The following is a 57,671-nucleotide window of genomic DNA, read 5'->3' on the forward strand; positions in this document are numbered from 1 at the left end:
ACTGGGAGCTGCCCGAGGTGCGTGCGGAGTTCCGCGACGTGCTGCGGTTCTGGCTGGACCTGGGCGTCGACGGGTTCCGGGTGGACGTGGCGCACGGGATGATCAAGGCGCCGGGGCTGCCGGACATCGGGCACGCGGACCAGTTCAAGTTGCTGGGCACGGAACCGTTGCCGTTCTTCGACCAGGACGGCGTACACGAGATCCACCGCGAGTGGCGTGAGGTCATCGACTCGTACGAGGGCGAGCGTGTGCTCGTGGCGGAGGCGTGGACGCCTTCTGCCGAGCGTACGGCCATGTACCTGCGTGCCGACGAGATGCACCAGGCGTTCAACTTCCACTACCTGACCGCGGAATGGACGTCCGAGGCGTTGCGGTCGGTCATCGACTCGTCGCTGGCCGCCGTCGAACCTGTTGGGGCGCCTACTACCTGGGTGCTGTCGAACCACGACGTGCAACGGCACGTGACGCGGTACGGCGGCGGTGAGACCGGTGTGCGCCGTGCGCGCGCTGCGCTGGCGTTGATGCTGGCGTTGCCGGGATCGGTGTACTTGTACCAGGGCGAGGAGCTGGGTCTGCCCGAGGTGCTGGACCTGCCGGACGAGGTGTTGCAGGACCCGATGTGGGAGCGGTCCGGTCACACCGAACGCGGTCGTGACGGGTGTCGCGTGCCGTTGCCGTGGGCGTCCTCCGGGCCGTCGCTCGGGTTCGGCACCGGCGGGTCGTGGCTGCCGCAGCCGGCGGACTGGGCGAAGCTGTCCGTGGAGGCGCAGGCGGGCGACCAGGACTCGATGTTGTCCTTCTACCGCAACGCTCTGCGCGTGCGCCGCGAGAACCCGGCGCTCGGTGCCGGCCTCACCTGGGCCGACGCTCCGGACGGCGTGCTGCAGTTCGAACGGGACGGGGTCGCCTGCGCGGTGAACCTGTCCGGGGCGGTCGTGGAACTGCCGGATCCCGGCTCGGTGCTGCTTGCTTCGTCGTACTACGGAGTGCGCGACGGGCTGTTGCTCCTGCCGCCGGACACCGCCCTCTGGTGGAAGCTCTGACCAGCGATTTCCTCTGATCAACAAAAACTGTCAGACCCCCTGAGTACGGTCCGTGGACATCAGCTCCAGGTCGGATTCAGGGGGTCTTGTGGTGCGCAGGTGGGAGCTCGTCTCCGACGGCTCGGCGAAGTTCTGGGAGGTCGGTCAGGCCGGTGCCGTGGTGACCGTCCGGTTCGGACGGCTGGGCACCGCCGGGCAGTCCCAGACCAAGGAGCTGACGTCCGAGGCGGCCGCCGCTGCGCACGTCGCGAAGCTGGTGGTGGAGAAGGAGAAGAAGGGCTACCGCGGCACCGCTGACGCCGTGCCCGCACCGGTCGTGGAGGCTCCTCCTCGCGACGAGGAGACGTGGGTGATGCCCGCGAAGTGGCTGGCGCAGGCGATGCGCAGACGCGACGTCAGACCGTTGCCGGAGTTCACCGTCGACGCCGCGATGGCGCAGCGGTTCCGCGACCACGTCGCCGCGCACACCGAGAAGATCGCCGAGGCGCTGACGGCACCGGACCACGAGCAGGATCTGGTGCGGGCGTTGCGGAACCACCACGAGGGCCGGCCTGATCCGCTGGGGGTCGCGGTGCTCCTGACGTTGATCAAGTACGAGTACGGCATCTCGCCGGTGCACTGGTGGATCGAGGACTTCGGGCTGCCGTTCGCCGCCGTGGCGGCCGTGCACATGGCGACCGTGATCGACGGCTACGGCACGTTGAAGGTCCACCTGCCGCACCACAGCGTGGATCGCGACGCTGACGCTCTGGCGCTGATCGACGTGCGCACCGCACTGGCGGTGGCGGACGACGCGACCTATGCCGCGACGGTGGCGGAGCTCGAGAAGGTCGGCACCACGTGGTTCGGCGTGGCCGCGCGGGCCTTCCTGGCCCCGACGCGGCAGGACTGGTTCGAGGAGGCGAACGAGTCGGGGGCGCCGACCTGGATGATCCACTGCTCGGCGACGACCGTCGAGCAGTTCGGAAACCTGAAGCACGGGCACCTGATCTGGTCGCCGATGAGCGTGTTCACCGCGCTGCACGTGCTGGGCCCGGACATCGCGCCGGTCCTGGAGGCCGAGTTGCGGGCGAAGGTCGAGTGGGGTGCGGAGTGCCGCAAGCTCGCGCTCGAGGTGCTGTCGGTGCTGCCGACCGACGAGGCGTTCCTGATGCTGCTGACCCGCCTGCACGAGCGGTACGTGCGGCCGGCGCTGCTGTCCGCGATGGCGGCGTTCCCGGCTCGGGCGGTGCGGTTGATGGCACACCGCGCGATCACCGACGTGGACGTCCGCAACCTGCTGCGCGCCCACCTGTTGACGCATCCCGGCCTCGCACTGCCCTCCGGCATCGCCGATCTGGTGCCGGATCCCGTTCCGGACGCACCGGCGGACGCACTCCCGCGCGTGCTGGCCGCGCCGCCGTGGACGCACCGTCGCCCGCAACCGAAGCCCGTGGTGCTCAAGGATCTTCCGGTGCCCGCCGCCCACCTCACGTGGCTGCCGGGTGAGCGCGAGGAGTGGGAGAAGCTCACCGGCTGGTGGACGGGCCGCGGCGAGAACTGGGAGGCGATGGCCGCGGCGATCCGCGCCGGCCACACCAGCCGCTACCACGACCACCGGTTGTTCGAGAGCGGCCCGGAGGAGCTCGCCCGCCCGCTGCTCGCCGGCTGGACGCCCGGCGACACCTGGGGAAGCGAGAGCTGGGGCAAGCGCATCACGGCCAGGTTCGGCATGGACGCCCTGCCCGCGATGCTGCGCCTGGCGGCCGGCAACCCGCACGTGTCCGGCGTCGTGCTGCTCCCCTACGCCACCACCGAGGTCGCCGGGCTCATGGCGGACTGGTTGGCACGCCTCAAGACCGCTCGGGCGTTCGCCGTCTCCTGGCTGTCCCGCCACCGCGAGGCCGCCGCCCGTCTGCTGCTCCCCGCCGGGCTCGGCCCGGCGGGACCGGCACGCCGCAACGCCGAGGTCGCCCTGCGCCACCTCCACCTCGAGACCGGTGTGGACGTCATCGCCCTCGCCACCTCGCACAGCGCCGAGGCGGGCGCGGCGATCCGCGCGCTGATCGAGATCGACCCGCTCGACGTCCTCCCGGCGAAGCTGCCGGTGATCGGCGACTGGGCCGATCACCGGCTGCTGCCCCAGGTGCTGCTGGCCGACGGCTCCGGAGCGCTGTCCGCCGACGCCGCGAAGAGCCTCCTGATGACGGCGGCGCTGTCCAAACAGGACGCCGTCTACCCCGGCCTGCCACTCGCTGTCGAGGCGTGCGACCGCGCGTCGCTGGCGGAGTTCGCCTGGGCGGTGTTCGGCCGCTGGCAGGACGTGAGCGCCCCGGCCAAAGACGGCTGGGTGCTCACCGCCCTCGGCTGGTTCGGCGACGACGAGACGGTGCGCCGCCTGGCACCGCTGATCCGTTCCTGGCCGGGCGAGAGCCAGCACGCCCGCGCCGTGACGGGCCTCGACGTGCTCGCCCAGATCGGCAGCGAGGTGGCACTGACCCACCTGAACAGCATCGCGGAGAGGGTGAAGTTCAAGGGCCTCAAGGCCAAGGCCCAGGAGAAGGTGTCGGACATCGCCGCCGCGCTGGGCCTGAGCCGCGACCAGCTCTCCGACCGGCTGGTGCCCCGGCTGGGCTTGGACGACGCGGCGACGCTGGTGATCGACTACGGCCCGCGCCGGTTCACCGTGGGCTTCGACGAGCAGCTCAAGCCCTACGTCCTGGACGCGGAAGGCAAGCGCCGCAAGGATCTCCCCAAGCCCGGCGCACGCGATGACCAGGAGCTCGCGCTGGCGGAGCACAAGCGGTTCGCGACGTTGAAGAAGGACGTCCGCACCATCGCGTCCGACCAGATCCACCGCCTGGAACGCTCGATGGTCGACCAGCGCACCTGGACCGCCGAGGAGTTCCACACCGTCCTCGCCGGCCATCCGCTGCTGTGGCACCTGGTCCGGCGGCTGGTGTGGATCACCGACAGCGGCCTGACCTTCCGCCTGGCCGAGGACCGCACGCTGGCCGGCTCCTCCGACGACGAGGTGACGCTGCCCGCGGAGGCCGTCGTCCGAGTCGCTCACCCGGTCGACCTGGCGGGCACGCTGCCGGCCTGGGGCGAGGTGTTCGCGGACTACGAGATCCTGCAACCGTTCCCGCAGCTGGGCCGCTCCGTCCACGCCTTCGGTCCGGGCGACATGGTCCCCCAGCTGCACAGGTACCTGGGCAAGGACGCGCCGGTGGGCAGGTTCCTCGGCCTCACCAAGCGGGGCTGGGTGCGCGCCGAGCCCCAGGACAACGGCCACGAGCCGTGGCTGCTCCGTCCGCTGCCGTCCGGCGGCGCGCTGGTGGCGAACCTGGATCCCGGCATCTCGGTGGGCGCGATCGACCTGTTCCCCGAGATGAGGGTCGCGGAACTCTGGTTCTCCGCCAGCGGGGAGGGCGACTGGGTCGCACCCCGCGGCGGTGGTCCGTCCACGTTCGACGTGGACGCGGTCACCGCGTCCGAGGTCCTTTCAGAACTGGAATCACTGCACGCGTGAACGCGGGAACGGTTGGTCGCCGACCAACGTCAGACCGGCTCGGCACGGTCGCCGGCAACACACTTCGGATCGGAAGCAGGGAGCAGTCAGTGCGCAGGTGGGAGCTCGTCTCGGGCAGCGCGGCGAAGTTCTGGGAGATCGGGCAGGACGGTGCCGCGGTCACCGTCCGGTTCGGACGACTGGACACGCACGGCCAGACCCAGACCAAGGAGCTGGCGTCCGCTGCGGCGGCGCAGGCGCACGTCGCGAAGCTGGTGGCGGAGAAGGAGAAGAAGGGCTACCGCGCAACCGGTTCCGCCGAGGCGACCACGCCCCGGCCAGGCGCCGAACAGGCCTCCACCGCTTCCTCCGCGGCCACCCAGCCCGCTGACGCTCCCCCAGCCGCCACCTCCGCCGCCCTGAAGCCCGCCGCCGTCGAGCCCGTTGACTCTCCCCTAGCGGCCACCTCCGACCCCACTCAGCCCACTGACGCCCCCTTGGCGGCCACATCCGCCGCTGCCCAGCCCGCTGCCGAGAAGCCCGCCGTCGTCGACGAGGACACCTGGGTGATGCCCAAGGCCTGGCTGCGCGACGCGATCCGGCAGCGCGGCTGTCACCCCGCCCCGGTGTTCTCCGTCGACGCCGAACTGGCGGAGGAGGCCAGCCGACGCGTCGGCGAGCAGACGGACACCACGATCGAGCGGATCCTCTCCGAGCCGGCCTCCGACCCCGATCTCGTTCACGCGGCCCGCGAGCACCTCGCCGGCCGGCCGAATCTCGCCGGAGCGGCGGCGATCGCGGCCATCATCGGCACCGGCGAGCAGTCCGTGCACGCCTGGATCGCCGACCACGGCCTGGTGTTCGCGGCGGAGGCCACGGTCGAGTTCATGAGGGTGATCTGCGCACGCGAGTGGCTGTCGCAGCAGCGCACGTACGGCCACGAGCGGCTGGCGTCCCGCGGCGGGTACTCCCACATCACCATCGGCAGCGTCGACTGCAGGATGCTCCTGGCGATCCGGTACTCACTCGCGCTGACCGACGACGCCGAGCGGGACGCCGCGGAGACCGCGCTGAGCAGGCTGGACGAGATCGACGAGCCCAACGTCAAGCTGGTGCGGGCGTTCCTGATGCCGGGGCGGTCCGACTGGTTCCAGGAAGCGTGCCAGACGCCGCACACTGGCACCCGCTGGTGGATCCTCCACTGCAGTGCTACGACCTTCGAGGAGTTCGCGAGCACGCCGAACTCGGTGGCCGGCAACTCGACCGTCTTGCACACCGCGCTGTACGTGCTGGGTCCGGCGATCGCGCCGTTGCTCGCCGACGCACTCGATCACCAGTACCAGCGCGCGGACACCCGCAAGCAGGTGTTGAAGACGCTCGCCGCGTTGCCCACCGACGAGGCGTTCTCGCTGCTGCTCGACCGGATCGACACGAAGTACGTGCGCCCGACCGTGCTGTCCATGATGACGGCGTACCCGGCGCGAGCGGCCAGGCTGCTCGGTGAACGCTCCGCCCGCAACGAGGAGTTCCGCCGTCTGCTCAGCGTGCACCTGCGGACGTATCCGCACCTGGACGCGCCCGCGGGTTTCGTCGAGATCGAGTCCGCGGCGGTGCCGGAGGCGTCGGCGGCAGAACTGCCCGCGCTGCTGGCGTCGCCGCCGTGGCTCCACCGCAAGCCGGCGGTGAAGCCGGTGGTGGTGCCGGATCTCCCGGTGCCCGGCGCGTCGCTCACGTGGCTGCCGGGTGAGCGGGAGGAGTGGCTGAAGGACGGCCACTGGGACACCCACGCCTACAAGACGTGGGAGCACTGGCTGGCGGAGTACAAGGCGGGCCGGATCGGTTACCGCATGGCCGACCTGCTCGTCGGGGCGCCCGAGGACGAGGTGCGGCACTTGCTCGCCGACTGGCAGCCCAACCTGGGGTGGAGCGCCGAGTCCGCGGGCAAGCGGCTCGCCGCGAAGTTCGGCTTCGACGCGTTGCCCCCGCTGCTGCGCATCGTGGAGAGGAACTCCGCCACCGCGGTGATCGTGCTGCCGTTCGCCACGCCCGAGGTCGCCGCGCTGATGGCGGACTGGCTGGTGCGGCTCAAGCAGGTCCGCAAGACCGCGCTGAGCTGGCTCGCCCGGCACCGCGAGACGGCCGCGCGTTTCCTGATTCCCGCCGCCCTGGGCAAGCCCGGTGCCGAGCGGCGCAACGCCGAGACCGCGATCCGCCACCTGCACGGCCTCGGGGTGGACGTGGTGGCGCTGGCGCCGAGCCCGGAGGCGGCCGAGGGGCTGCGGTCCTTCCTGTCCGTCGACCCCGTCGACGTGCTGCCCGCCAAGCTGCCGGTGCTCGGCGAGTGGGCCGACACCCGCCTGTTGCCCCAGGTCCTGCTGCGCGACCGCAAGCAGGCCCTGTCCCCCGAGGCCGCGCGTCATCTGCTGATGACGGCCGCGTTGTCCAAGCCGGGCGACATCTACGCCGGGCTGCCGATCGCCCGCGACGCACTCGACTCCGGCTCGCTGGCGGAGTTCGCGTGGGCCGTCTTCCAGCGCTGGCAGGAGGTCGGAGCGCCGTCGAAGGAGGGCTGGGCGCTGACCGCGCTCGGCTGGTTCGGCGACGACTCGACGGTCCGCGCGCTGTCGCCGTTGATCCGGGTGTGGCCGGGCGAGAGCCAGCACACCAGGGCGGTGACGGGTCTCGACGTGCTCGCCGACATCGGCACCGAGGTCGCCCTGTCGCACCTCAACAGCATCGCGGAGAAGGTGAAGTTCAAGGGCCTCAAGACCAAGGCCCAGGAGAAGGTCGCCCAGATCGCCGACGAGCTCGGCCTGTCCCGCGACCAGCTGGCGGACCGCCTCGTGCCGCGCCTGGGTCTCGACGACGCCGCGACCCTGGTGATCGACTACGGCCCGCGGCAGTTCACGGTCGGCTTCGACGAACAGCTCAAGCCGTTCGTGCTCGACCCGGACGGCAAGCGCCGCAAGGACCTGCCGAAGCCCGGCGCCAAGGACGACCAGGACCAGGCCCCGCTGGAGCACAAGCGGTTCGCGGCGCTGAAGAAGGACGTCCGCGCCGTCGCGTCCGACCAGATCCACCGGCTCGAACGCGCGATGGTCGACCAGCGCACCTGGACCGCCGAGGAGTTCCACACCGTCCTCGCCGGCCACCCGCTGCTCTGGCACATCGTCCGCCGGCTCGTGTGGATCACCGGCGACGGCCTCTCGTTCCGCCTGGCCGAGGACCGCACCCTCGCCGACTCCGGTGACGACGAGTTCACGCTCCCGGAGGCCGCCACCGTCCGCGTGGCGCACCCGGTGGACCTCCAGGCCGAACTGGAGGCGTGGGGCGAGGTCTTCGCCGACTACGAGATCCTGCAGCCGTTCCCGCAGCTGGGCCGCCCGCTGCACCTGGTGCCGGCGGGCGAGGACCTCCTTCCCCAGCTGAAGAAGTACTGCGACGTCGACCTCCCGATCGGCAAGATCCTGAGCCTCACCAAGAAGGGCTGGATCCGCGGCGAGCCCCAGGACGCCGGGGTGGAATGCTGGATCACCAGGCCGTTGCCGTCCGGCGGCGCCCTGGTCGCCTCGCTCGACCCCGGCATCGCGGTCGGCGCGATCGACGTCTTCCCCGAGATCAAGTTCACCGAACTGTGGTTCTCCGCCAGCGGGCACGGCTACTGGTCGTCCCAGCGCAACGCCTCGGGCAGCTTGGAGGCAGACGCCATCACGGCCTCCGAAATCCTGTCCGAACTGGAGTCACTGCAGTCGTGACACCGTGAATCAGGGGGTCTGATCAGCTCTTTAAGCTCACCGTAAAGAATTGTCAGACCCCCTGAGTAACGTCCGTGCACATCAACTCCCTTGTGTGGCCCCAGGAGGTACAGCAGTGCGCAGGTGGGAACTCGTCGCGGACGGCTCCGCGAAGTTCTGGGAGATCGGGCAGGACGGCGCGACGGTGACCGTCCGGTTCGGACGGCTGGGTACCGCCGGCCAGACCCAGACCAAGGAGCTGGCCTCCGCCGAGGCGGCCGACGCACACGTCGCGAAACTGGTGGCGGAGAAGGAGAAGAAGGGCTACAGACCGGAAGGCACCGCCGCCGGGGCACTGCAGCCCGCGGCCACCGAGCCCGCCCCTGCCGCACCTACGGCAGCCAAGCGCGCGGCCACCAAGCCCACGGCCACCGAGTCCGAGCCTGTCGCACCTGCAGCCACTAAGCCGCCCGCCCCCAACCCAGTCACCGAGCCCGCCGCCACCACTCCCGCGGTCCCCCTCGACGAAGACACCTGGGTGATCCCCAAGGCGTGGCTGCGCGACGCGGTGCGGCAACGCGGGCTCGCTCCGGAGCCGGAGTTCGCCCTCGACGCCGCCAAGGCAGAGCAGGCTCGGAAGCAGATCACCGAGCAGGCGCAGGCGATCGAGACCGCCCTGACCGCCAAGCGCTCGAAGGCGGAACTGGTCAGCGCGGCCCGCGAACACCTGGCCGGACAGCCCACCACCGTCGGTGCGGCGGCGATCGCGGCCATCACGAAGCCGGGCGTGCCCGCCGTGCACGCCTGGATCGCCGACCACGGCCTCGCCTTCGCCACCAGGGCGGCCGTCGAGCTCACGGGCCTGACCTTCTCGGACGAGTGGGACGACAAGCGCGGCGACTGGACCGGCACCTGCCTGCAGTACGACCGCGGCGGCTTCCAGACGTCGATCGGCGAACCGGAAGGCCTGATGCTCACCACCCTCCGGTACGCGATCGCCGTCGCGGTTCCCGAGGACCGCGCGGCCGCCGAGGGCGTGCTGGAGAAGCTCGGCAAGTCGAAGACGGAGAAGGAACTCCGGTCCTTCCTGATGCCCGAGCGGGCCGACTGGTTCACCCAGGTCCGCAAGCAGGGCTACACGCCGAGCCGGTGGTGGATGCTGCCGAGCAGCGCCAGGAGCCTAGAAGCCTTCAGGAAGGCCGAGGAGTCGGTCACGGCGTCGGCGTTCCTGCTCTACACGGCGGTGTACGTGCTCGGTCCGGCCGTCGCGCCTTTGCTCGCGGAAGAGCTCGACTCCGACAGCTACCACCAGCGCACGGGCGGCCGCAAGCAGGCGTTGACCGTGCTGGCGGCGTTACCGACGGACGAGGCGTTCGAGATCCTGCTCGACCGGCTGGACGGGAAGTACGTGCGGCCCGCCGTGGTGTCCGCGATGAGGGCGTTCCCCGTGCGGGCGGCGCGGCTGCTGGCCGAGCGCGCGTCGTCGAGCGATCACGTGCGCCGGCTGCTGCACATCCACCTGCGGAGCAACCCGCACCTGACCGTGCCCGACGAGGTCGCCGCGCTGCTCGCCGAGTCCGCCGAGGCGATCATGCCGGAGGCGACCGCCGACCAGTTGCCGGCGCTGCTGGCCTCGCCGCCGTGGCTCAGCCGCAAGAAGCCGGTGAAGCCCGTGGTGCTGACGGATCTTCCGGTGCCGGAGGCGGCGGTGATCTGGGAGCCGGGCGAGCACGAGCAGTGGCTCGCGTCCGGCTCGGAGTGGGTGCAGAGCCACCACGACTGGCGCAACCTGCTCAAGGAGTACCTGGCCGGCCTGATCGGCTACTACGACAACGACCTGTTCCTCCTCGCCCCCGAGGACGAGGTGCGGCACCTGCTCGCGGACTGGAAGCCGGTCTACAGCTACGGCGTCGAGGAGTGGGGCAAGAACATCGCCGCCCGGTTCGGCGTCGACGCCGCGCCGGCGCTCATCCGGCACACCCAGTCCGCTCCGGCCGGCACCGGAATGGTGCTGTTGCCCTTCGCCACCGTCGAGGTGGCCACACACATGGCCGACTGGTTCGCCCGCACGAAGGCGGCCCGGCGCTGGGGCCTCGAGTGGCTCGCCCGGCACCGCGAGCAGGCAGTCCGTCTCCTCATCCCGGCCGCGGCCGGGAAGGCGGGCGTCCCTCGTCGCAACGCCGAGGCGGCGTTGCGACACCTGAACAACAACCTCGGTGTCGACGTGGCGGCCATCGCCAAGGAATGCGGTGCCGAGGCCGCGATCGACGTCGTGCTGGCGGTCGACCCGGTCGACGTGCTGCCCGCGAAGCTGCCGGCGATCGGCGAGTGGGCGGACACCCGGCTGCTGCCGCAGGTGCTGCTGGCGGACCGCAGGCACGCCCTGTCCGCCGAGGTCGCCGGTCATCTGCAGATGACGGCCGCGCTGTCCAAGCCGGGCGAGCTCTACGCGGGCCTGCCGATCGCCCGTGAGGCGCTCGACCCCGTCTCGCTGGCGGAGTTCGCGTGGGCCGTCTTCCAGGCCTGGGAGCAGGCGGGCGCGCCGTCGAAGGAGAGCTGGGCGTTGAACGCGCTCGGCTGGTTCGGCGACGACGAGATCGTGCGCAGGCTGTCGCCGCTGATCCGCAACTGGCCCGGCGAGAGCCAGCACGCCAGGGCGGTCAGCGGGCTCGACGTGCTCGCCGACATCGGCACCGAGGTGGCGCTGTCGCACCTGAACAGCATCGCGGAGAAGGTGTCGTTCAAGGGCCTCAAGACCAGGGCCCAGGAGAAGGTCGCCCAGATCGCGGCCGAGCTCGGCCTGTCCCGCGAACAGCTGTCGGACCGGCTGGTCCCGCGCCTGGGTCTCGACGAGGCCGCGACCCTGGTGATCGACTACGGCTCCCGGAAGTTCACCGTGGGCTTCGACGAGCAGCTCAAGCCGTTCGTGCTGGACCCGGACGGCAAGCGCCGCAAGGACCTGCCGAAGCCCGGCGCGAAGGACGACGAGGAACTCGCGCCGTTGGAGCACAAGCGGTTCATGGCGCTGAAGAAGGACGTGCGCACCATCGCGTCCGACCAGATCCAGCGGCTCGAACGCGCCATGGTCGACCAGCGCAGGTGGAGCGCCGAGGAGTTCCTGACGGTCCTCGCCGCGCATCCGCTGCTGTGGCACCTGGTCCGGCGCCTGGTCTGGATCACCGACGAGGGCACCTCGTTCCGGCTGGCCGAGGACCGCACGCTGGCCGACGAGCACGACGACGAGTTCACGCTGCCCGAGAGCGCCGTGGTCCGCGTGGCGCACGCGGTCGAGCTGCGGGAGGCGTCGGCGGCGTGGGGCGAGGTCTTCGCCGACTACGAGATCCTCCAGCCGTTCCCGCAGCTGGGCCGCCCGGTCCACCTGCTCGCCTCGGCCGGCGACCTGCTGCCCCGCGCGAAGAAGTACTGCGACACCCCGTACCCGATCGGCAAGATCCTCGGCCTGACCAAGAAGGGCTGGGTGCGCGGCACACCGCAGGACGCGGGCGTCGAGTGCTGGATCACCCGCCCGTTCCCCGACGGCGGCGCGCTCGTCGCCCGGCTCGAGCCCGGCATCGCGGTGGGCGCCATGGACGTCTTCCCCGAGGTCGGTTTCAGCGACATGTGGTTCTCTCCCAACGGTCACGGCGCGTGGTCCGCACCGCAGGACGCGCCCGCCACCTACGAGATCGACCCGATCACCGTCTCCGAACTCCTCTCCGAACTGGAGTCCTTGCAGTCATGACCAGCACCCAGACGATGCAGCGACCTCCCGCCGAGGTCCGCTACGCCGACGAGCTCGCCCTGCTGCGGGACACCGACACCGCGCCCAGGCCACCGGGCTGGGCACTGAGCCTCGAAGCCGCGCGCCGGTTCGTGGTGGGCGACGAGAACCGGGGCGTCAGCAAGAAGTTCGTGGGCGATCCATCCCTTGTGGACAGAGCGCTGGTCACGCTCGCGACGAGCCGCGGCCTGATGCTCGTCGGCGAACCGGGCACGGCGAAGTCGTTGCTGTCCGAGCTGATCGCGGCGGCGGTGTGCGGCGAGTCGACGCTGACGATCCAGGGCGGCGCGGCCACGACCGAGGACCAGATCAAGTACTCGTGGAACTACGCGCTGCTGGTCGCGGAAGGTCCGTCGCCGCGCTCGCTCGTGCCGGCGCCGATGCTGCGGGGCATGGCCGAGGGCAAGATCGTGCGGTTCGAGGAGATCACCCGCTGCCCGCTGGAAGTCCAGGACTGCATGCTGTCGATGCTGTCCGACCGCGTGATGGCGATCGGCGAGCTGAACGGCCCGGACGGCATGGTGTTCGCGCAGGACGGGTTCAACGTGATCGCCACGGCGAACACGCGGGACAGGGGCGTCAACGAGATGAGCGCCGCGCTCAAGCGGCGGTTCAACTTCGAGACGGTGTTCCCGATCGCGGACTTCGACACCGAGCTCGCGCTGGTCGAGCAGGAGGCGGCGAAGCTGCTGGAGAAGTCCGGCGTGGAGCTGGCGCCGAGGCGTGACGTGCTCGAGGTCCTGGTCCGCACGTTCCGCGACCTGCGCGAGGGCGGCGACCGGCTCACCACCGTCATGAGCACGGCCGAGGCGGTGTCTGTGGCGCACGCGGTGGGGCTGCGGGGCTGGTTCCTGCGCGGCGAGGTCGGGTCGGCCGCGGACGTCGTGGAGTGCCTGGCGGGCACGGCGGCGAAGGACAACGCGGAGGACCTGGCGAGGTTGCGGCGGTACCTGGAGCAGCACGCGGCGCGGCGCAAGGGCAAGCAGTGGCAGGAGCTGCACCGCGCCCGTCACCTGCTGCCCGGCTGATGGGGGCCGTGTTCGTCGGCGTCCGGCACCACAGTCCCGCCTGTGCCCGGCTGGTCGCCGCCACGATCTCCGAGCAGAAACCCGCGTACGTGCTCATCGAAGGTCCCGCCGACTTCAACGAGCGCATCGACGAACTGCTGCTGGGCCACGAGTTGCCCGTCGCGCTGTTCAGCTACTCCGACCAGCACGCGTCGTGGTCGCCGTTCTGCGACTACTCGCCGGAGTGGGTGGCGATCACCGAGGCACGCCGGTGCGGCGCCGAGGTCAGGTTCATCGACCTGCCCGCGTGGCACGAGGCGTTCCGCGACGTCAGCAACAGGTACGCGGACGCGGAGCTGCGCTACACCGAGGTCGTCGAGCGGTTGTGCCGGGAGTTCGCGGTCGACAACGTCGACGCGCTCTGGGACCACCTCTTCGAGTGCGAGACCGAGCCGAAGGGCATGGCCGAGTACTTCGACCTGTTGCGCGGCACGGCGACCGCGGACGAGGGCGACTCGGCGCGCGAGGAGTACATGGCGCGCTGGGTGCGAGCGGCGGTGCGGGACGCGGGTGACAGGCCCGTCGTCGTGATCACCGGCGGCTTCCACACGGCCGCGCTCAAGGCGAAGCTCGACGGCAGCACCGAGTGGCCCGAGGTTCCGGAACGGGAGAGAGGCGCGAGCTATCTCGTGCCGTATTCGCACGCACGGCTGGACGCGTTCACCGGCTACCAGTCGGGCATGCCGTCGCCCGGCTACTACCAGCAGGTCTGGGAGGCGGGGTCGCAGCGCGCGGCGGACTGGCTCGTCGAGTCGGTGGCGACGCGGCTGCGCAAAAGGCAGCAGCCGGTGTCGACGGCCGACCTCATCGCGGCGCGCACCCAGGCCGGGGCGTTGGCCCGGTTGCGCGGTCACGAGAACCTGGCGCGCACGGACGTGCTCGACGGGTTGACCAGCGCGTTGATCTCCGAGGACCTGACGCAACCGCCGCCGTGGACGCGGCGCGGCACGTTGCAGCCCGGCGCGCACCCGGCGTTGATCGAGATGATCGGGGCGTTGCGGGGCGGCAAGGTCGGCAGGCTGCACCCGGACACGCCGGCACCACCGCTGGTCAACGCTGTGCAGGAGCTGTTGCGGACGTACGGCCTCGATCAGGAGGGCAAGGTCGCGCTCGACCTCACGGACGCGGAGGCGTTGGAGCGCAGCAGGATCCTGCACCGCCTGCGGGTGCTGCGGATCCCCGGCTTCGAACGCACCAGCGGCCCGTCCGAGGGCGCGGCGCCGCAGCTGGACGAACAGTGGACGTTGCGGCCGGTCGAGGAACGGCTGGCGGCGCTGATCGAGGCCGCCGAGAACGGCGCCACGCTCGAGGAAGCGGCGGGAGCGGTCCTGGAACGCCGCTCCCGGGACGCCCAGCTGGAGGACCTGGCCACCATCCTGTTCGACGCGGTGCTCTGCGGGATCTCGGCGTTGTCCGGCAAGGTCCAGCAGACCCTCAACGAGGGCGTCCAGGCGACGGGCGATCTCGCCGCGCTCGGGTCCGTGCTCAGCGGGGTGCTCGGGCTGTGGCGGCACGACAGGTTGTTCGGCACCAGGAAGGACCCGCTGCTGGGCTCGGTGATCGACGTGGGCACGGCGCGGGTGCTGTGGCTGGTCGAGGGCCTGCACGGCGGTCCCGCTCCGGCCGATCCGCACCGCCTCAAGGCGATGGCGGCGACCAGGGACGCGGTACTGCACGCCAGATCCGCGCTGTCACTGGACGTCGCAGATGTCACCGGCGTCGCGACCCGAGTGAGCAACGACGTGGAGGCACCGCCGGACTTGCGCGGCGCGGCACTCGGCCTCGCCTGGACGTTGGGCTCCCAGCCGGACGTGCGCAAGGTGCGCAACATCGAGGCGCTGGGTGACTGGCTCGCCGGGTTGTTCGCGGTCGCGCGGGAAGAGGTGCTGGCGAGCCCGGACCTGGTCGGGGTGCTCGACGAACTGGTCAGCGCGATGACCGAGGACGAGTTCCTGGTGGCGTTGCCCGCGTTGCGGCTCGCCTTCAGCTACTTCCCGCCCAGGGAAAGGGAGACCATCGCGGCGACCGTGCTCGCCCATCGCGGCGTCGAGGGCAGCACGAAGGGCGTCACCCGTCTCACCGTCGACCCGATGGTGGTGGCGGAGGCGATGGCGATCGAGAAGCGCGTGGACGCGTTGCTGGTGAAGGGCGGGCTGGCATGACGGACCTGGAACGCTGGCGGCTGATCCTCGGCGAACCCGCGTCGCGCTGCACCGGAGGGTTGCAGGGCGACGCGGCCCGCCGCGACACGGCGCTGGAGTGGCTCTACGGGCGTGATCCCGAGCTGGCCGAACGAGGTGTGCGCAAGGGCGGCAGCGAGGACTCGGTGCTGCAGACCGTCGACTGGCTCGACGAGGTGCACACCCTCTTCCCGCGCGAGACGATCGAACGGCTGGAGCGCGACGCGGTCGAGCGGTACGAGATCACCGACATCGTCACCGATCCCGAAGTGCTGCAACGGATCGAGCCGAACCCGGCGCTGCTGCGCGCGGTGCTGCGGACCAAGCACCTGATGAACCCGGCCGTGCTCGCGCTGGCGCGCAAGATCGTCGAGGCGGTCGTGCGGCAGTTGATGGAGAAGCTGAAGACGGAGGTGCGCACGGCGTTCAGCGGCACGAGGTCGCGGCGGCCGAGCATCCACAAGAACTCCCGCAACTTCGACTTCCGCTCCACGATCAGGGCGAACCTCCAGCGCTACCAACCGGAAGAGCGCAAGCTCGCGATCGAACACCCGAAGTTCGTCTCCCGCACCAAACGCCACCTGGAGCAGTGGCAGGTGATCCTGCTGGTGGACCAGTCCGGGTCGATGACCAGTTCGGTGATCCACTCGGCCGTCACCGCGGCGTGCCTGTGGGGCCTGCCGGGGCTGCGGACGCACCTCGTCGCCTTCGACACCAACGTGGTCGACCTGACCTCGGACGTGACGGACCCGGTCGAGCTGCTGATGAAGGTGCAGCTCGGCGGCGGTACGGACATCGCCAAGGCGGTGGCGTACGGCGCCGGCCTCGTGGACAGCCCGCGCCGGTCGATCGTGGCGATCATCAGCGACTTCTACGAGGGCGGCAACGCGGAGCACCTCGTCCGCACGGTGAAGGGCCTGTGCGAGCAGGGCACGCACGTGCTGGGCCTGGCGGCGCTGGACGACGAGGCGAACCCGGACTACGACCGGGCGCTGGGCCAGCGCCTCGCGAACGTCGGCGCGCACGTCGGCGCGATGACCCCAGGACAGCTCGCCGAATTCGTTGCGGAGAAACTCAGGTGACCAGACCCGACCTGATGGCACTGACCCCGGACGCCCTCGCGGCGCTGGCCAACCGCGGTCTGGTGAAGCGTGCCGTCAAGGAGCTCGACGCGGGCGTCGTCCCGGCGCTCGACACCGATCCGGCCGGAGCCGTGCAGGGCAAGTTCCCGGACGGCACCACGACCACGTTACCGCCGGGCATCGCGCTCGACGCGGCGCAGTGCAGCTGCGGCGCGGCGGGCGTCTGCCGACACCGCATCGCCGTAGTCCTGGCGTACCAACGCACGCAGGAGACGACCGCACCGGCAGAGCTGTGGTCACCGGGCACGGTGACGGACACCGACCTGGTGGCGTTGATGGGCGAACGCACGCTGCGCCGTGCCCGCAGAGCGTTCCAGGCGGGCTACCGCGCCAAGCTCCGCCGCCCGACCGAGGCGGACCAGACGGCACAGGCGGAACTCCCCACCTGCACGGTCACGTTCCTGGTCCCCGGCGACCTGTCGTACGTCCACACCGACGCGGTCAACAAGGACGAGGCGACGGCGCTGGCGGTGTGGGCGTTCCGCGAGGCTGACGAGCAGGGCACCGACACGGTCGACGTCGGTGGATCTCCCACCACCGCAACGGATCTGAGCGCCGTCACAGATCTCCTCGACCAGTTGCTGCTGGACGGCGCCACGAACGCGAGCGAGGTGCTCGACGTCGCGTGGCAGCGCCTGCACCGCGACCTCACCGCGCAACGCCTGCACTGGCCCGCCGCAGTGATCGCCGACCTGCTCGCGCAACTGACCGCGTACCGCAAGCGCAGCGCCGACTACGAGGCCGAACAGTTCGCCGCGCTGCTAACGGAACTACACGCCCGAACCACCGCCACGGGCCCACGCGCCGAGATCCTGGGCCCGGACGAGCCCGCCGAAACACCGCTCAAACGAGTCCGGCTGACCGCGCTGGGCGCCCGCGTGCGCGCGGAGAACGCGGTCGACGTCTACTTCGCCTCGGGCGACGTCGTCCTGGTGCAGCGCGACACTCCCCTGCGCACCGGCGCACGGCTGGCGGCGTCGAACGTGGTGTCCGAGTCGGCGACGCGCAGCGCGAGCCGCGCGGTGACGCTGAAAACGAGCAGGGTGGCCAAAACCTCGCTCACACCAGTCGGCACGGCCTGGGACCACCTCCCGCAGGCCCTGATCATCGACGACTACGACAAGGCAGCCGCACACCTGGCCGAACTACCGCCACGCCAGGTCCGCGCGAGGGTGGAGGCCGAACTGGTCCGCGCGATCCGCGTCACCGAGGTCTCCGACCTCGCCTACGACCCGGCCGCCCAACGCCTCACCGCGACCCTGCACGGCCCCACCGGCACGACGTGCCTCCTGGAAGCAACACACCGAGCCGTCGCACCGCAGTCACTGGACGCGCTGACAACGGCGTTGCGCGCCAATCCCACGATGATCACAGGCAGCGTCCGGCGACACCGCGGCACCCTGGTCGTCGACCCGCTGGCCGTCCACACCCAGGCAGGAGTGGTCGTCGCGGACCTGGCGACCGACACGACGCCGCAACCCCTCTCGCCGGGGGCCACGGCGTCCGATCCGCTGAGCGCAGCGATCGACAGCGCACTGACGGTGCTGGCCGAGGCCTCCCACCGAGGCCTGGACCACCTGACGGACAGCCTGCTCGCCCGAGTGCGCGAGGTAGGCGCGCACCTGCACCGCGCGGGCCTGCGCACGGCGGCAGCAGGCGTCACGGCGTTCGCCGACGCCCCGGCCTCCGCCACCTGGCTGGCGGCACACCTGCGATTACTGGTGACGGCCGACGCCCGCTGACACCCTCACGAGCCACCGCCGACACGGCCTGTGGACAACTGCAAAGCCTGTGGACAGAGCGGGAACCAAATCCGGGGTTCGCGCGTTGCGTAAGGAGGAATCGCGCGGAGGAGCGGTGGGCCCAGCGTCAGCTCACTGCACACTCGGCGCCAGGCACCGGGGCGTCAGCTCACTGCACACTTGGCGCCGGGCACGGGCCGTTCGACCTGCCCCGCCACCACCGACTGCCCCGCCACCACCGACGAGGTCGGATCGATGCGCTGCGACAGCACGTAGTCCTCGGCGGCCTCAGCCACCCGCCCAAGCCGCTCCAGCACGAAGCCGCGGAGATACGCAGCACGAGCCGCACCCCAGCCGCCGAGCGCAATCCCGCGACCGTAGGCCTCCAACGAAGCCTCCAGCTGACCACACGCGGCGAGTGCGTCGCCCTGCAACGCCCACGTCCTGTGGTCGCCGGGACTGAGCTCGACCAGTTCGCCGGCGTAGCCGACGGCGCGCTGGCCGAGGCCGACGGCGACGTGGGTCTGCACGAGGAACGAGTAGAGGGCGTAGGCCTCGTCCGCCCAGGCGAGCCGGTCCATCTCGGCCGCGTCCGGTGTCGCCGAGGTCAGTGATTCCAGCGCCCGGCCGAGGAGGCGGTGGGTCTCGACGATGTCGTGCCGTACGAACGGAACCGCGGCGATCGCCCGGTGCAGCCGCGCTCGGTGCAGCGCGGCGGCGAAGCCCTTCTGCGGCAGCTCGGACGACGCCTTCATCGCCAACGCGGCGGCGGCCTGCAGGGACGTGGAGTCGGCGCCGCGGGCGGCGTTGCGGAACACCACGAACAACGCCAGGTCGCGGCGCGTCTCGGGAGGAAGCCCGGACCTGGCGCCGCGCAACGCCATCGCCTCCACGGCGGACGACGGGAGGTGGCAGCGCAGCACGGCGAGCTGTTCCAGCGCGAGCTCGGGTGAGAACGCGTGTTTGCGCGGATCGATCACGCTCAGGCCGATGACCGAGGCCGCGCGCTGCGGATATCCCAGGCGCAGCAACAGATCGCAGGCCAGGCGCCGTTCGGCCGTGCGCAACGAGCCGAGCGCGCGTTCGTGCACCCGCCACCACAGTTCGGAGGCCAGGTCTACCGGGAACTCCGTCATGTCCGGGGCGACGCCGTCGAGCCGGCCCCAGCTGGCGGCCGTCAGCAGCCGCAGCTGGGCGGACGGCGGCTGGTCGAAGCGCGGAACGCCCGCCGCGGCGCCCGTCACGAACGCGCGCGCCATCGCGTGGGTGATGCGCGCGTGCAGTGCGGAAGTCGGGCCGGGGGCGGACAGTCCGGCGTAGACGCCGCAGGCGACGGGAACCTGGGCGGTGCGCAGGGCGCGCAACCGGACCGCCAGCGCACGGGGACTCGGGTCGGTGCGGTACCGCGGCATCGCGGTCATGGCTGGCCTCCCTGATCTCAGTTCAGCAGTTCCCAGCCGCGGCGGGTCAGGCGGTGGCGGACCGACCTGCCGTTGCGGTGGGTGGACACGAAACCCGCGGTGCGCAGGGCGGTGGCGTGCTGCGACGCCGTGGGCAGGCTGATGCCCACGTGCTTGGCGAGTTCGGTGGTGGTGCGTTCGGAGGTGAGCGCCCGCAGCACCAGCGTCCGGGTGCGTCCCAGCGCCAGTTCGAGGCTGGCGCCGCTCGGTTGCGGTGCCGTGACGGGGTAGAACAGCAGTGGCTGCGGTTCGGCGAACATCGACACCGCCGGGCGGGTCAGCCCGTTGAGCACCGGCACGATGAGCATCCCCGTGCCGCGCAACGAGATCTCGGTGTCCCAGCCCAGCTCGACGTGCAGTGCGGGCGAGGTCCACGAGATCGACGGGTGCAGGTGGCCGAGCAGGTCGCCCAGCCCGCGCGTCACGGCCTGCGACGACCGCAGGCGCACCTCGGCGTCGAACCCCTGCCGCGTCTGCGGCCAGTTCGGGCCGAGCAGGTCGCGGAACCCGGAGTTGAAGGCAGACCTCAGGTCCTGGCGCGAGGTCGGCGTGCCGGCCGCGAACGACCGCAGCCACGGCGACGTCGTGCCGAGCATGCTCGCGATCTGGTCGCGCACCCGCGTGGACGGCACTTCGAGGACCTGGCGCACGGCGTCGTCGAAGTCGGGCCGCGCGGAGTTGAAGAAGTCGGGAATGAACCGGCCAGGTCTGACCAGTTCGGCGAGCGGACGGATGTGCGGCAGCAGCAGCCGGTCCCAGTTGCCGCTGTGCACCGTGAACACCAGCTCGTACATCGGCAGCGGAGCCGACGCGAACCGCGTGCGCGCCAAATCTTCCAGCTCGAACAGAATTGTCAGTCCGCGCCCCTTGGGCACGGATTCGGACATCACGATTGGCATGTGCTTCCCCCCGGAGTGCCCCCCACTTCCGAAGGTACGCAGACTTCGTTGTCCGGTGTCAGCGTTGTTCCACTTGACAACGTTCTGCGGACAAACCTCAGACGAGCGGCCCCGTCTGCTCGGTGAGCTTCAGCAGCAGGTCACGGGTGTGGTCGCGCTCTTCGTCCGACTCCTGGCCGCGCCACAGCAGATCCGCCAGCGTCACTCCATCGAGTGCACGGGAAATGAGGTCCGCCCGCTGCGGGTGCAGGCCGTCCGAATCGGTCTGCTGCCGCCAGCGGGTCGCCGCGACGTCCATGCGCTGCTGGAGTTCCGGAACGCCGAGCAACGCCGTTACGACAGACGGGTGAGACCACAGGTCGTCCGGCACGAACGTCGCCCTGATGTGCGCGCGGGTCCAGCGGCCCGGTGTGTCCTCCGGTTCGAGCAGGCTTTCGACCGTCGCGTCGTAGTGGTCGAACCACTCCTCGATCAACCCGACGATCAACGCCTGCTTGGTGCGGAAGTGGTGCAGCAGGCCGCCCTTCGAGACGCCCGCTTCCTTGGCAACGGCGTCAAGGCTGATGTTCGGACCTTGCTCGCTCAACGCGCGCGCGGCCGCTGCGAGCACCTCACGGCGGGTGCGGGGCGCGTTGCGCTGCTCTCCGGGCATGTGATCAACCTAGCGGTTGCTTAGCCGACCGTCCAGACGGTACGTTATTTGCAGACCAGATGGTCGGCTAAGGGGGTTCGTCATGCGGAAGTGGGCAGCGCTCGGCGTGCTCGCGCTCGCGTTGTTGTTGATCGCGGTGGACGGCACGGTGCTCGCCTTGGCGATCCCGGCGCTTCAGCACGAACTGGCGCCCACCGCCGCGCAGGTGCTGTGGATCGGCGACATCTACTCGTTCGTGCTCGGTGGCCTGCTGGTCACGATGGGCACGCTCGGCGACCGCATCGGCCGCAAGAAACTGCTGCTCCTGGGTGCCGCCGGGTTCGGGGCGGCGTCGTTGCTGGCCGCGTTCGCGCCCTCGGCCGGGTGGCTGATCGCGGCCCGTGCCCTGCTCGGCGTAGCGGGCGCGACGATCATGCCTTCGACGCTGTCGATCATCCGCAACCTGTTCACCGATCCCGTCGAACGCAGGCGGGCGGTGGCGGTGTGGGCGGCGATGGCCACGGCCGGCGCGGCGCTCGGGCCGTTGGTCGGCGGCGTGCTGCTGGAGCACTTCTGGTGGGGGTCGGTGTTCATCGTCAACCTGCCGGTGATGGCGGCGCTGCTCGTGTTCGGCGCGTGGTGGCTGCCGGAGTCCCGTGACCCGAACCCCGGCCCGTTCGAACTGGTCAGCGCAGTGCTGTCGGCGGTCGGCGTGGTGCCGCTCGTGTACGCGATCAAGGAGGTCGCACTGGTCGGCCCGACGTGGATCGCGTTGACGGCCGGACTCGTCGGCGTGGCGGGGCTGTGGCTGTTCGTGCGACGGCAGCAGACGTCCGCGCACCCGATGATCGACGTCGCGCTGTTCCGCAACCCGGCGTTCAGCGGCGCCGTGGGCGCCACGATGATCGCGATTTTCGCGCTGACCGGGCTGGTGTTCTTCCTGTCGCAGTACTTCCAGAACGTGCTGGGCTACTCGCCGCTGGAGGCCGGGCTGCGGGAACTGCCGCTCGGTGTCGCGGGCATGCTCGTGATCGCGTTGATCGGACCGGTCGTGCGCAGACTCGGCGCGGGCCGCGCGATCGCGGCCGGCCTGCTGGTCAGCGCGGCCGGACTGGCGATCATCGGTTTCTCGGCGCAGTACGGCGCGATCGCGGTGGCGTTGGTGGTCATCGGAGCCGGTGTCGGGCTCGCACTGACCCTGACCACGGATGCCGTGGTGTCGGCCGTGCCCGCGGACAAGGCCGGTGCGGCGTCCGCGGTGTCGGAGACCGCGTACGAACTGGGCGCGGCGCTGGGCATCGCGGTGCTCGGGACCGTGCTGTCGGCGTGGGCCGCCACCGGCACGTTCACCGAAGCCATGCAGGGCACGGCGTTGGTGGCGGCGGCGCTGCTCGCGGTGGCGGCCTTCGTGGCCTACCTGCTCATTCCGAGCGGGACGCCTCGGCCAGCCGTTCGTGCAACCGTTCCCTGATCTGGTCCGGTGTGTAGGCCTCGCGGCGGCGCTGGTTGCGGGCGACGACCACGCCGCTCGCCGCGACACCCGCGAAAGCGGCGATGCCGAGCAGCTTCCAGAGCTTCATGTGCCTAGGCTAGTCGGTCATGGCGACAACACTGGACAAAGCCGTCGAGATGACCCGCACCGGCGACGTGTGGGTGTTCCGCGGGCGCAGTGCGGCGGACCGGGCGATCCAGGCCATGACGAACAGCCCGGTCAACCACGTCGGCATGGCGATCGTGATCGACGACATGCCGCCGCTGATGTGGCACGCCGAGCTCGGCAAGTCCCTCAAGGACATGTGGTCGGGCACCCATCAGCGCGGCGCCCAGCTGCACGACCTGCGCGACGCCGTCGTGACGTGGCACGACAAGTACGGGCAGCGGGCCTGGTTGCGGCAGCTCGACCACGAGGTGACGCGCGAGATGGAGGACGCCGCGCTCAGGACGGTGGCACGGCTGGACGGCACGCCGTTCCCGTCCACCGCCAAGCTCGCCTCGCGGTGGGCACGCGGGCGGATTCCGTTGCGACCCAAGGGAGACGCGACCATCGAGAGCGCGTTCTGCGCGGAGATCGTGGCCGTGACGTACGAGGAGATGGGGCTGCTGCCCCAGCGCAGGCCCAACTGGTACGACCCCGGCCGTTTCTGGAGCGGCGACGACCTCGACCTGCTGGGCGGTGCCAAGCTCGGCAGGGAGATCGAGATCGTCGTCATGTGAGCGCCGCGCCGACCAGGACCAGGCGCAGCGTCCGTTCCGCGGCGTCGGTGAGGAGTTCCGCGGCGGTGGCGATCGTGCCGGCGAGTGCGATGACGGGCTTGCCGTGTCCAGCGCGGCCGAGCCGTGAAGCTCGGATGAAAGAGCCTTCATCCGATGCCGTCACACGTTCAGCGGGTTCGTCAGTCTCCGGCCACAGTCATCCTGATACGAGGCACAGACGTGGTGAGGGAGCTCCCGATGCGTCCAGACCCCTTCAACGAATTCCAGGCCAGAGCGCAGAGAGATCGGGAAATGGCGAAGAGGCGCGAGGAGAGCGAAGCGGGCCTCCGGCGTCAGATCGAGGCCGGAGGCCTCGACGTCGGCATGGTGGTGATGGCGGTCGTCGTCCTCGTCGCCCTGCTGATCTTCTTCCTCGCCATCACCCCGTCCGGGACCTGGTGAACCACCAGACGTACGGCAGGAACAGCTCCAGCAGCGGGAACTCGCGGCGGTGAGATCAACCGAACTGGACGACAGCACGGCAATGGCGGCACGGCCACGAGGATCGTGCCGGTGCGGGCCGACGGCCGCATGCGACCGACAACGCCCCAGCCGGACCAGTCCCGCATGAGACCAAGACGAAGATCTCTTCATCTGTCCGCAAATCGACTGATAACTATCAGCCTCTTGACCGGGAACGAACGGCCCCACACGATGGGAGCGGTCTCACACCGGGAGCTGACAACGATGTCACGACTGCTCGTACTCGTGCTCGCCCTGCTGTTGCCCGCCGCGCCCGCCGTCGCCGCACCCGTCGGCTGGACGGTCACAGGCCCTGGACAAGTCGCCGCGGAAGTAGCCCTGAACAGCGGAAATCTGACTCTGACCGTGCGCAGGCAAGGCAGAACGGTGCTCCAGCCCGCCGCCGTCGGCCTCACGACGACCACTGCGGACCTCACGAAGGACCTGACGTCCACCGGACGCAGTGACCGCGTTGTCATCGACCGCTACACCATGCCGACCGGCAAACGGTTGCAGCGCACGACCCGCATGAACGAGGCCACGTTCGGCTTCCGCAACGCGAGCGGCAGCTTCGACCTGGTCGTGCGCGCCTCGGCGGACGGCGTCGCCTACCGCTACGTGCTGCCCGCCCCGGCGACGATCACCGGAGAGGCGTCGAGCTTCAGCGTTCCCGCCGACTCCAAGGCGTGGCTGCTCCCCTACAACGCCTGGTACGAGGCCAACCGCGTGCGCACGACCGCGGGTGAGGCCACCGGCGACTTCGGCTACCCGTCGCTCTTCCAGACAGGGCAGGACTTCGCGCTGCTCACCGAGTCCGATGTGGACGGCCGGTACTCGGGCAGCAGGTTGCGCAAGAGCGGCAACGGTTTCCAGGTCGTGCTGGCCGACGCCCAGGTCGCGTCGACCGGCACGACCCCGTGGCGCACCGCGATCGTCGGCGACCTCGGCACGGTCAGCACCTCCACGCTCGTGGACGACCTGGCCAGTCCCGCGAAGTTCGCCGACCAGAGCTGGATCAGGCCGGGCAAGGTCGCGTGGTCGTGGCTGAGCGAGCACTCGAGCCCGGGCGACTTCGCGCGGCAGAAGCAGTACGTGGACTTCGCCGCCCGCAACGGCTGGGAGTATGCGCTGGTCGACGAGGGCTGGAGCGCCGCGTGGGTGCCGGAGCTCATCCGGTACGCCCGCGCGCAGGGCGTGGAGATCCTGCTGTGGCTGCGCTGGAGCGACCTCGACACCCCGCAGGAACGCGACACCGTGCTGCCCAGGATCAAGCAGTGGGGCGCGAAGGGCGTGAAGCTCGACTTCATGGAGTCCGACTCGCAGGACCGTTATCGCTGGTACGACGCGGTGTTGCAGAAGACGGCCGACCTCAAGCTGATGGTCAACTTCCACGGCTCCACCATCCCGCACGGCCTCGCGCGCACGTGGCCGCACGTGCTCACGATGGAGGCCGTGCGCGGCGCCGAGAACTACCCGCCCGCCGCCAACAACCCCGTGCAGTTCTTCACCCGCAACGTCGCCGGGTCGATGGACTACACGCCCGTGTCGCTCGAAGTCGGCACGAAGGAGGCGTCGATCGCGCACGAGATCGCGCTTCCGGTCGTCTACGAGTCGGGCTGGACGCACTTCGCGGACAAACCCGAGGCCTACGAACGGCATCCGCAGGCGTTGCGCTATCTCGACCAGATCCCGACGGTCTGGGACGAGACCAGGCTGCTCAACGGCGATCCGGACTCGCACGCCGTGGTGGCGCGCCGCAACGGCGACCGGTGGTTCGTCGGCGGCATCGCCTCCCAGGAACGCACTCTCCAGGCACCGCTCGGGTTCCTCGGCGGCGGGCAGTGGCTGGTGGAGACCGTCCGCGATCCCGCCATCCGGGCCGACGTCCTCCGCAGCGGCCAGATCCTGCGCAGTTCCGACACTCTTTCCGTGCCGGTCAAGCAGAACGGCGGCTTCGCGGCGGTCATCTGCCGCTACCGGCCGGGGTTGCAGACCTGCGACCAGCCGATCAGGCAGGTCCCGAAGACCACGCTGACCGTCACGCCGACCGGCCAGGTCGACACCCCGGCGGGCTCGACCGTCGAGGTGGCGGGCACGTTCACCAACGGCGACAAGGAGATCCGCGACGTCAAGCTGACCGCCGTCGCACCGGAGGGCTGGTCCGTCAGCGGTCCGGCCGTGCAGCGCGGCAAGCTCGCACCGGGCGAGTCGATCAGCGGGAGTTGGCAGCTTCGCGCCGGCACGCAGGTCGGCCCGGTGGACGTGCCGATCGTCGCCACCTTCGGCACCGTGCACGTCGAGCAGGCGGTCAAGGCGTTCGTGCCACCCCCGACGCCGGCGAACGGCGCCCAGGTCAGCGATCTGCCGTTCATGAGCGAGACCAACGGCTGGGGCCCGGCGGAACGCGACAGGTCGAACGGCGAGAACACCGCGGGTGACGGCAACGTGCTGTCCATCGGCGGCACCACCTACACCAAGGGCATCGGCACGCACGCGCCGTCCGAGATCTCGGTCTACCTCGGCCGCGGCTGCGAGCGCTTCACGGCGAAGATCGGCCTCGACGACGAGACCGAGCAGCCGGGTTCGGTCGCGTTCCAGGTCTACGGCGACGACAAACCGTTGTACGACAGCGGAGTCCTGGTGGGCAAGGGCGCGGCGGTGCCGATCGACGTCGACGTCAGCGACGTCCGGATGCTCAGTCTGCGCGTCACCGACGGTGGCGACGGCCGCAACTTCGACCACGCCGACTGGGCGGAGGCCGCGCTGACATGCTGATCAACCGCAGAACGTTCCTGGTCGCCACAGGTGTGCTGGCGGTCGCGCCAAAGGTCTCGGTCGCCCAACTCAAGGACACCTACTACGAGGTGCTGCTCAGGCACACGAAGTGGGCCGAGACGCAGTACGACGCCACCGCCGGACGGTATCGGCGCACGGACTTCGGGTTCGCGGTCGTGCTCGGCAACGCCGTCCTGCTCACCCGAGGCAGCTACGACGCGTCCCTGGCGGGCGTCGAGAAGGACGTTCTGCGCGACCACACGCTCGCCACGATCAAGCACTTCGCGGCGAGCAACGTGCTGGCGGGCGGCACGGAGTGGGGCAAGACCCTGTTCTGGGACACCACCTTCCAGTCCTACTTCGTGCTGGCCGCCCGCCTGCTCTGGCCGGACCTCGACGCGCAGACCAGAGCGAACGTGGAGGTGATCGCGCGCGGCCAGGCCGACTACACGACGTCGCTCGGCACCGGCAACGACCCGCGTTCCGGCAGCTGGACGCCGAACGGGCTGACCGGCGGCCATCGGGGCGACACCAAGCTGGAGGAGATGGGCGTCTACGCCCAGGCGCTCGCGCCCGGCCTGGCCTGGCACGGCGACGGAACGGGCTGGCGCGAGGCGTTCACCCGCTGGAGCCGCAACGAGGCCGGGCTGCCCGCCGCCGACCTCGCCAATCCCTCCACAGTGGACGGCACGGCGATCTCCGCCAACACCGCCACGAACCTGCACGACACGTTCATCGTCGAGAACCACGGCTCGTTCGGCCCGCACTACCAGGAGGAGCTCTGGCGCACCTCCGGCCGCAACGCCGTGCACTTCCTGCTCGCCGGACGGCCGCTGCCCGAGGTGCTGACCAAGCAGCCCAACGGGGAACTGTTGTGGCGCACCATCCTCGCCACGATGAGCGACGCCGGCGAGCCGTTGATGCCGATGGTCAACGACCGGGAACACCTCTACGGCCGTGACGTCATCCCGCTCGCCTTCCGTTCCACGGTGCTGCGCGACCCGATGGCGGCGTGGGCCGAGTCGGCACTCGCGTCCCGGCTGCTCGCCTACCAGGCACATCCGCCCGTGTACCGGCTCGCGAAGTTCTCCGGTGAAGCCAAGTACGAGCCGGAGGCACGCGCGGAACTCGCGATCAGCTACCTGCTGCACGAGCTGCGCCCACCGGTGGCGCCGGCGCCGGACTTCTTCGCCCGCGCCGCGATCACGATCGACCACGGTGCCGACCCCGGCCTGCTGACCCACCAGTCGGCGGCCGCGTGGGCGGGCACGGTGACCAAGCCGGGATTCACGAAGCTCGCCTGGCAGCCCGCGCACGACGACTGGCTGTTCAAGATCAGCGGTGCGACCCCGATGCTGCTGCCGCCTGTCGCGGTCACGGGTCGCAATGCCGTGGTGTACCAGCGGATCCGAGACGGCTTCGACGGCACCGCGAGCCTGCTGCGGTTCGCGGACGGGTTCGCCGGCACCGCCACCCTGCCGACCGGCACGATCGTGTGCGCGCTCCCCCGCCCCGGCCGGGTCGACGTGCACAACCTCGCGATGGCCGGGATGCCGGGGCTAAGCGGCTCCCGCACGTACACGGGCTCGACGGGCCGCGTCACGGTCCAGGCGCGCGAAGGCTTCCGCGTCGACGAACTCACGTTCCCGGCGACCTCCGCACGTCACGTCCGCATGCTCGGCATCACCCCGCACTCCACCTACGGCTACTCGCTGTTCGAGTTCGAGGCAGGTCAGGGCACGGCGTCGGCGTCGTCGTTCGATCCCGGCTACGAACCGGCGAAGGCAACGGACGGCAACGCGGCGACGCGCTGGGCCGTCGCCCGTGCCGAACGCGGCCGCGCGGACAGCTGGATCGCCGTCGACCTCGGCGCCGCCACGACCGTGCAACGCGTGCGCTTGCGTTGGGAGGCAGCGGCCGCGGTCGCGTACCGCATCGAGACCTCGCTGGACGGCGCCACGTGGACGACGGTGGCCGAGTACCCGCGGCCGGACCTCAGCACGCCGGGCTGGCTCGACGTGGACGGCCGGGCGGGGTTCGTCGCACGCTCCGCCGAGCCGATCACGGTGCAGGGCGACACGATCACCGTCCCCGCGGGCCTCGTCGAGGGGTACGTCCGCGCCGATCTACGAGCGATCTCCGCGCAACCTGCTCCCGAGTGCCCGCCAGGGGTGCGGGCGAGCACGGCGGACGGGTACCTCAGCCTGTTCAACCTGTCCGGCGCCGACGTCACCGGAACGGTCCGGCTGCGCGGCACCCGGCTGTACCGGGGCACGCAGGTCACCACCCGCGACGGCACCGAGTACGCACTGACCCTGCCCGCCGCGACCGCGCGGATCGAGGCGCCGTGGTTCACCGCCCGCGGCCTCCCCGCGGGCATCACCGCCGTCGTGCACGACGCACAACGGGTCACTTTCCGCGGCGGCCCCGCCATGTTCGTGCTGACCCACCGCGACGGCCGCAGCCTCCCGGTCGTCCTGGGCAAGGCCGAGCGCACCGTGACCATGCCGCTGACCACACCGTTCCCGATCAACGACCTCGCGCTGGGCCGCGTCACGTTCCCGAACTCCGTGCTGCCGCCCGGGATGAGCGACCCGGCCGCCGCCGTCGACGGCGAGCAGCGCACCGCGTGGAAGCCGGGACCGAACGGCCGCATGGTCGTCGACCTCGGCGCGACCTACGCGATCGGCGACGTCGGTCTGCAGTGGACGATCGGGCCGGTGCCGCCGCACACCGTCACGTACAGCGTGGACGGAAAGACCTACGGTGCGGACACCACCGCGCGGTACGTCGCTGTGTCGACCGGCTGGCGGCCAGGCCACGCCTCGCTGCGCGGTGTCGTGGTGCGACGATGAGGACATGCCGGAACTGCTGGGGACCGCGTCCTTTCCGTCGGGTGAGCTGCTGCTGGTCGACAACCAGCTGGAGTGGACAGGCGCCTGGCCGCCGTTGAACGAGAACGACTACGCGTACGAGGGCGTGATCGCGGCGGCCAACGCCGCCGACTTCGAGATCGTCGGGCCACAGGCGGCGGAGGTCGCCGGTGCGCTGAACCTCTCGTTCCTCAAGGGCCGGTACGTGTTCGACGTGTCCGAGGACGGGGAGCCCGTCGTGTCGGCTCTGGCCAGGGCCAGCCTCGACGCCTCGCTGCGGCCGCTGCCGCGGATGGCGCACGAGACTCGGGCCCGGGTGCTGCTCGACGACCGGCCCGGTGGTGCCGAGGTGCCGTTCGACGGGGCGTGGGCGGTGGCGGTGCGCGGGATGCCGGCGGGACCGTTGCGCGTGCTGGGCGAACGGGACGGCGAGGCGTGGAAATCGGTGTGGGTGCAGTGCGCTGATGGCGTCGTCGCCTCCTCGGCCGAGTGCGGGCACGTGCTGACCAAGTGGGAGCAGTTGCTGTTCGCCGACGTGCAGGCGCTCAGCGGCTGGAACGTCCACGAGGCCGTCGACGGCCTCTACGACCTCCTGCTGATGGGCTTGGAAGAGGCCGACGAGATCGCCGCACACGCGTCGGTGCCACCGTCGCGAACGGGCGACAGCTGGCGCTGGAGCAACCTGTCCTTCCGCGAGGCGCGGAACCTGGAGGAGGAACTCGAACCGTCGCTGGCCACGAGCTGGGGCTCCTCGGTCCTGTTGCTCGCGCACAACCACCACATCCTGCTCAGGCGGCAGATCGAGTCCTCGTCGACCGGGTCCGGCACGGTGGAGGTCGGCGGCGCGGCCGTGACGAGCTGGGACCTGGCGGGCAACGGCGCGTTCCCCGTCTACCGCGACCTCGCCGCGGACGGCACGCTGCTGCGGGTGCGCGTGGAGTTCGGCGGGCAGGAGATCGTGCCGGCGGAACGGAAGTACGAACGGCTGTGGTTCGGCGAGATGGCGAAGTGGGTCGTCGCGACGGGGCGGGTGATGCACGACGGTCTGCCCATCGGGCGGCTGCACCGGGAGACGCCGAAGGACGAGCAGGACAGCGGCTGGCGGGTGTTCGCGGGCGACGAGACGCCGGAGTACCTGGACGACCGCCACAACATCTGGGGGATGTACCTGCGCGAGCTGCTCCTGGGCGACCGGGCGCTGGAGCAGCTGGTCAGCGAGCCGGTCGGGACCGCGTTCGAACGGACCGGCAGCGGATTCGCGCGCGTCAGGTGACCGGCACGATCCGAGCGTCCACCAGGACACCGTCCTCGATCTCCAGCAGCCCGATCGTCCCCTGCGGCTGACGCCGTTTGTCCGTGGGCGAGCCGGGGTTGAAGACCCGGACCCCGTCCTCCTGCTCGTCCCACGGGATGTGCGAGTGCCCGAACACGACGAGCCGGGCGGCGGGGAACCGGCGGCGCATTCTCGTCATCCGGCCGGCCTTCTGGCCGCTGTCGTGGATCATCGCGAACGGCAGCCCACCGATGTCCGCCTCGACCACGTCCGGCGCGCCCCACGCCACCACGTCCGGGCCGTCGTTGTTGCCGCACACGGCGATGACGGGCGCGTACTGAGCCAGTTCGTCCAGGACCGGTGCCACGCAGACGTCTCCGCCGTGCAGGATCAGGTCCGCCGACCGCAGGTGTGACGCCACCGAGGCAGGGCACCGCTTCCAGAACCGCGGCGCGTGCGTGTCGGACAGCACGACGACTCTCACGGCTGCGACCGTAGCAACCCCCGACACATATCTGTATCGATAGAAATATCGTCGACGTCTAGCGATAGGTATCTCCATACACGTATGGTCCGACACCATGAAGTCACGCGAGGTCGAAGAAGACCTGCTGGACGCGGCGCTGACCACCGCACACGCAGGGCTGGTCACGGCGTTCGGGCACGTGTCGGTGCTCACCGGCGACCAGGTGTTGATCACGCCGCCGCAGCCGTTGGGCACCATCACCGATCGCGCCGTCGCGCTCGACCTCGCGGCTGACGAACTGCCCGAGGGGACGCCGAAGGAGGCGTGGATCCACCTCGCGGTCTACCACGTCCGGCCGGACGTGCGGGCGATCTGCCGGGCGCAGCCCGAGACGGCCACCGCGCTGGCCTCGGCGGGCGTGCCGATCCGGCCGTTGCACGGGCAGGGCGCCTTCCTCGGGCCCGAGGTGCCCGTGTTCGACGACCCGCGGCTCGTGCGGGACCGACAGCGCGCCGAAGAACTTGCCGCTCAACTCGGCCCAGCACCTGCGCTCCTCATGCGAGGCAACGGCGCGGTGACCGTCGGCGCCGATGTCGGGCAGGCCGTGGCGCGGATGTGGCTTCTCGAGGTGTCGGCGCGGATCAACGCGCAGGCCGCCGCCGCCGGACGGCCGCGTGCGTTGTCCACGGACGAACAGGCGGCCTGGCTCGCCGCCGAGACCGAACTGCTGAGCCGGCTCTGGGCACACCTGCGTGCCGACCGAAGGGGACAGTCATGATCACGTTGCACGACATCGCGTACGTGCGTTCCGGTACGGCGGACATCGGCGCGGCGGTGGCGTTCGCCGTCGACGTCGTCGGCATGGAACTGGTCGCGCAGGAGGACGGGGTCTCCTACCTCCGCGCGGACCGGCGGCACCACTGCCTGGCGTTCGAGGAGGGCGAGGCCGGGGTGCTCGCCTCCGGGTTCAGCCTCAAAGGTCCCGCCGAACTCGAAGCGGCCGAGAAGGAACTCGAAGCGGCAGGCGTGGAAGTCGCCCGTGGTACGCCGAAGCAGGCGCGGAGCAGGCGCGTCGAGGACTTCATCGCGTTCGACGACCCGTTCGGCAACCGCGTCGAGCTCGTGCACGGCCAGGTGCAGCTCGCCCGTCCGGTCCACTTCGGACGGACGGCGGGGATCACCGAGTTCGGGCACATCTGCTTCGACGCGCCGGACGTCAAGGAGGCGTACCGGTTCTGGTCGAAGCTGTTCAACGTCAAGGTCTCCGACTGGATCGGCGACTGGGCGTGCCTGATGCGGTTCGACCCGGTGCACCACAAGCTCGCGGTGTTCCGCGGCAGCGAACCGGGGTTGTGCCACATCAACTTCCAGGTCGACTCGCTCGACGACGTCATGCGCAACTGGCGGTTCCTGCAGGCGCGGGGCGTGGAGATCGAGATGGGGCCGGGCAGGCACCCGCAGTCGACCGCGATCTTCGTCTACTTCAAGGGGCCGGAGGGCCTCACCTACGAGTACTCCTACGGCGTCCGGAACCTCGACGACGACTGGGTTCCGCGGGTCTTCGACCCCACCGAGCCGGACGCGATCGACATGTGGCACGGGCCGACCCAGCGCGTGCAGACCCAGCCCCAGATTCGCCGTCCCCTCAGCGCGTAAGGAAGCGTCATGCGTTTGCTGATCATCGTTTTATGCGGTCTCGCCCTCGCTTTCGACGGTTACGACCTCGTGGTCTACGGCACCACCATCAAGGCCCTGCGTGACGAGTGGGGCATCAGCGCGGCGCAGGCGGGCACGATCGGCAGTGCCGCGCTGGTCGGCATGCTCGTCGGCGCGCTGCTCGTCGGCACGCTGACCGACCGCTGGGGACGGCGCAGGACCTTCCTGTTCAGCGTCGCGTGGTTCTCCGTGCTGATGGCGGCCTGTGCGGCGGCCACGTCCCCCGACATGTTCCTGACGCTGCGGTTCCTCGCGGGCATCGGTCTGGGCGGGCTCATGCCGACCGCCGCCACGCTGACGATCGAGTACGCGGCCGAGAAGCACCGCGCTTTCACTTACGCCGCAATGCAGTCCGGGTACGCGATCGGCGGCATCATGGCCGCGACGCTGGCGATCCCGTTGCTGCCCACGGCGGGCTGGCGGGTGATGTACCTGATCGGGGCCGCGCCGCTGGTCGTCGTGCTGCCCCTGGCGTTCCGCTACCTGCCGGAGTCGCTGGAGTACCTGGTCTCACGCGGCCGTCACGACGAGGCGAAAGCGCTCGCCGCCCGGATCGGCGTCCCGGTTCCCGCACCGTCCGAACACACCGGTAGTGGCGTGCGCACGCTCGTCCAACGGCCCTACCTGCGGCGCACAATCCTGTTCTGGGTGGCGTCGTTCTGCGGCCTGCTGCTGGTCTACGGCCTGAACACGTGGTTGCCGGAGATCATGCGCGCGTCCGGTTACCCGCTGGGTTCGGCGTTGAGCTTCCTGCTGGTGTTCAACCTCGGCTCGGTCGTCGGCGCGCTGCTGGGCGGGCGACTGTCCGACCGGCACGGCGCGAAGCCGATCATCCTCGGCTCGTTCGCCCTCGCGGCGATCTGCGCGGCGGCGCTGAGCACCAACCCCGGGCAGGTCGCGATCTACGCCCTGATCGCCGTCGCCGGGTACGGCACGATCGGCACGATGCACCTGATCAACGCCCACGTGACCAGGTCCTATCCGGCGAGCGTGCGGGCGACGGGCATCGGCTGGGCGCTCGGTGTCGGCCGGCTCGGCGCGATCCTCGGCCCCGCGGTCGGTGGCCTGATCATCGACTCCAGTCTCGGCGCCGGCTGGAACTTCTACTTCTTCGCCGTCGTCGCCGTCCTGGGCGCGGCCGCCGTCGCCGCCTTCCCCCGCACCCGTGAACTCGCTGGAGCCCCCGCGTGAACTGGACCATCGACAGCGCCGCCGCGGAACTGCTGCGACGCGAGGACGAGCGCGTCGACGGCGAGCCGTTGAGCGACACCTGGCCCGAACTGGACCTGGACACCGCCTACGCGATCCAGGACGAGACGCTCCGGCTCAGGCTGGCACGGGGCGAGACCTTGATCGGTGTGAAGCTCGGGCTGACGTCGCGGGCCAAGCAGCAACGGATGAACGTCGACTCACCGCTGGTGGCGTGGCTGACCGACGCGATGGTGCTGCCGCAAGGTGTTCCGGTGCCGACGCTCATCCACCCGCGCGTCGAACCCGAGATCGCCTTCGTGATGGGACGGGAACTCGCCGGGCCGGGTGTGACCGCGGCGACGGCGATCTGCGCGGTCGAGAAGGTCTTCGCAGGGCTGGAGATCATCGACAGCCGCTACCGGGACTTCCGCTTCACACTGCCGGACGTGGTGGCGGACAACGCTTCCTCCGGCGCGTTCGTGACGGGGAGCATCGGCCGCTCCCCCGGCTTCGACCTCGCGCTGGAGGGCTGTGTGCTCTCGTCCGGCGCGTCGATCGTCTACACCGCGACCGGTGCGGCCGTGCAGGGTCACCCGGCCGAAGCACTCGCGTTGGCCGCGAACACGTTGGCACGCAGAGGAAAGCGGATCGAGGCGGGCTGGATCGTGCTGACCGGCGGCGTCACGGACGCGGTGCCGCTGGAAACGACCGTGTCCGTGGAGTTCACCAACCTCGGCCGACTGACCGTGGGGAGCTGACATGCCGATCGTGCGCATCGAAGTGGCACAGGGCCGTGACCCCGAAACCCTGCGCAAGGCGTTGCAGACCGTGCACGAGGCGGTCCGCGACGGCTTCGGGGTCCGGGACGAGCAGGTTCGGGTGCTGCTGACCGAAGTGCCGCCACAGCACTGGAGCGCGGGCGGGAAGACGTTGCTGGAACGGGAGTGGGAGCGATGAAGAGCATCAGGCACGTCATCGGGGGCGTCGAGACCGACTCGGCGGACGGGGCGACGTTCGAGGACGTCGACCCGTACACGCAGGAGGCCTACGCGACCGTCGCCCTGGGCGGCGCCCGCGAGGCGGACGAGGCCGTGCAGGCCGCGCGCAGGGCGTTCGACGAAGGCCCGTGGCCGCGGATGTCGTTCGAGGAACGCGGAAAGCTCCTCCACCGGCTCGCCGACCTGATGGACGAGCACACCGACGAACTCGCGCTGGCCGACACCCGCGACATGGGCAAGCCGATCACCGCCGCGAAGTCCAAGGACGTGCCGCGCTCGGCGCTCAACTTCCGCTTCTTCGCCGACCACGCCAGGCTTTCCGAGTCGCAGCACCTGCCGTCGGCAACGGGCCACCACACCTACGTCCAGCACGCGCCCGCCGGGGTCGTCGCGGCGATCGCGCCGTGGAACTACCCGCTGATGCTGGAGACGTGGAAGGTCGCGCCGGCGCTGGCGTGGGGCAACACGGTGGTGCTCAAGCCCGCCGAGGACACCCCGCACTCCGCCTACCTGCTCGCGAAACTCGCTTTGGAGGCAGGGATTCCGGACGGTGTGTTCAACGTCGTGCACGGCTTCGGGCCCGGTTCCGCGGGCGAGGCCCTCACGGTGAACCCCGCCGTCGACCGCATCACGTTCACCGGCGAATCGGGCACCGGCAAGGCGATCGCGCGGGCGGCGTCGGCGAACCTGACCCCGGTGAGCTTCGAACTGGGCGGCAAGGGCTGCAACCTGGTCTTCGACGACGCCGACCTGGACAGCGCGGTCCAGTGGGCGGTCGAGGCGGCGTTCGGCAACGCCGGCCAGGTGTGCCTCGCGGGCTCGCGGCTCTACGTGCAGCAGGGCGTGCACGACGAGTTCGTCGAGCGCTTCGCCCAGGCGGCAACGGCTTTGCGGCTCGGCGACCCGAAGGATCCCGCCACCCGGATGGGCCCGCTGGCGAGCGAAGAGCACTACCGCAAGGTCACCGGCTACCTCGACGCCGAGGCCACCGGGCACGCCAAGGTGCTCGGTGGCGGCGGCGCACCGGGCTGGTTCGTCCGGCCCGCCATCGTCCTCGATCCCCCGGCGCACTCCCCCGTGCTGCGCGAGGAGATCTTCGGCCCGGTGGTGACGGTCACGCCGTTCGCGACCGAGGACGAGGCGGTCAAGCTCGCCAACGACACGCCGTACGGCCTCTCGGCGATGCTGTTCACCGAGAACCTGCACCGCGCGCACCGCGTCGCAGGCAGTCTGAACAGCGGAAACGTGTGGGTGAACTGCTTCTTCGTGCGTGATCTGCGGGCACCGTTCGGCGGGTTCGGCGCCTCCGGCATCGGCCGTGAAGGCGGTGCGCACAGCAAGGAGTTCTTCACCGAGGCGAGGACCGTCACGATGCGTATCGCCACGGCCTGAGGCAGAAAACGTTAACATCGATACATGTCTCTTCCTCACGTCTTGCTGGGCGTCCTCGAAGCGCGGCCGATGAGCGGGTACGAGCTCACGCAACTCTTCGGCGCCTCGACGCGGTGGGTGTGGTCGGCTCCGCAGAGCCAGATCTACCCGGCGCTCAAGAAGATGGAGGAGAACGGCCTGATCGAGGGCGAGGAACAGCAGCGCGGCACGCGGATGACCCGCACGGTCTACGCGATCACCGCCGCGGGCATGGCCGAGCTCAGGGAGTGGATCGGCACACCGCTGCCGATCCCTCCCTCGCGCGACGCCCTGGAGGTGCAGGCGCTGTACTTCGACCTGGTGCCGGCCGAGTCGGCCAAGCGCGTGCTGAAGGAGTTCATCAGCGAGCAGGAGGACGCGCTGGAGCACGCCGAGGCGCACCAGGCCCGGCTGCTGGCCAAGGACACCGAACTGCTCAGGGAACGCATGAGCAAGCGGCCCGTCGGTGAGCACGACCGGATGGCGCGGCTGAAGGCGCACGTGTTCGCGGGGCACGCGGCGGTGGCACGAACGCGCATCGCGTGGGCGCAGGAGGGACTGCGGCTGCTCGACGAGTAACCGCGCCCTCCGGTGGGTACCTGACCTGTATGGCGAGGGCGATCTGGAGCGGTTCGGTCAGTTTTGGACTCGTGAGCATCCCGGTGGAGCTGTACAGCGCCACCGAGGACCACACCGTGCACTTCAACCAGTTCCAGCGCGGCACGTCCGACCGCATCCGCTACAAGCGCGTCAACGAGCGCACCGGCCGTGAGGTGCCCTACGACAAGATCGTGAAGGGGCACGAGGTCGACAGCGGCGAGTACGTGGTCGTGGAGCCGGAGGAACTGGACGAGATCGCGCCGGGCCGCAGCCGCACGCTCGACATCGAGGCGTTCGTCGACATCGACGAGATCGACCCGGTGCACTTCCAGAAGACCTACTGGCTGGGGCCGGCCAAACCCGAGTTCTCCCGCCCGTACCTGCTTCTCGCGCAGGCGATGAAGAAGACGAACCGGGCGGGCATCGCCATGTTCGTCATGCGCGGCAAGCAGTACCTGACGGCGTTGACGGAGGACAAGGGCATCCTCGCCGTCCACACGCTGTTCTTCGCGGACGAGATCCGCAAGCCGAAGGACGTGCTGGACGTGCCGCCGGAGGGCCGGGCGCCGCGCGGCAAGGAACTCGACATGGCGGTGTCGCTGGTCGAGTCGATGGCCGACGACTGGCGGCCCAAGGACTACCGCGACACCTACACCGAGCGCGTGAACAAGCTGATCAAGGCCAAGCAGAAGGGCCGCAAGGTCAAGGTCGAGGACGAACCCGCCGAGGCCACCGGGGTCATGGACCTCATGGAGGCGTTGCAGCGCAGCGTCGAGGCCAGCAAGAAGAAGCGGAAGGTCAGCTGACGATCAAAGCCGTCGCGTTGTCGGTGCCGCGGGAGTACAGAGCCGCACGCACCAGACGCTCTGCCGAGGCGTTCCCGGACATGATCGCCTCAATCCCGTTGTGCCCCAACGGTCCGTAGACGCCGTCGGACACGAGAGCGAGCCGCGGCGCGCGAGTCGCCGCACGGCCGATGTTCTCGGACGTGGCGTGGCGGACGGTGTTCGTGACGACGTGCTCCATCCGCGGTTCGGCCTTGATGCCGCGCTCGCGGAAGTACTCGGCGACGGTGTGGTCCGTGGTGAGCTGAACGAGGTCCGAGCCGTTCGAGGCGTACGCGCGGGAGTCGCCTGCCCACGCCACGTCGAAGCCGCCGCCGGGACGGGCCGTGGCGACGACGATCACCGCGTCGCCGGAGTGGACCTGGAGGGCGTCGCGGGCGGCGAGGATCGCGGCGACCGGGTCGGTGAGCAGGGCCGCGGCTCGTGCGGCCGCCCACGCTGCCTCAGCGGCGGCGGGAGAGTCGCCCACGCCGTCGGCGACCACGAAGGTGCGGCGGTTCCACGCGAAGGCGTCGGCGTTGTACTTGCGCGGCCCACGTTCCGACGCGTGGGTCACGGTGAGCGCGGTGCCCAAAGGAACGGTGGAAAGCGGCATGGTGCGATCGATCAGCATGGCGGACCTCCCTGACCTCCACTAAGCCTTGCGCGCCTAGGAGTCTGCTGTCAGGACCCTGAGAAATTCTCTAGAACTTCGCCGCCCTGCGAAACCGGTCCGCTGCCTGGAGCAACGCGGTGGCCAGTTCCGGTGGGGAGACGACCTCGAACTCGACCGTGATGCTCGCGAGCATGAACACCACGTCGTCCATCGTCTCGCCTCCGACCCGCACCTGGCACGACGTTTCGTCCACAGCCAAAACCTCGCCGTAGCTGCGCCACCCCACGGCCTCCGACGCGGGCACGCTCAGTCGTACGACGCCCTGCACCGGCCACCGGTCGGCAACGCGCGCCGCCACGAACGCCCCCGCGTCGCCGCCCGGAATCTCACGGGGCGTGAAGCGGGCGCCGAACGGGGTCCGCACGCTCATCCGATCGAGCCGAAAAGTCCGCCAGTCCTCCCGCACGAGGTCCCACGCGACCAGATACCAGCGCCGGCCCCACGTCACGAGCCGATGCGGCTCGGCCTCGCGCTGCGACTCCTCCCCCGCGTGCCCGACGTAGCCGAACCGGATCCGCTGCCGGTCGCGGCAGGCCGTCCCGACCAGCGTCAGCAGCCCGGCGTCGACCAACGGAGGCGCCGAAGTGTGCGGCACCGTCGCGATCTCCAGTGCCGCAACCCGGTGTCGCAGCGCGGAAGGCAGCACCTGCTCGACCTTCAGCAACGCGCGCACGGCCGTCTCACCGATGTTCTCGATGCCACTCGCGGTGCGCAGCCCGACCGCCACGGCCACAGCCTCGTCGTCGTCCAGCAGCAACGGCGGCAACTGCGCGCCCGACCCGAGCCGGTAGCCACCGCCCGACGTGCCCATGGACGCGTGCACCGGGTAGTCCAGCGAACGGAGCCGGTCGACGTCACGGCGCACGGTGCGTGTGGTGACACCCAGCCGATCCGCGAGCTCCGCACCGGACCACTCACGGCGCGACTGCAGCAGACCGAGCAACTTCAACAAACGAGCAGAGGCCACTGTAGGACCATAACTGTCCTACAGTCGAAATAACGTCGTCAGCATGAAGCCGTTCGAGATCTCCATTCCCCAGTCCGACATCGACGACCTGCACCGCCGTCTCGACCAGACCCGCTGGCCGACCGAACCGACGGGTGCGAGCTGGGCCCAAGGCACGCCACAGGACCGCCTCAAGGAACTCGTGGAGGCGTGGCGGAACTTCGACTGGCGCGAGCAGGAGCGGCGGCTCAACAAGTTCCCGCAGTTCGTCACCGAGATCGACGGCGCGCAGCTGCACTTCATTCACGTCCGCAGCGCCAACGAGAACGCCGAACCACTCCTGCTCACGCACGGCTGGCCGGCGACGGGCTTCGCGTTCGACGAGATGATCGAACCACTGGCCCGCGACTTCCACCTGGTGATCCCGTCGGTGCCGGGCTTCGGCTTCTCCGGCCCCACCACGGAACTCGGCTGGACCATCCCCCGCGTGGCGAACGTGTTCGCGGAACTCATGCGGCGCCTGGGTTACCAGAGCTATCTCGCGCACGGCTACGACTTCGGCGCCAAGCTCACCCGCGAACTCGGCCTACGCGACGAGGTGAAGGCCATCCACGTCAACCAGATCTTCTCAGCCGGTGTCACCCAGGAGACGGCGGACATGGAGGTCGAGGCCGAGCGGAGGTCCGTGGAGAAGGCTTTCCGGTACGAGTTCGAGCAGTTCGGTTACGTGTCGATGCAGAGCACGCGGCCGCAGTCGGTGGCGCACGCGCTCACCGACTCGCCGGTCGCGCAGCTGGAGTGGATCGAATGGGCGTTCCACACGTGGAGCGACCCGGAGATCGGGGTACCCCTCGACGCGCTGCTGACCAACGTCTCGATCTTCTGGTTCACCCGGACAGCGGGCTCGTCGGCGCGCTACTACCAGGAGGGCGACGAGACGTGGGGCGAGCTGGAACCGCCGTCGGCGACACCGACCTCGGTCGCGGTGTTCCCGCACGACGTGGGCGTGCCGATCCGGCGGATGGCCGAGCGCAACCACGCCGTCGTGCGGTGGACGGAGATGGCGCGGGGTGGGCACTTCGCGGCGTTGGAGGTGCCGGAGCTGATGGTCGCGGAACTGCGAGAGGCGTTTCTTTTGTGAGGTCCCCGCTGGAGCGACTACGGTGATCACCGTGCGGTTCACGGTCTTCGGCGGGGTCTCGGCACGATCGGGCGATCGCACGACCGAGTTCGGCCCGACCAGGCTGGGGGCCCTGCTCGGCGTCCTGCTCGTGGACGCGGGCCGGGTGGTGAGCGCCGACGACCTGGTCGAGCGCGTTCTGGGCGACGCGCCGCCACCCCGTGCCCGCGCGATGATGCAGACGTGGCTGACCAGGCTGCGGCACTCGTTGCCCGGCCTGGTCGAACGCGACGGAGCCGGCTACCTGGTGCGGGTCGATCCGCTGGAGATCGACCTGCACCTGTTCCGGCACCTCGTGCGCACCGGCCGCACCACCGAGGCCCTCGCCCTCACCGGAAAACCCCTTCTGTCCACACTGGACACACCGTGGGCGCGCCAGCAACGCGCCAGCTTCGCGGACGAACTGCTCGCCGCGCGACTCGACCACGTCGACGCCCGGCTGGCCAAGGGCGAGCACTCGGCGCTGGTGCCCGAACTGCACGCGCTCGCCGCCGGGCGCCCGCTGGACGAACGGATCGCGGCCCAGCTGATCGAGGCGTTGCACGGCAGCGGACGCGCGGCGGAGGCGTTGCGGCACTTCGAGATCGTGCGCGAACGACTGGCCGGCGAACTGGGCGCCGAACCGTCGCGGCACCTCGCGACCCTGCACCGGCGGCTGCAGACCGCCACGGCACCGCGGCAGCTGCCGGCCGCGCCCAAGCCGTTCACCGGCCGGGCGCTGGAACTCGCGGAGCTCGACCGGGAACCGAACGGCGTCGTGGTGATCACCGGCACCGGCGGCGTCGGCAAGACCTCGCTCGCGGTGCACTGGGCGCACCGCGCGGCGGCCAGGTTCCCGGACGGCCAGCTCTACGTGAACCTGCACGGCTTCGGGCCGAGCGGAGCGGCGGTGAGCCCCGGCGACGCGCTGCTGCGGTTCCTCTCCGCGCTCGACGTGCCGCGCGCCCAGGTGCCGCACGACCTCGCCGGGCAGTCGGCGTTGCTGCGGGACGCGCTCGCGGACAAACGCGTGCTCATGTTGCTGGACAACGCGACGGACGCCGACCAGATCGAGCCGTTGCTGCCGCGCACGCCGAACGCGCACGTGGTGATCACGAGCCGTACGACGCTGAAACCCGCGCACTCCCACGCGTTGCCGTTGGGACTGCTGCCGCCCGACGACGCCCGTGAACTGCTGGCCGCCCGCATCGGGCACGACCGCGCGCGAGCGGAACCGGACGCGGTCGACACGGTGGTCCGCCGCTGCGCCCGCCTGCCGCTGGCGCTCGCGGTGGCCGGGGCGCGGGCGGCGACGCAGCCGGAATTCCCGCTGGCGACGCTGGCGGACGAACTCGCCGACCTCGACGCGTTCGCCGACGACGATGACGTCACCGCGGACCTGCGTTCGGTGTTCTCCCACTCCTGCAAGGCGTTGAGCCCCGCGGCGCTGCGGCTGTTCCGGCTGCTCGGTCTCATGCCGGGCTCGGACATCAGCCTCGCGGGTGCCGCGTCACTCGCCGGGCTCGGCGAACGGGAGACCGGGACGCTGCTCGCGGAACTGGCGCGGGCGAACCTGCTCGACGAGCCCGAACCGGGCCGGTTCACCTGCCACGACCTGCTCCGCGACTACGCGGCCGAACTCGCCCTCGCCGGCGAACGGGACGAGGCGCTGCACCGGTTGCTCGACCACCTCGCGCTGACGAGCGTCGAGGCAGGCGTCGCGTACACACCCAGCCGCCGGCGCCCGGCGACACCGGAACCGGCCGCGGGCGCGGTGGTCGGGCGGTTCGGCACGCACGAGGAAGCGCTGGCGTGGCTGATGGCCGAGCACCCGGCGCTGATGGCGGCGATGCCCCACGGCACCGCGACCCAGACGTGGCTCATGGGCTGGTCGCTCGCCGACGCGCTGGACCGCCAGGCCCGCTACCGGGATCTGCTGACCTCGCAACAACTCGCGGTCGCCGCGGTCGAACAGCTCGACGACACCGACGGCCTGGGCCGCACGCTGATCAACCTCGGCCGCAGCCTGAGCCGCATGCGCAGGCCCGACGAGGCCACAGCCGCACTGCGCCGCGCGTTCGACGTCTACGAGGGCGACCCGGCGGGCCAGGCCGGGGTGCTGCTGAACATCGCGATGCTGACCCCGGACGACCGGATCGCCGAGGCGCTGGAGCACACCCGGCGCGGGCTCGCGTTGTTCGAGGAGTGCGGCGACGCCTACGGGCAGGCCAACGCGCTGACCGGGCTGGCGTGGGGCCACGGCAAGCTCGGCGAGTACGCGGAGACCGTGCGGTACGCCGAACGCGCGATGCCGATGTGGCGGGAGATGGACCACCTGATCGGCCAGGCCGAGGCGTGGGACAACCTGGGCATGGGTCATCTCGGGCTCGGCGAGCACACGAAGGCCGCCGAGGCGTTCACCCGGTCCTCCGAGATGTTCCGGCTCGGCGGCGACCTCATGCACGAAGCCGGTGCGTACGAACAGCTCGGCGACACCCACGCGGCCGCGGGTGACGCCGAGCCTGCTCGAGCGGCCTGGCAGAAGGCCGTCGAACTGCTTGCGGAGGCAGGCCTTCCGACCGACCTCGTGCGCGCGAAACTACAAACCGAACGCGAGTAGCACGCTGCCGTTCGGGCTCGTGAACTCCGGGTAGTAGCCGGACTGCACGTACACCATGCCGTCCGACACCACCGCGCCCGTGCCGGGACCGGACATCGTGCCGCCCCGCCCGGTCAGCCCGTTGACACCGCGAACGTCCTGCACGGTGTCGTAGGTCCAGACGATCCTGCCGGTCTTCGCCTCGTACGCGCGGAACTTGCCGTCCGCGGCGCCGAGCCAGACCACGCCCGGCGTGCTGGACACCGGCAGCCCGTGCGCGCGTGCGCAACTCGGCTGGCCAGCGGCCCCGCCCGTCGTGCAGCCGTCCTCGGGCGCCGGGGTCTCCCACAGCACCTGGCCGGCGCCGGGATCGACCGCGAAGAGCTTGCCCGGTTCGGCGTAGTACGTGGCGATGTAGAGCCGCTTGCCGTCGTAGCTCGATCCCCACTGGATGCCGGAGACGCCACCGCTGGGCAGCGGCACGCCGAGCTGACGACGCCACACGACCTGGCCCGTCGAGGCGTCGAACACGTGGTACACACCGGACTTCTGGCCGACGCCGACGAGCTGGCGCCCGTTGACGGAGAACAGGTTCGGCGTGGCCCCGATGTCGTAGTCGAGGTTGGTGCCGTCCTTGAGTCCCGGGCAGTAGCCCTCGGCGTCGGGCGTGTTGCACGCGTCGCGCCACGTGTCGGCGTCGGTGACCTGGTTGGTCCACTTCACCGCGCCGGTGCGGGCGTTCAGCGCGAGCAACGAGTCGAACTCGCCGCCCTTGCCGGTGTAGTTCTGGCCGGTGCCGACGTACAGGGTGCCGGTCCTGCGGTCGATCACCGGCGAGCTCCACACCCCGGCGCCCGACGGCTCGAACCGCTTGGCGCCGTTGGGCCACGTGCCGACCTGGACCGGTTCCGGCACCGTGTAGTGGCGCCAGACCCGCGCGCCGGTGTCGATGTCGTAGGCGTCGATGTGGCCCCGGAACGTGCAACAGTCGTGCGTGACCGGCAGCGTGTTCTCGGCACTGGACGTGCCCACGTACAACAGTCCGTTGTAGACGATCGGCGAGCTGGTCGTGGTCGAGGCGATGCCGTCGTCCATCTGCACCTGCCACCTCAACCGGCCGGTGCGCTGGTCGAGCGCGTAGAGGCGGCTGGAGTTGTCCCCGAAGAAGACCTTGCCCTCGGCGACCGTCGGTCCGTCGGAGTTGTAGGTGTAGTGGGCGGCCGTCGGGAGCGTGAACTCCCACTTCGCCCTGCCGGTGCGCGCGTCCCTGGCGTAGAACTTCCGGTCAGGGCCACCGAAGTAGATCGTGTCCCCCACGACCGCCGGCTGGCTGCGGACGCCGTTGAACTCGCTCTTCGGATAGGCGAACGCCCACTTCAGCTTGAGCTTGCCGGCGTTGCCCGCGTTGAGCCGCCACTCCGCGGCGTTGTGCCGGGATCCGTTGAGGTCCTTCTGCCACCCCGCCCAGTCGCCGTTGGCGTGCGCCGTCGCGGGTGCCGCGGTCAGCAGTACTAGCGCCGTCGTGAGCAGCGCTGTGGTCTTGAGCATGAGTTTCCCCCTTCCACCACCCACCCTGTCAGCGGAGGAAGGGGGAAACACCCAAAGAAGGTCTCGGGGAAATTAGCCGATCGGTTGATGCGTCACGACGTCGACGCCGGGAAAACCCTTGCTGACGATCGGGTTCCGCCGGCCGTTGAGGTACTGCTGGAAGAACGCCGGGACGTACGTGGTCGCGATCCCACGTTGCTGCTCAGGGGTCAGCACGGCGGCCGGGCAGGTGCTGTCGTTGTCGTAGGACCACTCAGTGTTGAAGTAGTTGTGGTTGGCGTTCCTCGGCGTGACCTTGTGGATCGGGACGACGTTGCGGCCCTTGGCGTTGTCGATGTACGTGCCGCCGTTGACGGCGCCGTCGCAGCTGCCGGTCAGGACGGCGAACGGCGTCCTGGTGATGCGGTAGTCGAGGTTCTCCGGCGCCTCCGGGTCCGGCGCGTAGTAGTCGGCGGGTGCGAGCGGGAGCACGGCCTTGATCTTCACCCCTGTCGGCAGTTCGCCCGCGTGCTTGTCCGACGCCTGGTAGACGGCGCCACGGCCGCCGCGCGAGTGTCCGAGCGTGCCGACGTTCGTGAGGTCGACGTGCCCGCGGAACCCCGGCAGCTTCAGCGGGCCCTTGCCGTCGTTGAGATCGCGCCACAGCTCCAGGTGCCTGCTCATCACCGCCGCCCTGGCCACGTCCGCGATCTCGCCCATCTCGCCCGCGTTGACGCCGTTCACGCTCACCGACACGACCACGAAACCCTGCCGCGCCAACTCCTCGGCGAGGTAGTCGTACCCGCGGTAGCTCGGGAACGCGTCCCCGGCAGGACAAGGCCACTTCCACTGGTCGTCGGCGCACGGCTTCCAGTAACCGTGCGCGAGCAGCACCAACGGGCGTTTGCCGACGAGCGTGCGCGGCGCGTGCACGACCGCGGTGAGCTCGAGATCCGCGACGGGTCCGTCCGGTTCGGTGTGAAAGCCGGGCACTTGAAAGGCCCGGTCACCGAGCGAGTACTCGACCTTCCTGATGCCGGAGCCGTGCTCGGGGGCCGCAGAGGTGGTCGGCGCGGCCAGCACCATCGCCATCACGACGGCGGCCGCGGCTTTTCCGATTGCCATGTGCTGATCTCACCCGGAACTTGTGGTGGTCCTGTGAGGGAGCTGTCACGGTTCTGCCACAGCGAGGTGGCCCGCGAACCTCCCGAACCGCTCCGCCAGCAGTCCCGTACCGATCGCGCGCCACAGCTCGCGGTGCCGGTCCATCGAGAACCGGTCGTCCACCAGCACCACCACGAACCCCTGCCGCGCCAGTTCCTGCGCGTACACATCGGATCCGCGGACGTTGAACACCACCGGCCGCACGCCGACGATCGTGCGGGGCGCGTGCACCACACCGGTCAGCGAACCGGCTTCGTAGCGCAGGGACATGGTCGCGGGGCGGTAGTCGTCGTCCTGCGCGGGTGCGGCCGCCGTGCTCTGCGCCGTCAGCACCAGGGCGCACGCGACGGCAACAAGAACTCTGCCGAAAACCATGAGCACGATCTCATCGAGTCCGTGTGCACTGAACGTCCGGACTATGTCACGGTTTTGCTACAGCGCCCTCGACACCGTCGAGCAACACTTTCAATCCGCCACGAAAGTTCTCGACGGCGTCGTTCTCCAGATAAGGCAGTTCTGGATCGATCGGCTCTCGATCGTTCTCCAGCAAATGCAGCATCGGGAACTTCTTCGCCAGGTCAGGCTCGATCTCCAGCAGCACGGCGGACCGCGCGTACCACCACTCCTCGTCGGCCTCCCCGGTCGCGCCGCCCGCCGCACGGGCCTCCGCGACGGTCTGGGCCGCGCCGCGCACGAAGTAGTTGACGGCACCGACGATGCCGCGCAGTTCGCGACCGGGCAGGCCGGTCGGCACCAGGATCGCCGCCAGCGCCTCGATCACCGCGAACTCGTGCGGCCCGAGCACCGGGCGGGCCTGCGACACCTGCAACACCCAGGGATGACGGCCGTAGAACTCCCACATGTCCGTCGCCCACCGCGTGACGGCGGCACGCCAGCCGTCGTCCAGTTCGTACGACGTCGGCAGCTCGGCCATCGAGCGGTCGTACATCAGGTCGACGAGCTCGTTCTTGCCCGGCACGTACGTGTAGAGCGCCATGGCCGTGCGCCCGAGCCGCTCCCCCACCGCGCGCATCGAGAACGCCATGCCGTGCTCGTCGGCGACCGCGATGGCCGCGTCGACGATCGCGTCCACGCTCAGTCCGGGCTTCGGGCCGGAACGCTTCTCCGCGACCGACGCCCGCCAGAGCAACTCGATGGAACGGCGTGGATCGCCCTGACCTGCGTAGACGACCACGGTTGCGACTCCTTACGACGTAAAGTAACCTTGCCGGTCGATACTTTACGGCATAAAGAATCACTTTGGGGGAGCCAGCCTTGAACGCTGTCGCCGACAGCCATGACGTGATCCAGGTCCGCGGAGCGAGAGTCAACAACCTCGCGGACGTGTCGCTCGACATCCCCAAGCGCCGCCTGACCGTCTTCACCGGCGTGTCCGGTTCCGGCAAGTCCTCGCTGGTCTTCGGCACGATCGCGGCCGAGTCCCAGCGCATGATCAACGAGACCTACACCGCGTTCCTGCAGTCGTTCATGCCGTCGATCGGCCGCCCGGACGTCGACGCGCTGCACAACCTGAGCGCGGCGATCATCGTCGACCAGGAACGCATGGGCGCGAACTCCCGCTCCACCGTCGGCACCGCCACCGACGCCCACACCATGCTCCGGATCGTGTTCAGCCGCCTCGGACAGCCGCACGTCGGCACGTCCGGCGCGTTCAGCTTCAACCTGCCGGAAGGCATGTGCCCAGCCTGCGAGGGCTTGGGCAAGGTCACCACCATCGACGTGGACGCCATCGTCGACCGGTCCAAGTCGCTCAACGACGGCGCGATCGACGCCCCGAACTACGGCGTCGGCACCTGGTACTGGCAGGTGCTCGCGAACTCCGGCCTCTACCCCGCCGACCAGCCGATCTCGACGTTCACCGAACAGCAGCTCGACGACTTCCTCTACAAGCCGACGACGAAGCTGAACGTCAACGGCACCAACGTCACCTACGACGGACTGATCGCGAAGCTGCAGCGCACGATCCTGTCCAAGGACCGCGAGTCCATGCAGCCGCACGTCCGCGCGTTCGTCGACAAGGCCGTCACCTTCGCGACCTGCCAGGACTGCATGGGCGCCCGTCTCAACCAGGCCGCGCTCAACTCCAAGATCCGCGGCGTGAACATCGCGGACTGCTGCGCGATGCAGATCAGCGACCTGGCGAAGTTCGCGCACGCCATCGACGACCCGTCTGTCGCGCCGCTGCTCGCCACCCTGCGCGACACGCTCGACTCACTGGTCGAGATCGGCCTCGGCTACCTGTCGCTCGACCGCGAGTCCGGCACGCTGTCCGGCGGCGAGTCGCAGCGCGTGAAGATGGTGCGGCACCTGGGTTCCTCGCTCACCGACATCACCTACGTGTTCGACGAACCGACCGTCGGCCTGCACCCGCACGACATCCGGCGGATGAACGACCTCCTGCTCCGCCTGCGGGACAAGGGGAACACCGTGCTCGTCGTGGAGCACAAGCCGGAGACCATCGAGATCGCCGACCACGTCGTCGACCTCGGCCCCGGCGCGGGCGCGGGCGGCGGCCACCTCTGCTACTCCGGCGACGTGGCGGGCCTGCGCGGGTCCGGCACGCTCACCGGCCGCCACCTCGACCACCGGGCCAAGCTGCGCTCGGAGTTCCGCTCCCCCAGGGGTTTCCTGACGATCAGCGGCGCCCGCACCAACAACCTCAAGGACGTCTCGGTCGACCTGCCGCTCGGCGTGCTGACCGTCGTCACCGGCGTCGCGGGCTCCGGCAAGTCGTCGCTCATCCACGGCTCGCTGCGCAGAGGTCCGGACGTCGTGACGGTCGACCAGTCGCCGATCCGCGGCTCGCGCCGGTCCAACCCCGCCACCTACACCGGCCTGCTCGACTCGGTCAGAACCGCTTTCGCGAAGGCCAACGGGGTCAAGGCGGCGTTGTTCAGCGCGAACTCCGAGGGCGCGTGCGAGAACTGCAAGGGCATCGGGCTCGTCTACACCGACCTCGCGATGATGGCCGGTGTCGCCACGGTCTGCGAGAAGTGCGAGGGCAAGCGGTTCACGCCCGAGGTGCTGCGCTACACGTTGCGGGGCAAGAACATCAGCGAGGTGCTCGGCATGTCCGTCGCCGACGCCCGTGACTTCTTCCCCTCCGGCCAGGCCCACGCGGTGCTCAGCCGCTTGCACGACGTCGGTCTGTCGTACCTGTCGCTCGGCCAGCCGCTGACCACGCTGTCCGGCGGTGAGCGGCAACGGCTCAAGCTCGCGATCCACATGGCGGAGAAGGCCTCGACGTACGTGCTGGACGAACCGACGTCCGGCCTGCACCTCGCGGACGTGGATCAGCTGCTCGGGCTGCTGGACCAGCTGATCGACGCCGGCAACACGGTGATCGTGATCGAGCACCACCTCGCCGTGATGGCGCACGCCGACTGGATCGTCGACATGGGTCCCGGCGCGGGCCACGACGGCGGCCAGGTCGTCTTCTCCGGCACCCCCGGCGAGCTCGTGTCCACTTCGGACACCCTGACCGCCCGGCACTTGAAGGAGTACCTGTCGTGAGTCTGCTGACCGTCACCTCCGTCCGGCCGGTCACCCCGCGCATGACGCGGATGACGTTCACCGGTCCCGGCCTGTCCGAGATCGGCACCTGGCCGGACCAGCAGCTCAAACTGCTCTTCCCGAAGCCAGGCCGATCGGCGCACGTGTCGGACGCCCCGGACGTCGGCACCTGGTACCAGGCCTACCTGGCGATGCCCGAGTCCGAACGGCCGTGGATGCGCGGCTTCACCGTCCGGTCGTTGGTCGACGGCGTGCTGACCGTGGACTTCGTGCTGCACGGCGACAACGGGCCTGCGTCGAAGTGGGCTGCCAACGCACAGGTCGGTGACGTCATCGGCAGGTTCGGGCCGTCCCGCGACTACGCCCGGCCGCTCGGCACCGCGGACCTGCTGGTGTTCGCCGGCGACGAGACGGCGTTGCCCGCGATCGGCTCGCTGCTGGAACTGCTTCCCGAAGCACAGCGGCGACTGGTGTTCGTCGAGGTCGCGGATCCGTTGGAGGAACAGGACATCCCCGGCGTGCGCTGGATTCACCGCAGCGCCGGGGAGGACCTGGTCTCGGTGGTGACGGCGGCCGAGGTGCCGTCGTCGGCCTGGGTGTGGCTCGGCGGCGAGGCCTCCGCGGTTCGTGCGCTGCGCAGGCACTTCGTCGGCCTCGGAGTGTCCAAGAAGGACATCGAGTTCGCCGGTTACTGGCGGCGCGCCCTCACCCAGGACGACGCTCCGACCTCCGACGACCTCGCCGAGGCCCAGGAGCGGATCGCCGCGCTCGGCGAGTGAACTCCAGCAGGCTGCGTCCGCCGGTCACCTGAGTCACGGACTCCAGCCGGAGTCCGTGCGCCGACGCCAGCCGTTCGAAGTCGTGGAGCCCTCGGTCGCGCCCGCCGAAGTGCACGAGCATCACCAGGTCGAACTCCGTGCTCTCGCCGAGGGACTCCACGACGAGAACCCGTTCGCCCGCCTCGGCGCACCGGGCCAGGATCCGGTGCGCCTGCTCGTCGTCCCAGTCGTGCAGGATGTCGAACAGCAGGTAGGCGTCGGCCCCGGCCGGCAACGGGTCGAAGAAGCTGGCCCCGGTCACCTCGGTGCGATCGTCGAGGCCGTACAGGCTGAACACCGCACGCGCGCCTGCCGCGGTGTCCTCGAGTTCGACGAGGTGGCCGCGCATCGCCGGGTTCGCCGTGAGGATCGCGGCGAGCAGGCTGCCGTGCCCGCCACCGACGTCGACGAGCGTGCCGAACCGCGACCAGTCGTAGTTCCCGACGATCTGCGGCACCCAGTCCCGCATGCGGTCGGTCATCTGCCGGTCGAACGCGTCCCGCAGATGCCGCTGCTCGGCCAGGTCGGTCCAGAAGTCCTGGCCGTAGCGCAGCGGATAGGCCGCCTCGCCCGTGCGGACGCTGTGGATCAGGTCGATGAACGCCAGGTCGGCGCGCCCGGCGGCGGAGTCGTGGTGCAGCAGGTTGTTCAGGCCGTTGCCCGCGTCGGCGCCGAGCAGCGCGCCGAGGTCGGTGGTGCGGTAGCCGGCGTCTGTCAGTTCGGCCACACCGAGGGTCGTCAGGTGGGCCAGGAGCAGGTCGAGAGCGAGCGGGTCGACCTTGAGTTCGGGTGCGAGTTCGTGGGCGGTGGCGGGGGTGTCGCGCAGGCGGTCCGGCAGTCCCAGGGTCACGGCGACCCGGAGCGCCATCGGCGTGATCAGCCCGGACATCTCTCGGAGCCGTTGTACGTCGGTGTCCACGTGGACCCACCTTGCCACCGCGGGCAACTTAATTTCAGTCAACACTGAAGCAATAGTGTTAACACGGTCTCAACCAGTGGACGTGGACGACTCGGTCACTCGATCGGCTTACTGTGCGCCGCGACAGATCAACACGCCCGAGAAGCAGGTCAAGCAGTTGCACACTCCCGTCGCGCGGTCCGTGCCCGCCGCGATCAGATCGGTGCTCGCCCGGGATCGCTGGGCGCTCGCCGGCACCGTCACCGTCCTGGTGATCGGCCTGGTCGCGATCTTCGCGGACGTCCTCACCGCCATCGAGGGCCACGACCCGTACACCTACGACGCGACCGCGCTCGATCCCGCGTCCGGACTGCCCGCGGGGTCGTTCGGCGGGGTGAGCGGCGAGCACTGGTTCGGGGTGGAGCCGCTGACCGGACGCGACCTGTTCGCGATCGTGGTGCACGGCGCGCGAACGTCGTTCCTGATCGGGCTCGCGGCCACGCTGGTGTCGATCGGGCTCGGGGTGCTGATCGGCGCCGCCGCCGGCTACCTGGGCGGCTGGATCGACCGGGTGATCACCTGGAGCGCCGACGTCTTCCTCGGCTTCCCGTACCTGGTGTTCATGATCGCGATCGGCGCGGTGGTGCCGGTCGAATTCCCGCGGGCGCTGCTGCTGATCGTGGTGATCGGGTTCTTCGGCTGGCCGTCGACCGCGCGGATCGTGCGGGCGCAGGTGCTCACGTTGAAGGAACGCAACTTCGTGAAGGCCGCACGGGTGCTCGGCGCCTCGCCGTGGCAGGTGTTCCGCACCGAGCTGCTGCCGAACCTCTGGGGTCCCGTGCTGGTCATGGCAACGTTGTCGGTGCCGGGCAAGATCGGGCTGGAGGCGGCGCTGTCGTTCCTCGGCGTCGGGGTGCTGCCGCCGACGCCGAGCTGGGGCCGGTCCATCAGCGCCGCGATCGACTGGGTCCGCGTCGACCCCGCCTACCTGCTGTTCCCCGGTCTCGCGCTGTTCGCGGTCACCTGGGGCTTCAACGCGGCGGGCGACGGGCTGCGGGACGCGCTCGACCCGAGATCGGTGACCCGCCGATGAGGACCCTCCGGTACGCCCTGACGCGGCTCGGCGGCATGGTGCTCGTGCTGCTGATCGTCGCCTTCTGCACGTTCGTCGTGTTCTACCTGGTGCCGTCGGATCCGGCGCTGCTGGCGTGCGGCAAGCCGTGCACGCCGGAGAACCTCGCGCTGGCGCGGGAGTTCATGGGCTTCGACGAGCCGTGGTGGCAGCAGTTCCTCACGTTCCTCGGCGGCATCTTCACCGGCCGCACGTTCGGCACCGGCGCGACGGCGATCCACTGCGCCGCACCGTGTTTCGGCTACTCGTTCCGGCAGAACGCCGACGTGCTGGAGCTGATCGGCGACCGGCTGCCGGTGACGTTCTCGCTCGCGATCGGTGCCGCGGTCCTGTGGGTCGGTGTGGGCGTGGCGATCGGCGTGTACGCCGCGCTGCGCAAGGACTCCTGGTTCGACCGGGCCGCGCTGGCCGGGTCGGTGATCGGGGTGTCCGCGCCGGTGTACCTGGTGGGGCTGCTCGGGATCCTCGTGCTCGGGTTCCAGCTCAACGTGGTGCCGGTCGGCAACTACACCGCGTTCGCCGACGACCCGGTGCGCTGGGCGTGGGGGCTGGTGCTGCCGTGGTGCGTGCTGGCGTTCGCGCACGGCGCCCACTACGTCAAGCTCACCCGCTCGCAGATGCTCGAGACGATGAGCGAGGACTTCATCCGCACCGCACGGGCCAAGGGCGTGCCGGAACGGACCGTCGTCGGCAAACACGCGCTGCGCAACGTGTTGCTGCCCGTCGTGACGCTGACCGGCATCGAGTTCGGGTCGCTGCTCGGCGGTGCCGTGATCACCGAACGGGTGTTCAGCCTGCCGGGCCTGGGCGGCCTGCTCATCGAAGCGGTGCACGCCCGCGACCTGCCGACCCTGCTCGGCTGCACCTTGTTCGCAGGTTTTCTCGTAGTCGTCGCCAACGCCGTCGTCGACCTGTCCTACGGCGTGCTCGATCCGCGAGCACGGCTCACCTGAGGGAGGAAAGTCCGTTGTCCAGCAAGAAACTTCTTGCGATCGTGCTCGCCGGTGCCCTGGGGGTCTCGGCGTGTGGCGCGAACGATCAGAAGCCCTCCGGTGACACCGCGGTCAAGCCCGAGAAGGGCGGCACGCTGCGCATCCTGTCCGAGTCGCGCACGCTCAACCTCGACCCCGCCAAGTCGCAGAGCCTCGCGATCACGACGCTCGGCCTGGTGCACCGCAGACTGACCGGCTGGCAGAACGCCGTCGGCCAGCCCGCGAAGGTCGTGCCCGACCTCTCCGACACCGGCAAGACCTCCGACGGCGGCAAGACCTGGACGTTCGTGCTGCAGGACGGCCTGAAGTTCAGCGACGGCACGCCGATCACGTCCGCGGACGTGAAGTGGGGCGTCGAGCGCTCGTTCGCACCGGCGTTCGGCGGCGGCCTCGGCTACCACAAGGACCTGCTCGGCGGCGGTGACTACAAGGGCCCGTTCGAGGGCAAGGAGCTCGACTCCATCAAGACCCCGGACGAGAAGACCATCGTCTTCACGCTGACCCGCCCGTACGGCGACTGGCCGTGGATCGCCTCCACGCCCGCGTTCGCGCCGGTGCCGAAGGGCAAGGGCGCCGAGGCCGACTACCACGAGCACGCCGTCGCGTCCGGCCCGTACCAGGTCGAGACGTACACCAAGGGCGTCGAGGTCAAGCTCAAGCGCAACACCAACTGGGAGCCCGCGAAGGACCAGGTCCGCGCCGGCCTGCCCGACGCCGTCGTGTTCCAGCTGGGCCAGGAGGCCTCGGTCGTCTCGCAGCGCCTCGCCGCCGACTCCGGTGACGACCAGACGGCGTTCGCCTCGTCGTTCGTCTCCCCCGCCCAGCTCGCGCAGCTGCAGGGCAACCCGTCCGCGAAGTCCCGCGTGGTGACGTCGAAGTCGGGCGCGGTCGCGTTCCTCTCGCTCAACACGCAGAAGGCGCCGCTGAACAACGTCAAGGTGCGCCAGGCGTTCCAGTACGCGGTGAACAAGGCCGCCTACCAGGTCGCGTCGGCGGGCACGGCCGCGCTGGCCGGTGACACCGCCTCCACGCTGATCACCCAGGGCATCGAGGGCCGCGAGCAGTTCGACCTCTACCCGTCCAAGCCCGAGGGCGACCCGGACAAGGCCAAGGCGCTCCTGGCCGAGGCCGGTTTCCCGAACGGCGTCGAGAACCTGTCGCTGGTGCTGAACAAGTCCAACAACCAGACCGACAAGGCCGAGGCCATCCAGGCCGCGCTGGCACGGGCGAACATCAAGGTGACCATCCGGTCGCTGGAGGCCGACGCGTTCGAGACCGAGACGAACCTCTCGGACAACCCGACGTACGACCTGATCCTGTCGTCGTGGCAGCCGGACTTCCCCAGCGCGAACTCGAACATCCAGCCGCTGTTCGCGACCTCGGAGATCGGCAAGGGCGGCTACAACACCTCGCGTTACTCCAACCCCGAGGTGGACAAGCTGATCGAGGAGGCGCAGTCCACTGTGGACCCGGCGGAGGCCGGCAAGAAGTGGGCGGCGATCGACAAGAAGATCCTGCAGGACTCGCCGGTCGTGCCGCTGATCTACACCCGCAACTCGTTCATCCGCGGCTCGAAGGTCGGCAACTTCTACATCGCCGACTTCCCCGCCTACCCGAACTACCTGCAGGTGGGTATCACGAAGTGAGTGCGCTGCTGTCCGTCGAGAACGTCTCGGTGGACTTCGGCTCGGGCTCCCCGGCGGTCAGCGAGGTCTCGTTCTCGCTGACCGCCGGGGAGGTCCTCGCCGTGGTCGGCGAGTCGGGTTCCGGCAAGACCGTGACCGCGATGTCGTTGCTCGGGCTCCTGCCGCCCACGGCTTCCGTGTCCGGGCGCGCGGTGTTGAACGGCCGGGACCTCTACTCGTTGAACGCCACCGAACTGCGTGAGGTGCGCGGCAACGCGGTGGGCATGGTGTTCCAGGAACCCATGAGCGCCCTCAACCCGGTCTTCACCATCGGCAACCAGATCGTCGAAGCCGTACGAGTGCACCGCGCGGTCTCACGGGCCGAGGCTCGCGCACGGGCGGTGGAACTGCTGCGGCTCGTCGGGCTGCCTCCCGAACGGTTCAAGGCCTACCCGCACGAGATGTCCGGGGGTCAGCTGCAACGCGTGGTGATCGCGATGGCCGTGGCGAACGAGCCGTCGCTGCTGATCGCCGACGAACCGACGACCGCGCTGGACGTGACCGTGCAGGCCGAGATCCTCGGGCTGCTGCGGGACCTGCGCGACCGGCTCGGGGTCGCGATCCTGCTGATCACGCACGACATGGGCGTGGTCGCGGACCTGGCGGACCGGGTGGTCGTGATGAACGCCGGACGGGTCGTGGAGACCGGTCCCGTGCGGGAGGTGTTCGAGCAGCCCGCGCAGGAGTACACGCGGACGTTGCTCGACTCGGTGCTGCGGCTGGACTCCCGTGAGCTGGCCGCGCGCGAGCCCGAGGAACCGGTGCTGCGGCTGTCCGACGTTTCGGTCACCTACGGCAGGTTCCGCGCGGTCGCCGAGGTGTCCCTGGACATCGGCCGCGGCGAAACCCTCGGCCTCGTCGGCGAGTCGGGGTCGGGCAAGTCGTCGCTCGCCGGGGCGATCACCGGCCTCACCCGCTACACCGGGCGGATCACCGTGGCGGGCAAGGAGGTCTCGGCGCTGCGCAAGGCCGACCGCGGCCGCATCGGGCTGGTGTTCCAGGACCCGCTGTCGTCGTTGAACCCGCGCGCCACGATCGCTCGATCCATCGCCCAGCCGTTGCTGCTGCACACCTCGGTGCGCGGCGGGGAACTGGCCGCGAAGGTCGACTCGCTGCTCGACGCCGTGCAGCTCTCCCCCACCCTGCGCGACCGCTACCCGCACGAGTTGTCCGGTGGACAACGCCAGCGTGTCGGCATCGCGAGGGCCATCGCGCTGGACCCCGACCTGCTGATCGCCGACGAGCCGACGTCCGCGCTGGACGTGACGGTGCAGGCACGCGTGCTGGACCTGGTCCGCTCGCTGCAACGGGATCTGCGGTTCGCGTGCCTGTTCATCAGCCACGACCTGGCCGTCGTGCAGCACCTCGCCGACCGGGTCGCGGTGCTGCACCAGGGCCGTGTGGTCGAGGAGGGCACGTCGGTGTTCGCCGCGCCGCAGGATCCCTACACCCGACGATTGCTGGCGTCGGCGCTTACCGTGTCTGTATGAGGACCAACTGGGCTGGCAACGTCACGTTCACCGCGGCCCAGGCCGTGGCCCCGGCCTCGGCCGAAGACCTGCGTGCGCTCGTGCGCGGTTCATCGGCCGTGCACGTCGTCGGTTCGGGACACTCGTTCAGCACGATCGCCGACACGACCGGCACGTTGGTGTCGCTCTCGGCCATGCCGGAGATCTTCGAGGTGTCCGGCCAGACGGTCCGGGTCAGCGCGGGCATGACGCTCGCCGACCTGTCCGTCCGGCTGGAGGCGGCGGGCCTGGCCCTGCACACGCTGCCGTCGTTGCCGCACATCACCGTGGCCGGCGCGATCACGACCGCCACCCACGGCTCGGGTTCCCGCTCACTGGCGGGTGCCGTGCGGTCCGTCGAGGTGCTGCGCGGGGACGGCTCGGTCGTCGAACTGAGCTCGGCGGGCGCGCCCGTGTCGCTGGGCGGACTGGGCGTCGTCATCACGGTGACCCTGGACGTGGTGCCGTCGTTCCAGGTCGCGCAGACGGTCTACCAGGACGTCGCGTGGACGACCCTGCTCGTGCAGCTGGAACAGATCTTCGACGGCGCGTACAGCGTGAGCGCGTTCGTCGACTGGCAGGGCAGCGCGACCCTGTGGGTCAAGCACCGCGTCGGTGACGAGGAGTTCCGCTACCCCGGCCGTCCCGCGTCCGAGCCCGCGCACCCGGTGCCCGGCCAGCCCGGCTCCCGCTGCACGATCCAGGGCGGCGTGCCCGGACCGTGGCACGAGCGCCTGCCGCACTTCCGCGCCGAGTTCACCCCGTCGGTCGGCGAGGAGCTGCAGACCGAGTACTTCGTGCCCCGCACCCGCGCGGTGACGGCGTTGCGGGCGCTGGCCGAGATGTCCACCGTGATCTCGCCGCTGGTGCAGGCCTGCGAGATCCGCACGGTCAACGGCGAACCGCAGTGGCTCAGCCCCGCCTACGACCGCGACAGCCTGGCGATCCACTTCACCTGGGTGCCGAACACCCCGGCCGTGCTGCGGATCCTGCCCAGGCTGGAGGAGGCCATCGCGCCGCGGC

Annotated in this window: 44 protein-coding genes (2 of these 44 running past the window's edge); 31 read left to right on the plus strand and 13 right to left on the minus strand. The window is 70.2% G+C overall.

Annotated features, from left to right (window positions below; all coding sequences use genetic code 11):
* The 8 genes from ACH413_RS08175 to ACH413_RS08210 form a co-directional block, all read left to right on the plus strand.
* Nucleotides 1-1,043: the 3' portion of a glycoside hydrolase family 13 protein gene (locus ACH413_RS08175; protein ID WP_360033843.1), read on the plus strand. It extends 499 nt beyond the left edge of the window; the window shows 1,043 of its 1,542 coding nt (coding positions 500-1,542); the start codon falls outside the window, past its left edge; the stop codon is at nt 1,041-1,043.
* 91 nt (nt 1,044-1,134) lie between these two features.
* Nucleotides 1,135-4,554, plus strand: coding sequence for a DUF4132 domain-containing protein (locus ACH413_RS08180; RefSeq protein WP_360033364.1), 3,420 nt, complete (start codon nt 1,135-1,137; stop codon nt 4,552-4,554).
* A gap of 89 nt (nt 4,555-4,643) precedes the next feature.
* Complete coding sequence (locus ACH413_RS08185) at nt 4,644-8,288, plus strand: DUF4132 domain-containing protein (RefSeq protein WP_360033361.1); 3,645 nt, start codon at nt 4,644-4,646, stop codon at nt 8,286-8,288.
* A 115-nt stretch (nt 8,289-8,403) separates the two neighbouring features.
* Nucleotides 8,404-12,009 (plus strand): DUF4132 domain-containing protein, encoded by a 3,606-nt coding sequence (locus tag ACH413_RS08190; RefSeq protein ID WP_360033358.1) that lies wholly within the window; start codon nt 8,404-8,406, stop codon nt 12,007-12,009.
* Nucleotides 12,006-13,076, plus strand: coding sequence for an AAA family ATPase (locus tag ACH413_RS08195; RefSeq protein WP_360033355.1), 1,071 nt, complete (start codon nt 12,006-12,008; stop codon nt 13,074-13,076). The genes ACH413_RS08190 and ACH413_RS08195 overlap by 4 nt, the downstream gene beginning before the upstream one ends.
* On the plus strand, nt 13,076-15,277 hold the full coding sequence (locus ACH413_RS08200; RefSeq protein WP_360033352.1) for a DUF5682 family protein: 2,202 nt from the start codon (nt 13,076-13,078) through the stop codon (nt 15,275-15,277). Before ACH413_RS08195 ends, ACH413_RS08200 begins: the two co-directional genes overlap by 1 nt.
* Nucleotides 15,274-16,377 carry a VWA domain-containing protein gene (locus tag ACH413_RS08205; protein ID WP_360033349.1) on the plus strand — a complete coding sequence of 368 codons (1,104 nt, stop codon included), beginning with the start codon at nt 15,274-15,276 and terminating at the stop codon, nt 16,375-16,377. The genes ACH413_RS08200 and ACH413_RS08205 overlap by 4 nt, the downstream gene beginning before the upstream one ends.
* The gene (locus ACH413_RS08210) at nt 16,374-18,179 is read left to right on the plus strand and encodes an SWIM zinc finger family protein (protein ID WP_360033346.1); all 1,806 of its coding nucleotides are present in this window, start codon (nt 16,374-16,376) and stop codon (nt 18,177-18,179) included. Before ACH413_RS08205 ends, ACH413_RS08210 begins: the two co-directional genes overlap by 4 nt.
* Before the next feature lie 164 nt (nt 18,180-18,343).
* On the opposite strand, the gene ACH413_RS08215 is transcribed toward ACH413_RS08210, so the two are convergent.
* From ACH413_RS08215 to ACH413_RS08225, 3 genes are all read right to left on the minus strand, one after another.
* A complete protein-coding gene (locus tag ACH413_RS08215) occupies nt 18,344-19,600 on the minus strand; it encodes a hypothetical protein (protein ID WP_360033343.1) in 1,257 nt (418 codons plus the stop codon).
* A gap of 17 nt (nt 19,601-19,617) precedes the next feature.
* Entirely contained in the window at nt 19,618-20,538 is a 921-nt protein-coding gene (locus ACH413_RS08220; RefSeq protein ID WP_360033340.1) for an ArsR family transcriptional regulator, read from the minus strand.
* A 97-nt stretch (nt 20,539-20,635) separates the two neighbouring features.
* Entirely contained in the window at nt 20,636-21,190 is a 555-nt protein-coding gene (locus ACH413_RS08225; protein ID WP_360033337.1) for a TetR/AcrR family transcriptional regulator, read from the minus strand.
* Between the two features lie 82 nt (nt 21,191-21,272).
* Here ACH413_RS08225 and ACH413_RS08230 point away from each other — a divergent pair, with 82 nt between their 5' ends.
* A complete protein-coding gene (locus tag ACH413_RS08230) occupies nt 21,273-22,640 on the plus strand; it encodes an MFS transporter (RefSeq protein WP_360033334.1) in 1,368 nt (455 codons plus the stop codon).
* Here ACH413_RS08230 and ACH413_RS08235 read toward each other — a convergent pair.
* Nucleotides 22,591-22,749, minus strand: coding sequence for a hypothetical protein (locus ACH413_RS08235; RefSeq protein ID WP_360033331.1), 159 nt, complete (start codon nt 22,747-22,749; stop codon nt 22,591-22,593). The two genes, ACH413_RS08230 and ACH413_RS08235, sit on opposite strands and share 50 nt — an antisense overlap.
* A 19-nt stretch (nt 22,750-22,768) precedes the next feature.
* Here ACH413_RS08235 and ACH413_RS08240 point away from each other — a divergent pair, with 19 nt between their 5' ends.
* Nucleotides 22,769-23,383 (plus strand): hypothetical protein, encoded by a 615-nt coding sequence (locus tag ACH413_RS08240; RefSeq protein WP_360033328.1) that lies wholly within the window; start codon nt 22,769-22,771, stop codon nt 23,381-23,383.
* On the opposite strand, the gene ACH413_RS08245 is transcribed toward ACH413_RS08240, so the two are convergent.
* Nucleotides 23,376-23,546, minus strand: a complete 171-nt coding sequence (locus ACH413_RS08245; protein WP_360033326.1) for a hypothetical protein — start codon at nt 23,544-23,546, stop codon at nt 23,376-23,378. The genes ACH413_RS08240 and ACH413_RS08245 overlap by 8 nt on opposite strands.
* A gap of 128 nt (nt 23,547-23,674) precedes the next feature.
* Here ACH413_RS08245 and ACH413_RS08250 point away from each other — a divergent pair, with 128 nt between their 5' ends.
* The 4 genes from ACH413_RS08250 to ACH413_RS08265 all read left to right on the plus strand — a co-directional run bounded on the left by ACH413_RS08250 (nt 23,675) and on the right by ACH413_RS08265 (nt 30,805).
* Entirely contained in the window at nt 23,675-23,824 is a 150-nt protein-coding gene (locus ACH413_RS08250) for a hypothetical protein (protein WP_360033323.1), read from the plus strand.
* A gap of 285 nt (nt 23,825-24,109) precedes the next feature.
* Complete coding sequence (locus ACH413_RS08255; RefSeq protein WP_360033320.1) at nt 24,110-26,659, plus strand: glycoside hydrolase family 97 catalytic domain-containing protein; 2,550 nt, start codon at nt 24,110-24,112, stop codon at nt 26,657-26,659.
* Complete coding sequence (locus ACH413_RS08260) at nt 26,653-29,514, plus strand: discoidin domain-containing protein (protein WP_360033317.1); 2,862 nt, start codon at nt 26,653-26,655, stop codon at nt 29,512-29,514. The genes ACH413_RS08255 and ACH413_RS08260 overlap by 7 nt, the downstream gene beginning before the upstream one ends.
* Nucleotides 29,515-29,518: 4 nt before the next feature.
* Entirely contained in the window at nt 29,519-30,805 is a 1,287-nt protein-coding gene (locus ACH413_RS08265) for a DUF2185 domain-containing protein (RefSeq protein ID WP_396424925.1), read from the plus strand.
* On the opposite strand, the gene ACH413_RS08270 is transcribed toward ACH413_RS08265, so the two are convergent.
* The gene (locus ACH413_RS08270; protein ID WP_360033314.1) at nt 30,798-31,289 is read right to left on the minus strand and encodes a metallophosphoesterase family protein; all 492 of its coding nucleotides are present in this window, start codon (nt 31,287-31,289) and stop codon (nt 30,798-30,800) included. The two genes, ACH413_RS08265 and ACH413_RS08270, sit on opposite strands and share 8 nt — an antisense overlap.
* 97 nt (nt 31,290-31,386) lie before the next feature.
* Between ACH413_RS08270 and ACH413_RS08275 the strand changes: the two genes are divergently transcribed.
* From ACH413_RS08275 to ACH413_RS08310, 8 genes are all read left to right on the plus strand, one after another.
* Nucleotides 31,387-32,049, plus strand: coding sequence for a class II aldolase/adducin family protein (locus tag ACH413_RS08275; RefSeq protein WP_360033311.1), 663 nt, complete (start codon nt 31,387-31,389; stop codon nt 32,047-32,049).
* Nucleotides 32,046-32,927, plus strand: coding sequence for a VOC family protein (locus ACH413_RS08280; protein WP_360033308.1), 882 nt, complete (start codon nt 32,046-32,048; stop codon nt 32,925-32,927). Before ACH413_RS08275 ends, ACH413_RS08280 begins: the two co-directional genes overlap by 4 nt.
* Nucleotides 32,928-32,936: 9 nt before the next feature.
* A complete protein-coding gene (locus ACH413_RS08285; RefSeq protein ID WP_360033305.1) occupies nt 32,937-34,178 on the plus strand; it encodes an aromatic acid/H+ symport family MFS transporter in 1,242 nt (413 codons plus the stop codon).
* Nucleotides 34,175-34,936 (plus strand): 2-keto-4-pentenoate hydratase, encoded by a 762-nt coding sequence (locus tag ACH413_RS08290; RefSeq protein ID WP_396424926.1) that lies wholly within the window; start codon nt 34,175-34,177, stop codon nt 34,934-34,936. Before ACH413_RS08285 ends, ACH413_RS08290 begins: the two co-directional genes overlap by 4 nt.
* Before the next feature lies 1 nt (nt 34,937).
* Nucleotides 34,938-35,135: a tautomerase family protein gene (locus ACH413_RS08295; RefSeq protein WP_360033302.1), complete on the plus strand. Its 198-nt coding sequence runs from the start codon at nt 34,938-34,940 to the stop codon at nt 35,133-35,135.
* The gene (locus tag ACH413_RS08300) at nt 35,132-36,568 is read left to right on the plus strand and encodes an aldehyde dehydrogenase (RefSeq protein WP_360033299.1); all 1,437 of its coding nucleotides are present in this window, start codon (nt 35,132-35,134) and stop codon (nt 36,566-36,568) included. Before ACH413_RS08295 ends, ACH413_RS08300 begins: the two co-directional genes overlap by 4 nt.
* Nucleotides 36,569-36,592: 24 nt before the next feature.
* Nucleotides 36,593-37,165 carry a PadR family transcriptional regulator gene (locus tag ACH413_RS08305; protein ID WP_360033296.1) on the plus strand — a complete coding sequence of 191 codons (573 nt, stop codon included), beginning with the start codon at nt 36,593-36,595 and terminating at the stop codon, nt 37,163-37,165.
* 71 nt (nt 37,166-37,236) lie between these two features.
* Nucleotides 37,237-37,992 carry a Ku protein gene (locus ACH413_RS08310; protein WP_396424927.1) on the plus strand — a complete coding sequence of 252 codons (756 nt, stop codon included), beginning with the start codon at nt 37,237-37,239 and terminating at the stop codon, nt 37,990-37,992.
* Here the strand turns inward: ACH413_RS08310 and ACH413_RS08315 are convergent.
* Together ACH413_RS08315 and ACH413_RS08320 are read right to left on the minus strand one after the other, a co-directional pair.
* Complete coding sequence (locus ACH413_RS08315; RefSeq protein ID WP_360033291.1) at nt 37,985-38,644, minus strand: serine/threonine protein phosphatase; 660 nt, start codon at nt 38,642-38,644, stop codon at nt 37,985-37,987. The genes ACH413_RS08310 and ACH413_RS08315 overlap by 8 nt on opposite strands.
* Nucleotides 38,645-38,714: 70 nt before the next feature.
* The gene (locus ACH413_RS08320) at nt 38,715-39,653 is read right to left on the minus strand and encodes a YafY family protein (protein ID WP_360033288.1); all 939 of its coding nucleotides are present in this window, start codon (nt 39,651-39,653) and stop codon (nt 38,715-38,717) included.
* 43 nt (nt 39,654-39,696) lie between these two features.
* Here ACH413_RS08320 and ACH413_RS08325 point away from each other — a divergent pair, with 43 nt between their 5' ends.
* Both ACH413_RS08325 and ACH413_RS08330 read left to right on the plus strand, forming a co-directional pair.
* Nucleotides 39,697-40,773: an epoxide hydrolase family protein gene (locus ACH413_RS08325; RefSeq protein ID WP_360033285.1), complete on the plus strand. Its 1,077-nt coding sequence runs from the start codon at nt 39,697-39,699 to the stop codon at nt 40,771-40,773.
* Between the two features lie 31 nt (nt 40,774-40,804).
* Nucleotides 40,805-43,411, plus strand: a complete 2,607-nt coding sequence (locus tag ACH413_RS08330; RefSeq protein WP_360033282.1) for a BTAD domain-containing putative transcriptional regulator — start codon at nt 40,805-40,807, stop codon at nt 43,409-43,411.
* Here ACH413_RS08330 and ACH413_RS08335 read toward each other — a convergent pair.
* The 4 genes from ACH413_RS08335 to ACH413_RS08350 form a co-directional block, all read right to left on the minus strand.
* Nucleotides 43,391-44,938, minus strand: coding sequence for a PQQ-binding-like beta-propeller repeat protein (locus tag ACH413_RS08335; protein ID WP_360033279.1), 1,548 nt, complete (start codon nt 44,936-44,938; stop codon nt 43,391-43,393). The genes ACH413_RS08330 and ACH413_RS08335 overlap by 21 nt on opposite strands.
* Nucleotides 44,939-45,010: 72 nt before the next feature.
* The gene (locus ACH413_RS08340) at nt 45,011-46,042 is read right to left on the minus strand and encodes a hypothetical protein (protein ID WP_360033276.1); all 1,032 of its coding nucleotides are present in this window, start codon (nt 46,040-46,042) and stop codon (nt 45,011-45,013) included.
* A gap of 45 nt (nt 46,043-46,087) precedes the next feature.
* Complete coding sequence (locus ACH413_RS08345; RefSeq protein ID WP_360033273.1) at nt 46,088-46,456, minus strand: hypothetical protein; 369 nt, start codon at nt 46,454-46,456, stop codon at nt 46,088-46,090.
* A 46-nt stretch (nt 46,457-46,502) separates the two neighbouring features.
* A complete protein-coding gene (locus ACH413_RS08350; protein WP_360033270.1) occupies nt 46,503-47,276 on the minus strand; it encodes a TetR/AcrR family transcriptional regulator C-terminal domain-containing protein in 774 nt (257 codons plus the stop codon).
* 80 nt (nt 47,277-47,356) lie between these two features.
* On the opposite strand from ACH413_RS08350, the gene ACH413_RS08355 reads away from it, so the two are divergent.
* Nucleotides 47,357-49,615, plus strand: coding sequence for an excinuclease ABC subunit UvrA (locus ACH413_RS08355; RefSeq protein ID WP_360033267.1), 2,259 nt, complete (start codon nt 47,357-47,359; stop codon nt 49,613-49,615).
* Entirely contained in the window at nt 49,612-50,394 is a 783-nt protein-coding gene (locus tag ACH413_RS08360) for a siderophore-interacting protein (RefSeq protein WP_360033264.1), read from the plus strand. Before ACH413_RS08355 ends, ACH413_RS08360 begins: the two co-directional genes overlap by 4 nt.
* Here ACH413_RS08360 and ACH413_RS08365 read toward each other — a convergent pair.
* Nucleotides 50,321-51,352, minus strand: a complete 1,032-nt coding sequence (locus tag ACH413_RS08365; protein ID WP_360033261.1) for a methyltransferase — start codon at nt 51,350-51,352, stop codon at nt 50,321-50,323. The genes ACH413_RS08360 and ACH413_RS08365 overlap by 74 nt on opposite strands.
* Before the next feature lie 202 nt (nt 51,353-51,554).
* Here ACH413_RS08365 and ACH413_RS08370 point away from each other — a divergent pair, with 202 nt between their 5' ends.
* The 5 genes in view from ACH413_RS08370 to ACH413_RS08390 are tightly spaced (at most 14 nt apart) and all read left to right on the plus strand, a layout consistent with a single transcriptional unit that may run on beyond the window.
* Complete coding sequence (locus ACH413_RS08370) at nt 51,555-52,424, plus strand: ABC transporter permease (protein ID WP_360033835.1); 870 nt, start codon at nt 51,555-51,557, stop codon at nt 52,422-52,424.
* Nucleotides 52,421-53,416, plus strand: a complete 996-nt coding sequence (locus tag ACH413_RS08375) for an ABC transporter permease (protein WP_360033258.1) — start codon at nt 52,421-52,423, stop codon at nt 53,414-53,416. Before ACH413_RS08370 ends, ACH413_RS08375 begins: the two co-directional genes overlap by 4 nt.
* 14 nt (nt 53,417-53,430) lie before the next feature.
* On the plus strand, nt 53,431-55,101 hold the full coding sequence (locus ACH413_RS08380) for an ABC transporter substrate-binding protein (RefSeq protein ID WP_360033255.1): 1,671 nt from the start codon (nt 53,431-53,433) through the stop codon (nt 55,099-55,101).
* Complete coding sequence (locus ACH413_RS08385) at nt 55,098-56,630, plus strand: ABC transporter ATP-binding protein (RefSeq protein WP_360033252.1); 1,533 nt, start codon at nt 55,098-55,100, stop codon at nt 56,628-56,630. Before ACH413_RS08380 ends, ACH413_RS08385 begins: the two co-directional genes overlap by 4 nt.
* On the plus strand, nt 56,627-57,671 hold the 5' portion of the coding sequence (locus ACH413_RS08390; RefSeq protein WP_360033249.1) for an FAD-binding protein. It continues 155 nt past the right edge of the window; 1,045 of the gene's 1,200 nt are visible here — the first part of the coding sequence; its start codon is at nt 56,627-56,629; the stop codon falls past the right edge of the window. The genes ACH413_RS08385 and ACH413_RS08390 overlap by 4 nt, the downstream gene beginning before the upstream one ends.

This window comes from Lentzea sp. NPDC020367 (genome assembly GCF_044387305.1).
Lineage (GTDB): Bacteria > Actinomycetota > Actinomycetes > Mycobacteriales > Pseudonocardiaceae > Lentzea.

Coding starts and splice junctions, on each gene's coding strand:
- ACH413_RS08195 (WP_360033355.1), top strand. CDS start 12,006: ATGACCAGCACCCAGACGATGCAGCGACCTCCCGCCGAGGTCCGCTAC.
- ACH413_RS08200 (WP_360033352.1), top strand. CDS start 13,076: ATGGGGGCCGTGTTCGTCGGCGTCCGGCACCACAGTCCCGCCTGTGCC.
- ACH413_RS08205 (WP_360033349.1), top strand. CDS start 15,274: ATGACGGACCTGGAACGCTGGCGGCTGATCCTCGGCGAACCCGCGTCG.
- ACH413_RS08215 (WP_360033343.1), bottom strand. CDS start 19,600: ATGACCGCGATGCCGCGGTACCGCACCGACCCGAGTCCCCGTGCGCTG.
- ACH413_RS08220 (WP_360033340.1), bottom strand. CDS start 20,538: ATGCCAATCGTGATGTCCGAATCCGTGCCCAAGGGGCGCGGACTGACA.
- ACH413_RS08225 (WP_360033337.1), bottom strand. CDS start 21,190: ATGCCCGGAGAGCAGCGCAACGCGCCCCGCACCCGCCGTGAGGTGCTC.
- ACH413_RS08230 (WP_360033334.1), top strand. CDS start 21,273: ATGCGGAAGTGGGCAGCGCTCGGCGTGCTCGCGCTCGCGTTGTTGTTG.
- ACH413_RS08235 (WP_360033331.1), bottom strand. CDS start 22,749: ATGAAGCTCTGGAAGCTGCTCGGCATCGCCGCTTTCGCGGGTGTCGCG.
- ACH413_RS08240 (WP_360033328.1), top strand. CDS start 22,769: ATGGCGACAACACTGGACAAAGCCGTCGAGATGACCCGCACCGGCGAC.
- ACH413_RS08250 (WP_360033323.1), top strand. CDS start 23,675: ATGGCGAAGAGGCGCGAGGAGAGCGAAGCGGGCCTCCGGCGTCAGATC.
- ACH413_RS08255 (WP_360033320.1), top strand. CDS start 24,110: ATGTCACGACTGCTCGTACTCGTGCTCGCCCTGCTGTTGCCCGCCGCG.
- ACH413_RS08260 (WP_360033317.1), top strand. CDS start 26,653: ATGCTGATCAACCGCAGAACGTTCCTGGTCGCCACAGGTGTGCTGGCG.
- ACH413_RS08265 (WP_396424925.1), top strand. CDS start 29,519: ATGCCGGAACTGCTGGGGACCGCGTCCTTTCCGTCGGGTGAGCTGCTG.
- ACH413_RS08275 (WP_360033311.1), top strand. CDS start 31,387: ATGAAGTCACGCGAGGTCGAAGAAGACCTGCTGGACGCGGCGCTGACC.
- ACH413_RS08280 (WP_360033308.1), top strand. CDS start 32,046: ATGATCACGTTGCACGACATCGCGTACGTGCGTTCCGGTACGGCGGAC.
- ACH413_RS08285 (WP_360033305.1), top strand. CDS start 32,937: ATGCGTTTGCTGATCATCGTTTTATGCGGTCTCGCCCTCGCTTTCGAC.
- ACH413_RS08295 (WP_360033302.1), top strand. CDS start 34,938: ATGCCGATCGTGCGCATCGAAGTGGCACAGGGCCGTGACCCCGAAACC.
- ACH413_RS08300 (WP_360033299.1), top strand. CDS start 35,132: ATGAAGAGCATCAGGCACGTCATCGGGGGCGTCGAGACCGACTCGGCG.
- ACH413_RS08305 (WP_360033296.1), top strand. CDS start 36,593: ATGTCTCTTCCTCACGTCTTGCTGGGCGTCCTCGAAGCGCGGCCGATG.
- ACH413_RS08315 (WP_360033291.1), bottom strand. CDS start 38,644: ATGCTGATCGATCGCACCATGCCGCTTTCCACCGTTCCTTTGGGCACC.
- ACH413_RS08325 (WP_360033285.1), top strand. CDS start 39,697: ATGAAGCCGTTCGAGATCTCCATTCCCCAGTCCGACATCGACGACCTG.
- ACH413_RS08335 (WP_360033279.1), bottom strand. CDS start 44,938: ATGCTCAAGACCACAGCGCTGCTCACGACGGCGCTAGTACTGCTGACC.
- ACH413_RS08340 (WP_360033276.1), bottom strand. CDS start 46,042: ATGGCAATCGGAAAAGCCGCGGCCGCCGTCGTGATGGCGATGGTGCTG.
- ACH413_RS08345 (WP_360033273.1), bottom strand. CDS start 46,456: ATGGTTTTCGGCAGAGTTCTTGTTGCCGTCGCGTGCGCCCTGGTGCTG.
- ACH413_RS08375 (WP_360033258.1), top strand. CDS start 52,421: ATGAGGACCCTCCGGTACGCCCTGACGCGGCTCGGCGGCATGGTGCTC.